Source organism: Parahaliea mediterranea (assembly GCF_003402235.1).
GTDB lineage: Bacteria > Pseudomonadota > Gammaproteobacteria > Pseudomonadales > Halieaceae > Parahaliea > Parahaliea mediterranea.
Genome location: NZ_QEWO01000002.1, coordinates 513405 through 571075 on the forward strand (window position 1 = coordinate 513405; position 57671 = coordinate 571075).

Sequence of the window (57671 nt, forward strand, 5' to 3'; positions counted from 1 at the left end):
ATCTGCACGAGTGGGACACCTACTACACGCGCATCTACAACACACTGGACGACAACGGCAACCTGACCGGCGATGCCGTTGTCGTGAACGACAACGACTACTGGGGCTACGAGGACTACGGCTTCAATGCCATGCTGGAACTCGACTTCGGCGGTAACCTGGAATACGTGCTTGGGGTCGACCAGCAGAACTACTCCGGGGTGGACGAGGTATGGCGTATTGCCGACCAGGAAGAAACCGTGAACGCGATGTTCGCGCAACTGCGCACCTCAAGCAAACTGTTTGAAAACAGCCTTTTTGCCCTGGGCGTTCGCAACAACCGCCCCTCGGATGCCGCGGCGTCCACCGTCTGGAACCTGACCGGCAAGCACGACTTCGCCAGTGGCTGGTACCTGCAGGGCAATGTCGGTACCTCCTTTCGCCTGCCCGATGCCGAAGCGCTGTTCCTTAACGAGTTTTACGACCAGAACGGCGATCGCGTGCCCGACGGCGGCTGGTTTGCCATTGGCAACCCGGAACTGGAAGCGGAGGAAAGCGAGAACCTGAACGTATCGCTGGGCGCAAGGTGGAACCGCTTCCAGTTTGAGCTGACCGGCTTCAAACGGGATGTGACCCACTACATCACCAGCGTGCCAGTGACCATCGGCGGCGTCACCGGCGACACCTTCGAAAACAGCAATGACGAGGTCAACATTGAAGGCGCGGAACTGCAAACGCACTGGCAGCTGAATGACAGTCTACGCGGTCAGCTCAGTTATACCTGGACCCAGGCGCGCTTTAACGGCGAGGGCGAGCAGCTCAACGACATCCCCGAGCACGCGTCCAAGTTAAGCCTGAGCTACCAGCAACCGGGCAGCCGCTGGGGCGCAAACTTCACCGCCGTTTACGTGGGCGACATCAACGACCGACAAACCCGCGACAGCTACACCGTGGCTGACATTTCAGGCTTCTATTACCTCGGCAGCAAGCAGCAACACCAGCTCACCCTGCGCCTTGAGAACATAGCCGATGTGAAATACGCCACCGATATCAGCACCGCCGCCGAAGATGCCACCGGCAACAGCTATCTGTACCGAAGCCTGGGCATGGAGCAGACCCTGCACCTGGGCTACACCTACCGCCTGTAGCTGGCGCTGTTGTAGCGGGATGGGGATGGGGATGGGGCTGATGATTGCGCAGCGTCTTTAACCGCTGCCGGCCTGTGCAGAGCGGGTACAGGCACGGGGGCTTGCGCCCCCGCGAGGGCGTTATTCAGAGCTGTCGACGGCTTCCTTGGTAGCTTCCCAGGCTTTCTTGCTGCCTTCCTTGGTGGCATCCCAGGCTTCGCTGGAAGTTTCCTTGGTGGCGTCCCAGGCCTTTTCGCTGCCTTCCTTGGTCGCATCCCAGGCTTTCTCGCTACCTTCTTTGGTGGCATCCCAGGCTTTTTCACTGCCTTCCTTCGTAGCGTCCCAGGCCTTCTTGCTACCGTCCTTGGTGGCATCCCAGGCTTCGCTGGAGCTTTCTTTGGTAGCGTCCCAGGCATCGCCCGAGGCTTCCTTGGTTTTCTCCCAGGCCTCGCCCGAGGATTCCTTTGCCTTGTCCCAGGCGTCTTCTTCGGCATCCTGGCCATGGGCGAAGGCTGTAACACCACTCAGCAGCAGAGCTGCAAGGTACGTATTTTTCACTGTCAAATCCTCATCGCTACCGTATTAACCGCCGGGCAAGCCTGGCTTGCCGTTGACTATAGACCACAGCGCCAGCCACTGCCGCAAACCTGGGCCTTGCCGGGTATCGGCAAGGCGCCTGTTGGCTGCTCGCGGGACAGTGGCCAGCGCCCCATCCACAAATACGAATACTTCGCATTTATATTTACAACTATTACAGCGGCCCATAGAATGCGCCCCCTGCTCATAGCTTCGTTCAACCGGGGGACCCATGAAAAAACCGTTGCCTGCCGCCATCGCCGGCGCCGTTCTCGCCTATTGCGCGCTGGCTACGCCCACGGCCCTGGCCCAGCCAGAAGCCGCCAGCGCCATGGAAGAAATGATCATTACCGCCATCCGGGAAGATCGCAAAAGCCGCGGCGCAACGGGCCTGGACCTCAGCGTCTACGAAACCCCGCAATCCTTGAGCATCATCAACGCACAGACCATGCAGGACTTTGGCCTGACCAACATCAACACCCTGCTGAAGATGGCGACCGGTGTGAATGTGGATCCCACCGAGACCGACCGCACCACCTATAGCGCGCGCGGTTTCGACATTACCAGCATGCACATCGACGGCGTGGGCATGCCTTTTGGTAACCTGATTGTGGGCGACATTGACACCGTGATTTACGAGAATGTCGAGATTATCCGCGGCTCCAACGGCCTGATTACCGGCCTTGGCAATCCCTCCGGCACCATCAACTATGTGCGCAAACGCCCCACCAACGCATTGGCAAGCAGCATCAAGCTGACCGGGGGCAGCTGGGACAACCAGCGCGCGGAAGTGGACGTATCCGTGCCGCTGACCGAGAGCGGCTCCTGGGCGGCCCGCGCCGTGCTGGCCTACCAGGACGCCGATGGCTGGCTGGACCACTACAGCAACAACCGCCAGGTGGCCTACGTGGTGGTGGACGGGCAGCTGACCGACACCGTGACCCTGGCCGCAGGCTACACCCACCAGGACAATAACAGCGACGGCGTTCTGTGGGGCGCCGTGCCGGCGCTGTATAACGACGGCACGGCCATCGACTACAACGTATCCACCAGCACCGCCATGGACTGGACCTACTGGGACACCCAGAGCGACGAGCTGTTTGCGGAACTGGGCTGGCAGATCAGCGACCACTGGCTCCTGACCACCTCGGCCCGGCAAATCGACTACCAGGACAACTCCGAAATCTTCTACGTGTACGCCAACACCGGCGTTGGGCTGGACGCGGCCACCGGGCTGGGGCTGCTCGGCTACCCCGGCAAATACGCGGACGAGCGCGACAGCCTGGTGCTGGACGCCAGCCTGAGCGGCAGGTTTAACGCCTGGGGCCAGCAACACCAGTTGCAGTTCGGGGTCAGCTCGGCGCGCAGTGAATCCGAAGGGTTGTCCTACGCCGCGCAGAGCGGCTTTGACGTGATGCCGCCCTTCCCCGGCTGGAACGGGCGCGAAGTACCGCGCCCGGCGTTTGCCGCGCCCATCGTCTCCGCCGAGCAGGACATTGATCTGGACCGCATATACGGCTCGCTGCTGCTGGCGCTGACCGACAACCTCAACCTGATCCTGGGCGCCAGCGCCGTCGACTACACCAACGACGGGGTGAGCTACGGCGTGCCCACCAGCGCCAGCGAAGACGGCACCAACCCCTACATTGGCTTCACCTGGGAAGTGCTGGACGGCCTGAACGCCTACGGCAGCTACAGCGACATCTACCAGCCCCAGTACGTGCTGGGAGAAGACCTGAACCCCCTGGGCTCCGCAGAGGGCAAGAGCTACGAGCTGGGGCTGAAGAAGGCCTTTGCCAACAACACCCTGCTGACCCTTGCCCTGTTTCGCACCGAGCAGAGCAACCTGGAGGAGTTCAAGGCCTACGGTGATGGCGATGGCATCGACGACACCGACTACAGTGATGACTTCGACTACTCCCTCTACCGCGGTATCGATGTTGAATCCGAGGGCGTAGAGATAGAACTGGCCGGGCAGATTACCGGCGAGCTGCGCCTGCAGGCCGGCTACACCCACCTCAGCCTGGAGGATGAAAACGGCGACGAAGCGCGCACCTTCATCCCGCGCAATACCCTGAAGCTGCTGATGACCTGGCAGCCCCAGGCCCTGCCGAAGCTGGCCATGGGCCTGTCCACCCGCTGGCAGGACGACATCTACTTTGATTCCGCCTACGGCCGCATCCAGCAGGACAACTACGTGGTGGTGGGCGGCTACGCCAGCTACGCCATCACCGAAGGCCTGTCGGTGAGCCTGAACGTGGACAACGCCTTCGATGAAGAATACTTCAGCTCGGTGAAGTATGAGCAGGTCTACTACGCCGCGCCGCGCAGCGTGAACGTATCGGCGAGTTGGGCGTTCTGAGCAAGGCTTGTAGCGCCCCGGCTGCCGTCAGCCGGGTGCGTCTTCCAGCAGTTTCACCTTGCCCGTGGCGCCGTATTCCATAACCAGCTCCCCCTCGGGGTACAGCAGGACATCGGCGCGAAAGCGCAGCTGACGCTGGATGCGCGCTTCCAGGCGCTGCTTCAGGTCCGCCCGGGCAGCCTCATCCGGCCGCCCCCGGCACTCCACCCGGACCGTCATTGGCGGCTGGATCACCGGCGATGCATCGGATTTCACCACGCGCACATTGCCGGTCACCTCGCCGTCAAAGCCCAGCACCAGATCGCGCACAGCGCTGGGGAAGACGTTCACGCCCTTCACCAGCAGCATGTCGTCCACCCGCCCCAGTATCTCAAAACGCATGCCGGGCAGCCCGCAGGCACAGGGCTGCATTTTTACCCGCATCTTGTCGCCGTCCATAAAGCGGATCAGGGGGCCACATTCGCGGTCGAGGCCGGTGTAGACAAACTCGCCCTCGGCACCATCTTCCCAGGGCAGCACCTGGCCGCTTTCGCGGTCGTACAGCTCAATGTAGGCGCTGTCCGGCGCGATGAAGTGCATGCCATCGTGCTCCCGGCACTGGCTGAAGATCGGGTTGAGGCAGCCGGTGCCACCGCTCATGTCGAAGATTTCCGCACCGCCAAAGCCGGTGGACAGCTCCTGCACGATCTCCGGCACACTGCCACCCGGCTCGCCGTACACCGACAGATTGCGCACGCCCATGGTGGCAAGATCCACCTGCAGTTCTTCCCGGGCCTTTTTCAGCAACTGGCGGGCAAAGGAGGGCGTGCACACAATCACCTCGGGCCGGGTGAGTTCGATCATCTCGATCACCTTGGCCGAGCCCACCAGTCCACCGATGGGAATGACGTTGGCGCCGTAGGCCAACAGGGCATCCACCGTGGGAATGCCGGCCACCCACATGCTCATCACACCGGCCATCATCACCCGGTCTCCGGGGCGCAGGCCGGTGAGCTCCGCCATGCGTGCAAAATTGCGATTCATGATCGCGCGGTCGTTGGCGGTGTGGCCCTGGAAGCTGGGCGTGCCGGTGGTGCCGGAAGAGGCGCTGATGCGGTTAACGGCCCGGTGGTCACAGGTGAGATGCATGCCAAGCGGGTGGCCAAGTTCGGCCCGGGAGCGCGCCTGGCTCTCGCGCTCTTCGTACTTGTCGAACAGCGGATACGCCTGAAACTGCGCCAGCGACGTGAACTGGTTGGGGTCAACACCGGCGCGGTCAAACTTCTCCCGGTAGTACGGCGATTGTTCATAGATGCGCAGCAGCTGCTTTTTAAGCAGCGCGAACTGCATCTGTCGCACCGGATCGCTGGTAATGTCCAGGCGCGATGGGTCTTTCCAGGAAAGGTTACTCATGTGACTCCCCATGTTCGAGCTTCGGTATCAACCAACACGGCCTGCTCAGGCCCCGATAAACCGGGGTGCCCGCTTCTCCAGAAAGGCGCGGCGCCCTTCGGCGGCATCGTGGCTGGCCAGCAGGGCATCCCGGCGGCGGGCGCCCACAGCGGCGGTTTCGGCAAAGCCCTGGGCCTGCCCCTGCACGGCCATGGCCTTGGTGATGCGGTTGGCCAGCGGGCTCAAGGCGGCAATTTTGTGCGCCCAGGCAAGGGTTTCGGCAAGCACCTGGTCATCCGGCACCACGCGATTGACAAGGCCGGTGCGGTAGGCCCAGGCGGCATCGCGCTGCTCGCCCAGCAGCAGCAGTTCCAGCGCGTTGGCGGTGCCCATGATGCGCGCACCGTGCATGGCGGCGTTGATGGTGGGCAGGCCCACGCGGCTTTCCGGCAGCGCGAAGGTGGCCCCTTCGCCGGCAATGCGCAAATCGCACCCCAGCGCCATGCTCAGCCCCTCGCCAATGCAGTAGCCCTGTATGGCCGCAAGGATGGGCTTGTCGCAGTAATACTCCCCCTCCAGCTCAATATCGAAGGACTGCGCCAGCGCGGCGGGGTCATCCGCCGAGGCGGCCAGTGCATCCAGCGCCTTGATATCCACCCCCGCGGAAAACGCGCGCTCGCCAGCGGCGGCGATCACCGCCACCCAGGCGGCATCATCGTCGCGAAAACGTGCCGTGGCGGCATTGAATTCACGGTACATATCCGGGTTGAAGGTGTTCATCGCCTCGGGGCGATTGAGGGTAATCAGCGCAACGTGGTCTTCAAGCGCATAAGTCACCACCGGCATATCCATGTCTCCTTTATTCGATCGGGAAGGTCATCGCGTTGAATCAGGATTATGTCGATGTGCCAACGGGCCCACCATGACCCGGCAGGTCCGGGTTGTACCGCTGGGGGTCAGTAGAAGAGCAGCGGGTGCTCGCCACCGTGTGCGCACAGCGCCGCAAGGTCCAGCTCACCTTCCGGCGGGGTGAAGGTCATCATGGCCATGTTGGGCACCGATGAGAACACCAGCGGGCCCAGCAGGTTTTCGATGTGGCTGTGAATGACAAAACTGTGCACCGTCTCGCCAAGCTGGAGGTTGGCCTGAAACTGCTGGCCGGCGCCACGTGCGGCCGCCTGCGCCGCCCAGTTATCGGGGGCATAGGGCGAGGCTTCCAGTCGCTCAAGCAGCGCCAAAAGGTCCTGGTTGTCATCGCCCTGCAAAAACAGCAGCTGCTGCAGCGACAGCATCAGCACCGCGAGCGTGCCACTCCACTGCTGGGGCAGTTGGTTCAGCGCGGCGTAGTCAAACAGAAAGCCAAAGATGTTATCGGTGTCGGCTACCCGGTGCTGGGGGTCAAGTTGCGCCTGCAGGGCAGCCCAGGCGCGATTGACCATCAGGATGCGGCCGGTCATGTCGATCAACAGGGCGGGATGCGGGTCCAGCGCCTTCAGCTTCAGCAGCAGCTCTTTCCGGCGGTGCTCGAATTCCGGTTGATCAAGGTGCAGGGAGCTCGAATAGTCGGTGTAGCCCGCGGCAAGCAGCAGATTGGTGGTATCTCTCAAGCCCAGGGCAAGCGCACTGGCAATGCGCTCCACCATTTCCTTGCTCGGCCTGGCATCGCCCTTTTCAAGGCGGCTGATATAGCGGCTGGCAGATTCAATGCGGTGGGCGAGCTCTTCCTGACTGACCTCGAACACGCCGCGCCAGAACCTCAGCATACGACCAAACGCTACCGGCCCCGCATCACCTGAGTTTGCCATGCTTCGTTCGCGCCTTGCCTGTTGTTCATTGGCTGCTCATTGCCCGTTCATTGCCTGCGGTACCTGCCCGCGGCCCGGCCCGCCTTGCCAGCGACCGGACCTGCGAGGTCATGGTAACGCGGCCACCAGCTACCGACAATGCGCAGCGTCCCTTACTGGCGACGCACGCTGCGGGGCACTCTAGAACAACAGGAGAATGGCTATGACCCACCCGCGTTTCCACTACCGTCCGGGGGCCCTGTGCTCCGCCCTGGCACTGGCCGTTTGTGCCGCCTCCGCAGGCGCACAGAACACCGCTACAGGCACTGGCACCTGGGCCCTGGAAGAAGTTGTCGTCACCGCGCAGAAACGCGCCCAGAGCAGCCAGGACCTGGGCCTGTCGGTTGCCGCCTTGAGCGGTGATGCCCTGCGCGAACAGGGTATCGCCCAGGTGGAAGACCTGGCCCGCTTCATCCCCAACGTCAGCTCCCTGAACATTTCCGGCGGCGGCGTGCCCATCGTGATCATTCGCGGCGTGGGATTGCAGAACTTTCGCGTCAACGACAGCCCCACCACCGCCCTGTACATTGACGATGTCTACCAGACCTCCGTCATCTCTGCCGACTTCACCATGTTCGACCTGGAACGGGTAGAGCTGCTCAAGGGCCCCCAGGGCGGGCTGTACGGGCGCAACAGCATCTCCGGCGCCATGCAGATCATCTCCAACAAGCCCTATGTGGGCGAGGCGGCCAGTGGCTACCTCAACGCGGAGTATGGCCGTTTCAACCGGCGCCAGCTGGAGGGCGCGGCCAGCCTGCCCCTTGGCGATGTGATGGCCATGCGCCTCAGCGGTCGCTGGGAGCAGAGCGACGACACCCAGTACGAAAGCGTGACCGGGGGTTTTGACCACGGCGAAACCGACCGCTGGGCGGCGCGCAGCCTGCTGCGCCTGGAACCCAATGACAGCGTGGATGTGCTGTTCAAAGTCCACGGCGGCGCCGACCAGTCGGAGCTGCCCCTGCTGCAACCGGTTGGCACCTTTGCCGACCTTGGCACCGCGGCCGATGCCGGCATGGACATCATCAACGCGGACCATATCGGTGTCAGCTCGCTGATTCCCGCCCTCTGCCCCTCCTTGCTGGCCGGGCGCGGCGTGAACGAAGACTGCGTTTACAACACCGGCAGCGGCGCCGCCGACTACGGCCTGGGCGGCGGTCGCTACCTGTCCGCCGCCGACTTCGGCGGCTATCTGGACAACGCCTGGTACGGCGCCAGCATCAACGCCAACCTGATGCTGGGCGACTACACGCTGACCTCCATCAGCGCCTATGACACCATCGACTACCAGCGCGACACCGACCTCGACGGCCTGCCCATCGAACACAGCCACAGCGACTACCAGACCCAGATCGATTCCTGGTCGCAGGAATTTCGCATCGCCTTCGAGGGCAGCGAAACCGTCTCCTGGGTTGCCGGCATCAATTACGGCGAAGACGACCTGACCGAAAACAGCGACCTGCGCGGCAGCGAAGGCCTGCTGCCTGTCGCCTTTGCCGGTGCCCAGCGCACCTATCAGGATTACGAGCAAACCACCCGCGCCCTGGCGGTCTACGCCCACGGTGAGTGGCGCTTCAAACCGCAATGGAACCTGGTGGGCGAGGTGCGCCAGACCAACGCCGAGAAGGAATTCAAGGGCCTGCAGGTGCTGGACTTTGGCGGCTACACGGCCACCTTCATTGATTACGACGACGATACCGACTTCGACAACCTGAGCGGCAAGCTGGCCCTGGAGTGGACCCCGGCAGACAACCTGCTGTTCTACGGCAGTGTGTCGGAAGGGTTCAAGACCGGCGGCTTCTACGGCGGCTTCATCACCGCCCCGGAACAGCTGGCGCCCTATGACGAGGAGACCATCCTCGCCTACGAGGCCGGGCTGAAAAGCGACTGGCTGGACGATCGCCTGCGCCTGAACGGCTCTGTGTTCTACTACGACCGCAAAGACGTGCAACAAAGCGCCACCGACACCCGCGGCGCCGTCGCGGTCACCCGGCTGACCAACGTGGGTGACGTGGAGGTAAGTGGTGCCGAGCTGGACCTGACCTACCAGCCGATTCAGGCGCTCACCCTGCAGCTAGGGCTTGGCTACACTGATTCCAAGCTGGTCGACAGTGACCTGGTCAGCGCCACCATCCCCGGCATGCCCGCGAGCCCGATTGAAGGCACCAACACCCCCAACTACGCCAAGGTAAATGCCAATTTCCTCGGCCGCTACCAGCACGACCTGAGCAGCGAGCTGTATGGCATGCTGCAGCTGGAAGTCAGCTACCGCTCGGAGCGCGACCTGAATCTGGTCACCAACGCCCGCGAAGGCGCGCTGCTGACGGAGCCGGCCTACACCCTGACCAACCTGCGGCTGGGGCTGGGCTCTCACCAGAGCGACTGGGAAGTGATGCTGTTTGTGGAAAACCTCACCAACGAGCGCTATCGTACGCTGCTGCGCGACAACGGACTGCGTGGCATGCACACCCTCTACGGTGACCCGCGCATCTGGGGCGCGTCCTTTACCTACCACTGGGGTAGCTAAGCGCCGGCCTTGATGGCGCGGCCGGCCCGTGGCCGCCCGCGCCAATGCTGCATCCACCCCACCCCGACCGAGTACCGCCATGACCAGCAACCCGGAACAGCCCTGCGGGAGCGGATTCTACGTTACCCGGTGGGCCGCCTGCGTCCCCCTGCTACTGATGGTGGCGCCGGCCATCGCCCTCAGCCTGCGCGGCGTGCTGTCCACCGATGTGGTCATCACTGGCGGCGTGGTTGGTCTAATGGTCGGGTCTCTGCTGGCCAGGGACAAACGCCACTACTGGAATGCCGTCACCCGATCCCTGGGCGACCCCACCGGCATGCTGGTGTTCGCCCTGTTCCTCATCGTGGGTATTTACGGCAAATTACTGGCGGAGTCACAACTGGCCGAAGGGCTGATCTGGCTGTCACAGCAAATGCACGCCGGGCCCGCCCTCTTCGCCCTGTTTACCTACGTTGCCTGCTCGGTGCTCGGCACCGCCATGGGCACCTCGATGGGCATTGTGGTCATCATGACGCCCGTGCTCTACCCCGCGGCGGTGGCCATGGGCGTGCACCCCGCCATCGCCGCCGGCGCCATTCTCAGTGGCGCCGCCACGGGCGATCACTTTGCCCCTGTGTCGGATACCACCATTATCTCCGCCTCCACCCAGCGCTACCGCTACCGGGACGGCTGCGCGGATATCGGCGAGGTGGTGCGGGCGCGCCTGAAATACGCCGCCCCGGCCTTTCTTATCAGTTGCGTGCTGTACCTGGTGATTGGCGGCGCCAGCGCCCAGGCGCCACTGCAGGCATCAACACCCATCATCGGCAACGCCCACCCGGCGGGGCTGATCATGCTGCTACCCATGCTGCTGGTGGTCATAGCCGCCATTGCCGGGCGCGGCGTCTTCGAGGCCCTGACCTACGGCACCGCCATCGGCCTGCTGCTGGCCCTGGGCTGCGGGCTGATCGACTGGCACCAGGTTGCCTATCTGCAGGACCGGCAGGTAAAGGGCATTCTGACGGAAGGGGCCACCCAGAACCTCGGCACCATCATCATGATCGTATTGATGATGGGCGCCTATGGCGTCATGCGCGCCTACGGCTTGCTCGATGCCATCGTAGCCGGCCTCAAAGGCAGCGCTGGCGCCTCGGCCCGGGCAACCGAGCTGACCATGTTCGGCGTCACCTGGCTGTTCAACTTCCTGCTGGTCGGCCTGGTGGCAAGAATCACCGTCATAGCCGGCCCCATCGTCGACGAACTGGGCCGCGCCCGCAGCCTGCACCCAACCCGGCGCGCCAACATCCTCGACGGCGTGGCCAACAGCTTCAGCTTCGTCGTGCCCTGGCACGTCTGGCCACTGCTCATGCTCATGACCATCGCCCCGCTGCAGCAGCAATACCCCGGCCTGGCCATACCCGCCAGCACCGACTTCCTGCTCAGCACCTACTACCCGCTGCTCATCTGGGGTGTAATGCTGCTGGCTGTCATCAGCGGCTATGGCCGCCAGTATGAACACCGCACAGACCCGGCAACAAAATTCGCGGCGAGCGGCGTACCCAAGAATGACAGCTCCCACTGACGCACCACAACCGCAGATACTGCGAACGCACCGTGCCTGTGAATTAAAGGCCGGAAACACCTCCATCAACCAGCAATTCTGTTCCAACAACAAAGCGAGATTCATCAGAAGCAAGAAACACGGCTGCTTTTGCCAACTCCCAAGGCGTTCCCATACGGCCGACGGGCACCAATTTTCGGATGTCATCCTGCATCATGCGCTGCTGCTCGGGGCAGAGCCCTAGCTTGCCCATCGCTGGAGTCTCAGTTGGCCCGGGGCTCAAGCCGTTGACCCGGATACCGCGCGAAACGAGCTCCCCCGAAAGCGTGCGCGCCAGTGAAAGAAGGCCTGCTTTACTTGCAGCGTACGCACTACTTTGCGGTAGACCAATGTGGGCGCTTACTGATCCGCAAAGAATCACAGATGACGGACTGGCAAGTAACGGTAAGAGCGACTGAATCAAAAAGAATGGCCCCTTCAAATTGATCGACATGAGCCGATCCCACGTCGTTTCATCCCAATCCTGTAATGATCGATGATTGACGTCACCGGCGTTGACATAGACCACGTCGATACGCGGCCACTGACTAACAAGTAACTGTGCCAAATCACGCTGGGCATCGATATCTCCAGCATCGCTACAGAGCACCAAAGTAGTACCACCCAATTCCGCCTTTGCAAGCTTCAGAGCTTTCTCATCTCGGCCAGTGATAGCGACTGTAGCGCCCTCGGCACAGAACTGTCGTGCGACCTCAAGGCCGATGCCGCTGGTGCCACCTGTGATCAAAGCAAACTTTTCATGTAAACGTTTCATGCGCACTTCCCATATGCTGGCTGGATACGCATTGTTGTCGCATTAGTATCTTTTGTATAGTAGGCACCAAATTGATACTAAAAAGGCATTTGTATACCTATGGCCCGCCATATACCGCCCACAATCCATTCCACCTCCCCGTCGGTTGACGAAAACGAGCCGTGCCCTATGGTGAGCTTCGTCAATCTGATATCGGGCAAGTGGGCTATCCCCATTCTCTATCGCCTCATTGTTATCGACGCCCCCGTGCGTTTCAGCACGCTGAAACGCGCCGTCGCGCCAATAACGCAGAAGGAGCTAACACGCCAGCTACGCCTTTTCGAGCAACGCAAGCTGGTACGGCGACGGGTTTACGCCGAAGTTCCACCTCGCGTGGAGTACCAGGTCACCGCTTTGGGGAAGTCATTGAAACCCACTCTAGATTCGCTTGCTGATTGGATGCGAAAAAATGGCAAGGCTTTGTCCGTGGGAATCACTGAAGCACCGAAATAGGCAGAAGACGCAAGGCGGAGCTGATCAAGCAGCTCTACTGCGGCCAAACCACGATCCCAGGGGCCGCCTGGGACTACGATCTCAACCAAGCCGAAATTGAATCCTGGATGTACGATGCTGAAGCCGGGATGAAAAACGCTCTGAGGGCCAACCCCAAAGATATAGCTGAGCAGTACGAGAAGCAGCTGCGTGACCTGAAACAGGCTGACGGCGAAACCATGATCGAGCTCGGGTTCAGAAAAATGCCCATAAACAGGGGCAGACTCAGCTAACGCGCCATCTCGACTCCAGCGACGAATCGTTAAGCACCTCATTGACGAGATGGCGGCAGAGGATACACAGGTTCCGGTTCGCAAGGCCTGTGACTAGTCGGGTGTTGCCCGTCAAACTTATTACTATAAGGCAGACACACCCGGGAGCTTGGGGATAGCAAGGCAATCTGAGCGGTACGATTCACTTGCCAAAAAATGCAGCTCGCGAGCACTCTAACTTGCCGCCGCTAAAATCCGCACTGCTACCCAAGCCCCTTGATATCAACACGAGCGGACTCACCGCTGGCCGGCACACGGCGAACACCGCGCAGCGCGAAGTAAGCCACTACCCCAATCGCCAGGTTTATCAGGCCGAGCATCAGCAGTTCCCCGCCCGCAGAGGATCGCTGTATCAGCTCTGCGACGAACAGGGGAGAAAAAAACTGGCCGATAAAGAAGGCCGTACTCCAGGCTCCTCCACTGGTTCCGCGGCGCTCCGAGGGCGCAACCTGCAACAGCGAGGACACGGTTATCGGCACGAACAGCCCACAACCCACCTGATTAATGAATCCACCCAGCACCAAGGCCGGCGCCCCGGGCGACATGGCGGCCACCACTAGGCCCGCCCCCGCCAGCAGGGCACTGGCAAGCATCAACACGGGCAAGCTGATATGACTTAGAAACCGAAAAGCCAGCGCGCCGACCGGGTTTCCCAAGCCGGCGAGAGCAATCATGACGCCAATCGCCGAGAGGGGAAACTCACCCCGACGCTCAAGAAACAAGCCCAACTGCAGCGGTACGATATAGAACAAGATGGCGCACAGCAGTGTAATCACGAGGTAGGGCAAGACAACGCCAGCGCGAGGCGCCGACGGAACTGGGTAGCGCTCTGTTTGCGGAGACTTCGGGGGCTCGAAAACATAGCGAGCCGCAGGTAGGGCTATCAAGATGCCAATACCATAGAATGCAAAGGGGGCCCGCCAGCCCCATTCCCCCAGAAAGCCGCCCACGATATAGAACAGTGTGGCCATCAATGCCGCCACGCTGCTCTTATAGGCTATCCAGCGGCGCCTCTGCTCTCCCTGAAAATAATCGCCGATCAGGGCGAAGTTAGCTGCCAGGATCCCGGCTTCCGCAATGCCCAGGAGAAAGCGGGCCGCAACGATGGCCAGTGGATGGTTCAGCAAAACGGGCGCCATCCCAACGACCCCATAGAGCAACAGCATGCTCAATAAAACCGGCCGGCGCCCGACACGGTCTACGAAATACCCCGCCAGGGGCGAGAACAGGGCGATCGCCAGTGCCGGCGCGGTCAATACAAGGGACGTGACATCAAAGGGCAACGACGCGTCAGACAACTGCTCGCGCAAATTCTGGGCCACGGGCGCCAGTAGCACCACGCCCATAACAGGGAGCGCGGATCCCGCCAGGATGGTCAACCCCTGACGAGCCCCAGCCTTTTGTTCAGCAGACATCGCCACACGCCCGCTCAGAAGGTGTACCGCGCGCGAATCCCATAGGTTCTGGGCGGCGAGAGAAAACCATTGATGTTGTAACCCAACCTACCACTGGATTGGTACGCGGTTTCCAGTGTCTCCTCATCCGTCAAGTTGCGCACAAACGCGACTAGCTCGAACCCACTCTCGTCCTGGTAGGACAGGGACAAGTCCACCTTTGTGTGCTCCGCCTGGGAGATCACCTCGATATTGAACTCGTCAAAATAATTGCGCGAACGCCAGTTTGCCTGAAGAGTGGGTGTGAGAATACCGCGCGGCAAGAACACGCTATACTCGATACCCAATCCCACGGAAAACTCTGGCGCCTGGGGCAGCTGGTTGCCGGACAAGTCCTGCACGCCCAGCGTCGGGCGCCCTGGGTCGGTGCTGTCAAACTCGCTAAAGCGCGCATGCAGCCACCCGCCAGTCAACTGCACGTTAAGACTTTCGGATGCCTGGTACTCGGCTTCGATCTCCAGACCATAAATTTCCGCCTTGGCGGCATTGGTCAACGTGGCCAACAAGCCGACAATCTTAGTCAACTGCAGATCAGAGTAGTCGTAGTAGAACGCCGCCGAGTTCAATCGTAACGACTGGTCCAGCAAATCCGACTTTACCCCCACTTCATAGGCCCACACAGACTCGGGGTCAACTGGCGGGTTACTCAGCGCGACCTCGCCGCCACTCACGGGAATAACCGAAGTCGCGCCAAGATTGAAGACCCCGGCCTTGAACCCCTCCGAAATAGAGCCGTACAACAGCGTATCCTGGGTCAGGTGATAGTTGACCCCCACCTTTGGCGTAAAAGAATCCCAACGCTCGGACTGTTCAAAAGGCCCAGATAATGGCGGATTGGGGCGATCCATGTCAGCTGGCTCAAGGAATTTGGTATCGGTGACAAAATCGGTGTACAAATCCTTGTCTTCTTTTTCTTCACTGCTGAACCGTCCCCCCAAAATCAACGCAAGCTGATCCGTTAGAGAATACTCCAACTGCCCAAAAATGGCGTACGCGCGCGTGTTGATGGTACCGCCAGCCGCATACGCTGCGAGAAAACTCCCCGGATCCTGCGGCGGAGCCCCGGGCGTCCAGAACACGCCGTCAATGTCCTCATCGAAGATAAAGGCACCTGCTGTCCACTGAAGCCTATCGCCACTATAGTGGACGTTGAACTCCTGGGAGTACTGCACGGACTCCTCATCGTAGAAAATCTGGCTCAGTGCCACGTCGGTCCCGTCGAGATCGCTGTTCAAGCTAAACTCCGAGCTACGGTAGGCAGTGAGCGACCGGATGGTTAACGAATCCGAAACGTCCCAACTCGCATCCAGAGTTATCCCTTCCGAGCGCCGGGAATAGCGCGGCTGAATATCACTGGCAATGTCAAATTGTTGCAGCAAAGCCGTACCGCCAAGCTGAACACCAAGAATAGGTTCCCCGGATACTCCCTCCTCACCCGTCAGGCCCCTCTGGGCGACCGTACGCGTTGCCCTGGATGCATCCTTCTGGTGACTGGTGTCGGCAATGAGGTCAATCGAAAGCACCGAGGAAGGGGTCCAAGTGAAAGTGGCCCGAGCGCTGGTGGCATCAATATTATCCACCTCCTTTCCGGTGACGATATTTTTCCCATAACCATCTCTCTGCTGGTCGAAAACGGCAAGCCTCATACCCAGGTTCGCGCCCAGCGGTCCACCAACTGCCCCCTCCAAGATTCTGTGCTCGTAGTTTTCAAGACTCAGCTGCGCAAACCCGGACCAGTACTCGTCCGGTTTGGCAGTGTAGATATTCACAGCGCCACCGGTTGCGTTTCGGCCATACAGCGTGCCCTGTGGACCGCGAAGTACCTCTACCCGGTCCACGTCGAAAAAGCTGCCCAGCTGCGCCGCTGGCCGCGAGACATAGACGCCATTCAAATTATAAGCAACACTGCCCTCGGCGCCCGTGGACAAGTTACTGTAGCTGATGCCGCGAATGGACAGCTTCGCAGCACCGAATGACTCTCCAAAGTCGAAATTGGGGATCTTCACCGCGATCGCAGCGACATCATTGATACCTTGCTGCTGTAGGCTATCGCCAGACAGGGCTGTCACCGCGATGGGGACATCCTGAATACTGGCCTGTCGCTTCTCGGCAGTTACAATCACTTCTTCCAACCGAGCGCTGCCGGCCACGTTGTCGACCGCGCCAACAAGATTTGCGTGGGCCATCGCCAACGGCGACAAACAGTAGACCGCCATAGTGCGGGGCGTTAATTGGGAACGACTTATTCTTTTCATCTCTAATTCCACCTGAACAATTGGTATGAAGTAGCTACCGGCTATCTGCCGTCACCTTTCGGTGTGGTTCGCCCACAGGAATCGACCCGCCTCAGCCAGCCAGGGATGACCGGCACTCACGCAATATTCACTGGTAGCGAAGTGATCAGCATTAGCAATATCCTGGAAGGTCACTGCGACACCAGCCGCCTCAAGCTGATCGCGCATCGCCCTTGCCTGCTGCTTGAGCGGGGGAAAGTCCAACTCCCCTACGCTAATGACGAAGGGCGGTGATGATGCCGAAACATGCGCAATAGGGCTGGCGGATGTCTCGTTGGCCGGACAATCGATCAAGGCATTGCTCCGAGCGGCTTTTTCTGCCGCGTCAAGGTGTGCCGTTTGTAGGTCATAAACGCCGCTGATCGACAAGCACCCCTTAATGACATCCGTGGGAAGATTACGCTCGCGCTGCCAGTCTGCGCGCACCGCGGCCAGACTCATCAAGTGCCCCCCCGCGGAATGACCTCCGACGTAAATGCGTGACTTGTCGCCGCCCAGCGATTCCGCCCGCTCATACACTAGACGGATCGCGTCGCAGCAGTCATTGAAAGGAAGCGGGTAGAGATTTTTCGGCGCCAATCGATAGGACACAGATACGAATATGGCGGGGATTGTCGTCACAGCAGGCGCCATATAGGCCATCCACTCCTTGTACCCTCCCACCCAGGACCCACCGTGGGCAAAGACCAACAATGGCAACCCCGCGGCTGACTGTACCGGAGGGAGGAATATATCCACCTTCTGCCAGTAGTCCGGCCCGTAAGACTGATCAAAATGCCCCTCGTGTGTCTCCAGCACTGATCGCGAGGCGGCCAGTACACGCTCACCGTATGCATTTCCCTCAGGTAGCCTGAGAGGTGGCTGGATTGGCATATCATCTAGCGACACGGGACGCTCCTTTTATTGTCGGACTCTATTTCCCGGGGTAGCCCGAATATGAATCGCGCACCGGACGGATATAGCTCATACCACGACCAATGCGATCCATCGGCTTACCTCGAACAACGCCTGAATCAAACATTATGCCTTTACATCTGTAATTACAAGTGTATTGATAAAATATTTTAGACTTAAATAGTCCTGCGGTATTCCGCGCTACTCCAGTCAACACTGACAACCGGAATCAAGCGCGGATTACCTTCGATCATGCCACGCATCTGGATGATTCAGCCTGGCATAGAAATTCGGTAACATAAGCAAGCCCCTCCTGTAATAGGAGCTAGCCTCAGGCAGCCCGCGCCCTGCGCCAAATGCCGCTGGCGCAGGGTCTATTTCGTTGTTGACAGGCTTGCAGCACCGGCTACGTCACAGTTGCTCGTCTATGCCCCTGGAACTTATCAATGCAGAAAAAAAGCAGGCATCAAAAGCCGGAGGGTGGAAACAGTCCGCCTGGATCAAACCGGACACTGACAAAACGGAAACCGGTGAAGCGGTTCGATAGCGAGGAATATCGCACCATAAAAGGTGGCTATCTCCCTCATGAGTTGAGCTGTGTGACACACGCCCTCAACATGCTGCTGCTGGAACACCTTCGCGAATCGGGCATCAACGTTGTCCAGTTTCGCGCCTTGCAGGTTATCGCCAACGCGCAACCGATCAGCATCGGCGATCTGGCACGCGATATCGTAATTGAGCAATCCGTTGTCAGCCGTATTATCAATCAGTTGGTGTCGCGCGACTTGGTGGAGAAAAGCCGGTCGGAGGTCAATGGCAAGGTTGTCAATGTCTGCCTGACACCAGAAGGTGAAAGCCTGATCACTCACCTGCAGCCGATCGCTTATACGATCCAAGCCGATGCCTTAAGCGTGCTCAGCGAAAAGGAGCGAAAATCATTAACAGCAATGTTGTCGCGGATTTTCAACCACATCACCTCCCCGAGTTATGCGGGGGTGCTCGACGGCTAATCCGGTCTTCCCAGCCCCCTGGTTCTGCCCTCCCCGCTCGGGTTTTTCGCCTGGGCAATCGCTCTACGCACTCCACTGCAAGCTTATACAGCGTCAGCCTACGCGAAAGAAAAGTCAGCGCACGGTAGACTCCACCAAACTTGCCGCCACAACTCCCGCCCTCTCCCAATCGCCTTTGTACTCGACTGCCGGGTATAAACAGACTCCAAAACGCACTTGGGTCCCAACCGCAAAATGCCTGCCACGCACGGCTTGCCTAACACTCATCCGCACTTGTCGCATCTCGGCAACAGACGCACCGCTTACGCCTTCACCTCCTTGCCCTTCGGTCACCTGGCACACCATAAACTTGCACTTTCATATGTAATAACATATAAATAGGCACGTATCCCCCGAGGGCGGCCCAACACAAGGACCCCAACCATTGGGTTCCACCAAAACACCCAGTGCCGCTTCAACCATGGCACACCAACGGAGAAGTGAGCCTATGACGACCGAAGCATCCCAGCAGCTTATAGCTGGCACCGAATCGAAAATCGTTGCCGCCTTTGGCATGACCCATACCCCCGGCCTCGGCAATCTCCTGTCGCTACCTCCCGCGGGCCAGGTAAAAAACATCCTTAGCGGATTCGATGAAGCCCGGCGTCTACTTGCGCGCGCCCAGCCGGATATCATCCTGGCTCTGGTCAACGACCATTTCGACATGTCGTCCATGGACAACATGCCTGCCTTTTCAGTATCCGTGGCGGATCAACACTATGGCCCCCCCGCCCATCTCGAGGATTGGATCCAACTCGAACGGGCTCCAATCGCCGGTCATCGGGAATACGCAAGAACCATCCTGGAAATGGGCATCGCGGCAGGCTTCGATATCACGCGCTGGGGCTCGGCTGAACTCGTACACAACGTACTGCTTCCCATGCGCTTCCTGAGGCCGGAACGTGATATTCCTGTCGTGCCGATTTTTACCAATTGCTTCGTGCCGCCCTGTCCCACCTTGTCAAGATGCTTCGATCTTGGTCAGATGTTAGGGCAGGTAATCGCCGAGCGCCCCGAAAAAGTTGCCATCATCGCCAGTGGCGGCATTTCCCACTGGCCGCCTTTCGTGAACGAAACCGAGGAACCACTCAACGAGTTCGAACAAAGAATGCTGGAAGCCCAACGCGCCGGCCCTGGCGGTATGACGAAAGACCCTAAACTCTCCCGGATGATCGCGGAGCGCGAGATGGAAATGGCGGCCACCCGAGACGATCTAATCAATGTTGACTGGGACCGGCGCGTACTCAATGCTCTGGCGCAGGGCGACAAAGAAACCTTACTAGGCATGAGCTACGAAGATATTTATCACGACGCGGGAAACGGCGGCTATGAAATGGCCCTGTGGGTCATGATGATGGGAGCGCTGAACTGCGTTCCCGGCCGTACCCTGTTCTATGAGCCCGTCAAGGAATGGATGGGTGGGGTGTCGGTACTGTCCTATGACAACACCTTAGCAGCGAACTAAATCTGGCCAGCGGCCACACACTACTGTCACCAATATCCGCCTTGCCCGATGACTTCGTTGCTGCAACAGGCAAGGCGGTTTACAGGAGAAATTCATCATGACACGCAAAGCACTGATCGCCGGCGCAGGTATCGGAGGGCTTGCCACCGCCGCCGCCCTTGGGCAACGGGGTTGGGATGTAACCGTCTATGAGCGCCACCCGGAACTTCGCGTCAATGGCTCCGGCATTTACCTGTGGAACAACGGCCTGACCGTGTTGTCCGAAATTGGCGCCTATGACCGCGCCATGCGCAATGCCTTCCTTGCCAGTGGAGTAGAGCAGCGCGACCACCTCGGCAATGCCATGGTACCCGCGGAGCTGCCCCCGGGTGCGCGTGTGGTTGCGGTTCACCGGAGCGACCTGCACGCCGGGCTGACAGACGCCGCAACCCGGGCCGGAGCCAGGATCGTAACCGGCACCGAAGTGGTGGAGGCTCGCGCCGATGGCAGCCTGCTCTTTGCTTCCGGTGACAGCGCACATGGCGACGTCGTGATTGGGGCCGACGGCGCCTGGTCATCGGTAAGAAACACCCTCGGTTTGTTGCTATCCCAGGAACAGACCAGGGAAGGAGCGCTGAGAACCGTAGTCAAAGCGACACAGGCGGAGATGCCCGCGGATTCCCGCGGGCATTGTATCGAGTGCTGGAACGGCCAGCGGCGCCTGCTGATTACCCCTATCAATGACGAGGAGGTATACCTGGCGCTGACTTGTCCCGCGACCGACAGCGAAGGCCGGGATACCGCCATCCAGCCCTGTTGGAAAGCCAGTTTTCCCGACTGGGCATTCCTGCTTGATCGCATCACTGGCCCGGTAACCTGGAACGTTTACAGCCTAGTCAAGTGTCGGACCTGGTCTGCGGGGAATGCCTGCATCCTCGGCGATGCGGCTCACGCCACCACGCCAAACCTGGGGCAAGGTGGTGGCATGGCAATGCAGAATGGCCTGGCGCTGGCGGCATATCTCGCCGCAGTCGAAGACAGGCGCGATGTCCCGTCGGCACTGCAAACCTGGGAAGTGGCAATGCGCCCGCTCGTGGATCACTGCCAACACTGGGCCTCGTTGTTCGGGGAAATCGCCAATATCCCCAACGAAGTGCGCGCGGAAATCATTCCCCAGCTCCTGGCCAATCCTTGGCTTTCGGCGCAAACCAGCCGCGGCGCGCGCTCCGAGATCATCACGCAGGTCTAGGTTCCTTGCCAGCCGCGGTTGCTACGCCACCTTGGTGGCCGGCGAAATTCACCGAGATCATGGAGGGTCGGTGAACTGCGTGCCGATCCAAAGGTGATCACAGTCTCACCGCACCGCTGCGGCCAGTGGAAGCCTGCCTGTTCCAAGCGCTTGTAATGAGCGAGTTAAAACAGCATGCCTACGCTGCCAGCTGATACACCCCCTGGGCGTTTTCATGCCCAGGGGGTGGATGGGTTCGCTGCTCATTGTCATATCGGAACAGCGCTCCCAATGCCACTTCCAAGGCCGCCTCAGCGGCTTTGGCTTTGGCTTGGGCTTTGGCGTTACCGGTCGGGCCGAGGCGCCAACCAATTAACTCGCAGGTGAAGCAATCCATCACCAAGGTCGGGGCACACCAACGGTGCTGAACACCGCACCCGACCCTCGCCATATCGGTCGCCCAGCGTTCATGGGGCCGGGAAGCCACCGAGGGCAACCACCGGACGCGGTGTCGGCGGCCAGACTTACGTTTCCGCACCTGCCAATCCTTGATCTGGGAGATCGGCTGAACAGTATTCTTGTTCTCACCCAATAACCAGGCCACTGCACGGTAGCCCTCACTTCAATCACTCGTCACTCGAGTCGAGAGGGTGCGCTCCCGAGTCTGCCGCTGTTTATGCGCATTTTTCTGAATTTAAGCTCCAACATGGCCTCGCGGTAAGCTTCTTTCAGACCAAGTAACTGCTTTTCGTACTGCTCTGCGATGTCCTTGGGATTCGACTCCAGGGCATTCTCCATGCCCAACTCATTACAGAAAAAGGACGTAGTGAATTTGCGCTGGGTGAAAGAAGTCTCCTTGGTTGTGCTAGAGAGTGCCTGACATTGCCAAGCATTTTCATGCAATACCACTTACAACAATAGATTAGGATTTATTTTCTGCTTGTTGATGCCAGTCAGTGGCAGATTTCTGGCTACTCCCACTCGATTGTAAATAAGATCTTTTTATCTCTTATTTTCAATAGCTTATTTTATCACCAATCGGCGATACCATGAAAAATACCATGTTTAGAACTTTCTTAAAAATATTCTCTCTGTCCCTCACTAAACACCCTGGAGGCGAGGGATTCGAAACTTCACAGGTTAAATCTGACGCCCCCGAATGCACTCCAATGCCTTTAGAATCAGAGACTTGAAAATTTGGTGTGGGCATTACAGGGCGTGAAGGGGCGCGGGCGTGGTCCCACGATGGTCCCTCGATGGTCCCAAACTTACTTCTTGAACCCTGGGGGTAAGGACTCGCCTGATTTAGATGTTCCAGGCCAGCTCTGATTGCTTCAATGTACGTGACTTCGGCACCACAGATGTTGGAGTCAAGTCAATATGCTGTCGCCAGGCAAGGATGCATTTGGCCACACTACCTACGAACGCCATCAACCGGAACAGACCCTTCTCTATCAACTCGTCGAGGCGCACTACCCTGCCCTTGTGGACCAATTGGCCCAGCAGGGTAAATCCCTGCCCCAGCATGTACACCAGGAATTCGAGGCCTACCTGAAGTGCGGCCGCCTCGAGCACGGCTTTCTCCGGGTACGATGTGACAAATGCCATTTCGAACGACTTGTAGCGTTTTCCTGCAAGAAGCGCGGTTTCTGCCCCAGCTGTGGCGCCCGCCGCATGACCGAGACCGCTGCCCTTCTGGCCACCGGCTGCCAAACCGAATCCGCGCTTAACAGGGTGTCCATCATTGGTGGGCAGGATCATATCACCGGCTGCCAAACCGAATCCGCGCCCATGCGTACCTGTGTTTTATTGCGCTGATTCTGCATCGGGTAATCCGCCAGCGTCTGCGCCAGGCGGAACAGAGCATCTCACCGGAACGCGCACTGGAAACCCTGCGACGCATCCAGCACCACCAGATCCAGCTTGCGGGGAAGAACCGCTCCGGCATTACCTCGCTGAGCCCGGAGCAGGCGGCGCTGTTGCAGAGCTTGCGAGTGGAAAAACCGAGCAATCCGGAGCAGCTGCCGCTGCTGTAGTGGCAATTTTGAAAGCGGCACTCAATGAAATCAAGGAGTTACGTTGTTTGCTGTCGAACTCGGGTGGCCAGGATGGTCATTCGCTATCAGTTTTATGGTGGTTGGTTGACATCTGTGCGGGTCGAATACCGTCGGACCCCGGTCGCGGGATTCTGGAAAGGTAGACAGATACCCGACGCACCGGAGTCGTTCTCGCGTGTTAGCTATTTGACGTGTTGCTCGTTATCTGGGTGCCTCGGAGGTAGCACGAGACTCTGGAGTCCCGTGCTACCTCCGAGGCCAAAGGAGATTTCCGCTATCGGAAGAATTTCTAATCAGCAGCTGATCTACAGTTCCTAACTGTTCAACGCTTGATCATCCTGACCGATAACGTCTCTAGCTTTTGAGTGTAAGGAGGCAACATGCCGAAGATCTTCGGTAGGTTGACAACCCCCTGCGTGTACACTGACTTTGCGTGACTGAAGGTACGGAAGCCCTCGACGCCGTGGTACTGGCCAAATCCGCTAGCGCCCACACCGCCAAAAGGCATATCGTCACAGGCATAGTGAAAAGCCACATCGTTGATGGTCATGGCACCGGCCACAGTGTTATGCAGAATATCGTTCTGCTCGTCGCGGTCCTTGCCGAAATAGTACAGTGCCAGAGGCCTCGGTCGCACACGAACCTGTTCCACACAGTCCTGGAAATCACGATAGCCAAGCACACAAAGCACTGGACCAAACAGCTCTTCCTGCATCACCCGCAAAGACTCCGGCGGATTCACCACCAGATGGAGGGGAATCTGGCGCCCGGAAGCCTCGCGCCAGTTTCCACCCGTGGCGTCGAGCGAGAGCACCCTGGCACCCTGGTCCCCCGCCTCGTCAAGCATTCCCTTGACACGCAGGTAGTTGCGATCATTTATCATCGCCACATAGTCGGGGTTGCCAACCACCGTGGGAAAGTGCTCCGTGAAGCGCTCGCGGCACAGTTCAACGAACTTCTCCAGGTGTTGCTCCGGGACGAAGCAGAGGTCCGGGCTGATGCATACCTGGCCACTGTTCATTGATTTGCCCGCCACCAGTTTGTCTGCCACGTCCCCGAGATCCGCACTGGCCGACACGATGACCGGAGACTTCCCTCCCAGCTCAAGGGTTACCGGGGTCAGGTTCTGCGCTGCCGACTTCATGACCGCCTGCCCAACGCGCGTGGAGCCAGTGAAGATCAGGTGATCCAGCGGCTGTGAACTGAAGGCTGCACCCACCTCGGCACCGCCCGTGACCACAGCGGCCTCTTCGGGCGCGAAGTACTCGGCAAAGAGTGACTGCAGGAGTTCTGCGGTATGCGGCGTAAATTCAGAGGGTTTTATCAGCGCACGGTTGCCGGCACCAAAGACATCGGCGAGGGGGCTGAAAACCATGTTGATCGGCACATTCCAGGGTGTCATGATGCCGACCACGCCCTTTGGCTGGTAATGTACCTTGCACTTGCCACCCACCAGGCCCATGGGAAAGGGAGCCCGGCGCTTTTCCGCACGCATCCAACGCTTTACGTTCTTGCGCACGTACTTGAGTGTGGTCAGTGAGGTCCCGATATCCGTCATCCTTGTCACGATGGGTGAGCGGCACCCAAAATCCTCATTGACGGCGTCACAGAGCGAGACGTGGTGGTCAACCAGCAAGGCGATGCAGCGGTTCAGCCAATCAATACGCATTTTTGCGTCGGGGTAGGGGACGGCCTGAAACGCCCGCCGCTGTCGATGCAACAGAGCGTCGAGACTCGGCGCGCCCTCGTTGACGCCAGTGTCGCCAATTGGAGTATCCACAGCTTTATCTTGCATCTCGTTCACCTGTCGCTCTACATAAATAGCATTTCGAGCAGCCCGACTCCTTCCGAATACGGGTACGTCGAGGCGAGACTTTAATCAATCACGGGGGCATTCGGAAATTTATTTCACTAATGGCTAACCATTCGCAGGTTTTATAGCGAGCGAGGCTTTCCTCAAAGGTCAACGTCGCGCATCCGCGCAACCAGGTAATCAGCAAAGGCACGCACTTTCGGCGCGATTTGTTCGCGGTGTGGATACACCAGTGAAATTGGCGCCTCGTGACTGCGATAGTCGGTCAATAGCGCCACCAGCCTGCCCTCCTCCAGCTCCTGGTGGATGGCATAGTTGGGCAGCATCGCGAGACCGCCATCACACAAGGCCACCATCTTGGTCGCCAGGGCGTCGTTACTGGAAAACTGACTGGTCACGGGCACGGTATAAGTGCGCCCAGCCTTACTGAAAGTGAGGGCCACATAGGGCGGGACTGAAGGTGCCATCCACCGGATGTAGCGGTGCCGCTCAATATCCGCTGGCCGCGTCGGCACCCCAGCGTGGCGAAGATAGCCGGGGGAGGCACACAGTACCGAGCGGACGGTAAACAGACGCGTGGCCACCAGGCTGGAGTCCGCCAGCTTTCCCATGCGCAGTGAAAGGTCATAGCCTTCACCGACCAGGTCGCTAAGCCGTTCCGAATTGAGAAGCTCGACACGGACCTGAGGGTACAGCTGCTGAAATGCCGGAATCAGCGGAGCGATCATCACGTTGCCAAACAGTGGCGATGCCCCTATGCGCAGGATACCACTCGGCTGCTGCACATATCCGCTCAAAGTATCCCTGGCCAGATCCAGCTCGCGACGAATCTGTTGACAGTGTCGCTGGAGGGCCTCGCCGGCTTCCGTTACCCGGAACTGACGGGTTGTCCGCTGGATAAGTCGCACGCCCAGCTCGCGCTCCAGGTCCCGCACCTTTTTACTCACGGAGGATTTCGCCATGCCCAGCGCTTCCGCCGCGCGGGAAAAGCTGGCCGACTCCACGACCTGGGCGAAAACCATCATGTTGATCAGCCGATCCATCGACACCCTCATTGTTCGCATGATGAAACAGTCATTTCATTATCATTGCTTTATGCGCACAAAGGAATCTCTATAATTCCCCGGAATCCCGTCCAGTACTCGATATGGAGACTCCATGACCGCACTTTCCGTGACCGCCGCACTCGGCAGCCGCAACTCGGTACGGGAGTTCAGTAATCAGCCGGTAAGCCGGGAAACTCTGGAGACCCTGCTGACGCTGGCCGGACAAGCGCCCTCGGGCGGCAACCTGCAGCCCTGGCAGGTCCATGTACTGACTGGCCAGGCGATCGCCGACCTGAGTGAGCGGGTCTTCAACAGCATGCAGGACAGGGGCGGGCAAACCGAACCGGAATTCCCCACGTACCCGGCAGGGCTTGGCTCACCCTACCGTGAGCGCCGGGCCGAGTGTGGTGAACGCATGTACAGCGCGCTCGGAATCTCGCGGGAAGACCGCGACCGCCGTATTGCCCAGGTCATGCAGAACTACCGATTCTTTGGCGCACCGGTGGGCATTCTGCTGACCATGGATCGCGACATGGACATGCCCCAGTGCCTGGACCTGGGCATCTACCTGCAGAGCCTGATGCTCGCCGCTCGCGAGCAGGGCCTGGACACCTGTCCCCAGGTGAGCTGGACTGTCTGGCCACAGGCGGTTCGCGAAGCACTAACACTGCCGGACTCCGTGCGCGTCATGGCCGGGGTTTGCCTGGGCTATCGCGCCCTGGACGCGGCAGTGAACCGGGTTCGTCAGCCTCGAGCGCCACTGACAGACTACGTCACCTGGCGAGGCTTCGACTGACTTGCACGAGCAGGGCAAATATGCGGCTGGATCAAATCGACCTGAACCTTTTTCTGGTTTTCGAAGTCATTTATCGCGAGGAAAACCTGACTCGCGCGGCGGAGGTGCTGAAGATTACCCAGCCCTCGGTCAGCAATGCCCTCGCGCGCCTGCGGCGCGCCCTGAATGACCCGCTATTCGAGCGAAACCATGCCGGCATGACACCCACACCCTTTGCTCGCAGTATCATAGGGCCCGTGCGCGAAGCCCTGTGGCGCCTGAATAATAGTGTAATACAGCAGGAGACCTTCGATCCATCCACTTCGAGCCAGACGCTGAGGCTGAGCATGGATCGCTATGCAACCGCAATATTGCTACCCAACCTGGCCCAGGCCCTCCAGCTGAGCGCTCCCGGTATTGTCACGGAATGCCTGGAGTTTCCACATCATCGCATTCCCGACGAGCTGACCAGAGGCAGCGTGGACGTCGTCATTACCACGCCCGCCTTCAACGAGCCCCTGCTGTGCCACCGTCCTCTGCTTTGTGATGAATTCGTTTGCGTGGTCCGGGAAGGTCACCCCGAGCTAAGTGGCGGGTTGTCACTGAACAGCTACCTGTCGCTGGAACATGTGGCTGTAGCGCACACCGCACCCGGGCTGGGACATGTGGATTACGCCCTGAGCGCCATGGGGTACAAACGTCGCGAACGATTGACGGTCACCGACTACCTGGCAATTCCGCGACTTCTGCGGACCACAAATCTGGCTGCCACCTTGCCTCGCAAGCTCGCGGCCATACTGGGGCTTCCCACCATCGAGCTGCCGTTTCAGACGCCGGCCCTGGAGCTCCACCTGTACTGGCACATAAGCCGCGACACCGACCCATGCAACCGCTGGCTGCGCCAGCTGATCCAGCAACTTGAACCGGGGAACTGAACAGACCATGTCCGGAAAGCACTTGTCAATCACAGCCAGCGCCCTGCTCGGCATACTGATCTGCCTGATTGTTGCGCCAACTTTACAGGCTGCGGTGCCCGAAACCACCGGCGTGACGGGGGCACGCATCATCCAGGCGGACAAGGAACCCGGTAATTGGTTGAGCCACGGGCGGACCTATGACGAACAACGCTACAGTCCTCTGCAGCAGATCCACGCTGACAACGCGAGCGAACTTGGTCTGGCCTGGTTTTTTGACACAGCGCATCACCGTGGCCTCGAGGCTACCCCAATCGTGGTCGATGGCGTCATGTATCTCAGCGGCCTGTGGAGCCGCGTCTACGCCCTGGATGCCCGAAACGGCAAACAGCTCTGGCTGTACGACCCCCAGGTCCCCCGTGAAACCACCGCGCGCAAAGCCTGTTGCGATGCGGTCAATCGCGGTGTTGCCATCTGGGAGGACAAGGTATTCATCGGCACCCTGGATGGACGCCTGGTAGCACTGGACAGCCAGTCCGGGCAGGTCGAATGGTCTGTGCAGACTGTTGATCCGGAACAGGCCTACACCATTACCGGTGCACCGCGGGTAGTCAAGGGCAAGGTGCTGATCGGAAACGGTGGAGCCGAATACGGCGTTCGCGGCTATCTGTCCGCTTACGATGCCCACACTGGCGAGCTGGCCTGGCGCTTCTACACAGTGCCGGGAAATCCCGAGGATGGCTTCGAAAACGAGGCGATGCGCATGGCCGCGGAAACCTGGACGGGTGAGTGGTGGACGCTTGGTGGGGGTGGGACGGTCTGGGACTCCATGGCCTACGACCCGGAACTGGATCTCCTGTATGTCGGCGTCGGCAACGGCTCCCCGTGGAACCGCCACCTACGCTCGCCTGACGGGGGGGACAACCTTTTTCTCGCCTCGATCGTCGCCTTGCGCCCCGACACCGGCGAATACGTCTGGCACTACCAGGTGGTTCCAGCCGAGACCTGGGACTATACCGCGACTCAGCACATGATACTGGCCGACCTGGAAATCGAGGGTGAGGTCCGGAAGGTGCTGATGCAGGCGCCCAAGAGCGGCTTCTTTATGGTTATCGACCGCACGGATGGAGAGCTCATCTCCGCCGAACCATTCGTCGAGGTGAACTGGGCCAGCCACTATGACCTGGCCACCGGGCGCCCAGTGGAAAACCCGGGCATGGACTACCGGGACGGCAAGGCGCTGGTCAAACCGACCAGCGGTGGCGCCCACAACTGGCAACCCATGGCCTTTAATCCGGAAACCGGTCTTGTCTACATCCCCGCGATGGATGCACCGATGAATTTCGAAGGCGCGCCCGAAATGCGGATTGAGCCGGGTTTGCGCAACCGGGGAATCATTGACGAGGGCGCACCGCCCGGCGATGCCATGTTCCACAATATTCTGCGCGACAAGATCGCCTTCGGGTATCTTCTGGCCTGGGACCCGGTACGCCAGCAGGAGGCCTGGCGCATCCCTCAGTCGGTCTTGTGGAACGGCGGCGTATTGACCACGGCAGGCAACCTGGTCATGCAGGGCACAGGCGATCGCGAGTTCGGCGTTTACCGTGCCGATACAGGCGAGCAACTCTGGTCCTTTACCGCGCAGAACGGAATCATCGCGCCTCCCGTTACCTACACCGTCGACGGGGAGCAGTACATCACTGTGCTTGCCGGCTGGGGCGGTGCCTACGGGCTGATGAGCGGTTTCAAACCACCGCCCGGCGCTGCGCAAAGCCGCATGCTCACGTTCAAACTGAATGGGCAGGCGCAGCTACCGCCGCTTCCCCCGACACCGGAACCTGAAGCACCTCCGCCGCGACTGACAAGCGACGCCGAACGTCTGGACCGGGGCGCCGACCTCTATCACAAATACTGTGCATTCTGCCACGGGGTACTTGCCGTTTCCGGCAGCGGGATCATCGACCTGCGCCATCTACCCAGCCAGTTTCACGACAATTTCGACCTGATTGTCCGCCAGGGCGCCATGGCCAGGTTGGGCATGCCGGCATTCGGGGATGTGCTGAACGAGCAGGATGTGAAGGATATCCACGCCTACGTGATCGACCGGGCCCACACAGACCGCGCCATTGAGGCCGAATCCGCCTGGGTGGCGGCCCTGCGACGACAGTACTACCGTGTCCTGTCATGGTTGATCGCCACGTTTCTGGGCGCGAGCAGCTCGTCGGCGTGACGTGACTATGCGGCACAGGGACAGCTTGCCGATTCGCCTGCGCTGGCTTGAAGCCCGGCCTGAGTGGACAAGCGTGATTAGCGCGCCGAAAGATGGCCGAGAATGATCTGCGCGACACGCTCTGGCTTCTCGGGCAGAACCGCATGCCCGGCTCCTGCCAGCGGTATCACGGTAACACGGTCGGGGTGTCTGGCCTTCAGGGCACTTGCACCGTGGCTGGCCGCTGCATCATGCTCGGGCTGGACCACCAGCATGGGGGCATTGCCCGCCGCGGTCCAGCTCTCCAATGGCGTATTGGCCGTGGCGTATGCCTGAACCATCCCGGCCATGGGATACCAGCCGCTCAACCAGTACTCCGGGGGCATATTTTCGGGAGCGAAGAAGGCCCTTCGCAGCGCCTCGTAACGAGTCGAATCAGGCCGCAACTGGAACACCACTTTGGAAATATCATCGCGTGTCTCGTCGGGAGGCGGACTATCACCCGCAGCAAGCAAGATCAATGACTTCACCCTTTCCGGGTATCGACTTGAAAAAGACCTGGCAACACGATTGCCGTAGGCGTGACCCACGATAACCACAGGTTCCTGCCAGCCCTCGGCATCCAGAACAGCGGCCAGATCCTCTGCATAATCGAAAAGGCTCGAGGCGATTGGCTGAAGCGTACTCTCACCTACGCCGCGCATCTGCATTGCCAGCGTTTGATAGCCCTGCCGGTTCAGGACCTCCACCAGCTCATTGAAATCCGATACCGAGCGGGCGTAGCTGGCCAGCAGCACCACACGTTCGCCATGTCTTGCCGGCGTGTTAGCACTTAGAAAGTACTGAACAACACCCTCCTCCGTATCAACGGTCTTCTCCGCACCCAACGCAACCCTGGCGGGGTTATCGCGTAGCGCCAGAAAAATCAAGGCGGCAACCAGCAAGAACAGTATCGCCAGTGCGATACTCACTTTCCTTGCAATACTCACGGCATGGACCTCTCGACATTACTAAAAGTGAAAAAATCGATAAATTCGCGCATTGTATGTCCGTAAGGGGCAAGCAGCTCGGCAGAGGTCACCTCTGGCGTATCGGCCGGGGTATGAAAATAACGATGAGCGCCCACGAATCCGGCTGCTGGAAAACCCTTCGTGTGAATATCGAACAACTCGGACTGACCCGCACCAAGACCCTCGATATTTTTAATTTTAACTGCCGACAGCTGCCGAAAAAGACTGCCCACATTCTCCGGAATTTCGGGGCTTAGATAGAGAGCACCCTGGCGATTCTCCCGATCCAGGGGAACAAGCTCGCCATCACCTTCCTCCCATTCTCGCGTAGCGATGGAAGCGCCAAGATGCAGCCACATGACCACCTCATTTGCCGCCGGCAATTCCCTCTTGCTGTGAGGCAACCCCATGAAACCCAGCTCATGCCCGCTGGTGGCAATAAACAGCCAGTTAACCCGGGTACCTCGTGTTGCCACATACTTGGCAATCCCAAGCCATAAAGCAACTCCAGGACCGCGCTCGCCTGCAACGCCAAACCAGCCACTGGTGGGAGTGGAAACGACCACCCACGGCAAGCCATCTTCCGTCACCGCCGGATAGCGGGCAACAACATTTGCTGCTGTCGTCTTCCGCGTCTCGCCCTGACTGACAAGTACTGCCAACTGTCGAGACTCGATTGCCCGAAGAACAGCACCCTCATCGTCTTCGCCCATGACCAGGGTGGGGATTGGAAGTGGACGCTGCAGATAGGGCTCTCGAGCATTGGTTGCATAGATCCTGCCTGAGGGATGAGGCAGAGCAAAGACGGCAGCAACAGCCCCGCTTTCCGCCGCTTGCGCGGAGAGTTTCGCTGGGTCGATGGCATACCAGGGGTGGTTCATTTCTGCAGGAAAATAGGCAATTTTTCCCTTCAGGTCCTGTCCCTCATAGCGCGCTATCTGCGCCCTCAATTCACCGTCGGTTTTCCTGGGAAACCAGTGTGGAAAGATATCCAGACGGCGCCCTTCAACATGAAACTCCTGATCCCCGGGGAAAAACTGCAACAGCTCGAACTCGTTGGTCTCCACTTCAAGACCGGCAGCAGTCAACTCGTCATAGAGCCACGACGTGGTATTCTGATCTGCCCGTGTGCCGGTTCTGTGCTCACCAAACTCGAAGTACTGTACAACCGATCTATACAGGCTATCGCCCGACAGGACATTCTCTTCTGCATGAGGCTCATACATAAAGAAGGAGAGTACCAGGGCTAAAAAGATGCGGCTCACAGTCGTTTCAAGCCCTAGTATTCGAACGTCACGTCGACACCATAGGTCCTGGGTTCTGCGTATTGCTGAGCAATCAACCCCAGACTTCCAAAGTTGATTCCATAAGTGGGATAGTCGTCATCTGTCAGGTTTTTTCCCCACAGGCCAACACTCAGTACACCGTTCCCCCACTGGACCTGCTCAAGGTTCAATCGAGCATTCACCACTGTGCGCTCATCCATACGCTGGTGGGGAAGAACAGAGGTTATTCCCGTGCTATCGGTAAACGTCGAGAGCGTGACCTCGTACCACTCATCCTGCCAATTGACCTGTACGAACCCGGTAATGTCACCCAGGGGCAGACGAGCAAAGGTATAATCTGCTGTCAGGCTTACCTGGTTGCTGGGTGAAGCGCTGCGTTTCGCCTTGTCGAGAACGGGAACCTCGAGAAATCCTCCCTGCCCGTCCGGATTAAGCAGGGGTGGATACCTGTCAAAATCACCGCTTATGTAGGCATAATTCAAGCCGAGCAAAAGATCCTCGACTGGAGCGAGAAGGACTTCCAGTTCGCCGCCCCATCGCTTGGCCTTGCCCGCATTTCTGATTGAACTTGACGTACTTCCCTGCGCATTGACGGATATCGTGCTGACCTGCATATCGTCCACGTTATAACCATACAGGGAGGCATTGACTCGCAACCGGCGGTCCCACCATTCACTTTTCAGGCCGAATTCCAGCTGTTCAATTTCTTCCTCATTAAAGGCATTGTCGTAGAGCTCGCCGTTGAATCCGCCGCTGCGATACCCCGTGGCGTAGCGCAGGAAAGCATTCAGATCATCGGTAAATGCGTATGCCAGTGTGAGAGTGCCGCTCAGATTATAGAAATCCTCGCTCCTGTTAAGCTTTGGCTGAACCTGCCGAATATCGTCCGGGTCAAAATCTGGAGAGAATGGCGAGCTGGTACCGAGATAATTATAGAATACTGACTTCTTCTCCTCGGTGTATCGCAATCCCGTAGTAAGCGAAAGCCGGTGGTCGAGGACAGGAAGACGCCAGGTACTCTGTCCATACATCGACCAGGCGTCTGTTTCCAGGTCGTAATTCTGGCGCTGTAGGCCGGACAGCGGGGCCGCGAATACAGCGTTCCTCCGGAAACGGCTTTCGTCCTCAAAATAATAGAAACCAAGCGTGTAATCCAGGTTTTCTGTTGTTCCGATCATCTGCAGCTCCTGGGAGAGCTGATCATAACGCGTCGTCGTGTCCTGATTGCTGTGAAAAGCGCCAATCTGGTCGATGCCTTCCCAAAGCCGATCGACGACAGGGCTGGAGGCGCCGCCGGAACCGAAATAGAGGCTGCCAAGCGTAAGCAGAGTGAGATCGTTCCAGACATTGGCGCGCTCTGTGTCGAAATCCTCGAGGTCGCCAAAGACATAGCTTTTCATCTTGCGATGGGCGGAAATGGATTTAAATGTTACATCTCCGAGGGCTCCCAGTTCTCCAGCATCCCACTCCAGGGTGAGCGCATGGCCACCGTTTTTACTGTCCGTCAGTGGTGTATTATCGGCCTGTCCGTGACGTCGGCGTCCTTCACCAAGACGATCTGCCGCCTGATATGCGGAGATCGTGTTATCGAATGCGGGCAAAAGCTCACTCGCAATACGCGGGTCAGCTCCAGCCACTCTGGATAACGCTTCCAGACCCCCCTGAATGGCCTGCAAGGCAGGGATCCGGGGAGTGCCAGACGCGTCCAGCGGATTGAATCCCACCACTTGCTGAAGTGCGCCGTGCTCATCCAGCCTGCTGGCATCGTAGATATAACTGGCAGAGAAGTTATCCCCAAGGCGCCAATCGAGCGACGCTCGCCAGGCTTCGCGATCGATTTCATCGAAGTCGGGCTCACCCACGCTATCGTTGCGATAAAGCCCGTCCCTCGAGCGATTCTGGTAGGCAAAGCTGGATCTCAGCTGCCCGAGCCCCTGGTTTTCGATACCGATCGAGGGCAGGTCCAGAGCACCTCTATAGGAGCGTTCGCCAAAGCGTCCTATGCCGGCTTTTGCACGTACCCCGAACTCCCCTGTCGGGCGGCGTGTGACCAGGTTTATTGCCCCCGCGGTGGAGTTTCTCCCGTAAAGCGTACCCTGTGGCCCCCGCAGGATCTCTATTCGCTCAATGTCGGCCACATCCAGCGAGGAGCCCGCGGTTTTACCAATGAAAACACCGTCCATGTACATGGCGACAGCGGGGTCAAGAGACACATTCGCAGGCGATCCACCGGGTACACCACGCATGTTTATACCCACTGTTCCTCTCGACCCGGGAGCTTCAAAGCCACCAACCGCCGGGACGTCGCCGATCAAATCGCCAAAGCTCTTTATTGAACGCTTTTCAATAGAGTCAGCGCCAAGGGACGTGATAGAGACGGGCGTGTCCTGGCTCGATTCGAGCCGCCGCTGGGCTGTAACGATAACTTCTTCAAGCGCTGAGGTTTGCGCATCGGCATTCGCCGATGGCCATGCCGCCAGCCCTGCTATTGAAGCTGTTGAGACCGCACCTGATATATAACGTAAATATTGCATTTTGATTTTCATTTTATACCCCATATCCAATGCCTGTGATTGCTTACCGACAAAGCCGGAGGATGATGATGCAAGGCACCCTCAACAAGACCCCTGGATCTTATTTAATAACCCTGAACTGGATTAAACGACGGTTTTTCGGTATCGAGACTATCCAATCACGGAGAATGCCGGAAGTTTATTTCATGAATAACAACCTATAGTTTCGCCCTATTGCCACTTCCAGACGTTTCGGTTTCGAAACGAGAATTCGCGCAATCTAGAAGAAGGCCACCCCGGAGAAATCGCACAGCATGCGCCATCTATCACTGGCCCAAGGGTACGGCTATAGTAGTATTCCGTCGTGTGGTGTAACTCTGGTCATCGTCTTGTCCACCACCGCTGCCACCGGCTTTGTAAGCACCATGGCAAGGCCACTGAGAGCACGCATGCAGATTGCCGACAGAGCGACAACACCATGCGAAACATGCGCGGGGGCCTGCACCGCTCAGTTCACCTCAACAATGGCTCGACCGAGCACCTGACGTCCGCTGGCGTCTATGTGCATCGCGACAACAGGCCGCCCCGATTTCAACGCATCAAGGCACCGGACAAAGCCGAGTTGGAGGAGTTGATTCAACTGATCAGCCAGCGCGTCGGCCGCTGCCTCGAGCGCCATGGACTGCTGGAACAGGACACCGAGAGCGCCTGGCTGGACCTCGACCCCGCCGAGGATAGCGATGCCATGCCACAGATTCTGGGTAGCTCCATCTCCTACCGCATAGCCGTCGGCCCACTGCAGGGACGTAAGGCGTTCATGATCCGCACTATTCGTCCCCTGGATCGGCCTGACCCCGGACTGGAACGGGTGGCCAAGGCCAATGGCTTTTCCCTGCATGCGGGTGTGAGCTGCGAGGGTCATCAAAAGGAGAAGCGCGAGCGATTATGCCGGTACATTGCTCGCCCCGCCGTAGCCGTTCCCCGCCTCTCGCTCAGTTCCACTGGCAAGGTGGTTTATACTCTGAAGACGCCCTACAGCGATGGAACGACGCAAGTGGCATTTGATCCCGTGGATTTTATAGCGAGATTGGCGGCACTAGTGCCGAAGCCGAGGGTCAACCTCACCCGCTACCACGGCGTACTCGCGCCGAACCACCGCTGGCGCGGGCTCGTCACACCAGCCAGGCGTGGGAAAGGCATCAAGTCTATCGCCAACGCAGAAGTCCGCACACCCGCCGAGCGTCACGCAGCAATGACCTGGGCCCAGCGCCTAAAACGAGTCTTCAGTATCGACATCAAGGTCTGTGGCCGCTGCGGCGGTACTGTCAGGGTCATCGCTTGCATCGAGGATCAGGAGATCATCGACACAATACTGGCTCACCTGCGCGATAATGAGCTGGCCACCTCTTCACTACCTCTACTGACACCACCATCCCGGGCACCCCCTGAGACATTACCTCTTGTCGCTGGGAAGGATTCCAGCTCAACAACTCTCAATCAGCAAGGAAGCCACTGAGGAATTCGTCGGTATAGAGTTGTTCGTGCCGGGTTTCGAAGGTGAGCGAGAATGATCAACAAGACCAGCAATGCAAGCACTGACCGCAGGCACTGTGCGAGCCTGTACCCACGACCTCAGGTTCCGCGACCATTTTCTGGACGATCAGTTACTCTCGACACCCCGTTTATACTTCTTATACTTAATCACTGATGATATTTTTCGGACTGAGTCCGACCCGTCCGGCGCAGAGTCCGAAACAGCCGTGGGACTTAGTGTGCGAGTCTGTCGGCGGTAATCGGACTAATTGATGTCGTTGATATGGGGGCCGGGTTGAAGGGTTCCGTTAGGATTCGAGACGAGCACACCGTGGTCGACAAGCCACCGCCTCACCCCCGAGGCCGTTTGTTTTACGATGCCGTGCCCCTCCGCCATCAGCGCCCCAAATTCTGCGACAGGAAAGGAGTCGTCGCCGTAACGATCTGACAAGAGCTTCGCCACCTCGATCCCCGCTCGCCTGCCCGCGGTGATTTTTTCGCCCGCCATTATATTTCTTGTCTGCGCGGCGCTATCCGGTAGGCGAGGTATCGCGACCAGCGATTCCCTTTTGTGCTCTACCTGACTCTCCTGGCAAGTGTCCATATCCATCAACAAAAAGGTCTTGGATGTGTCCACCGGAAGTAGATCAAAATTCATGTCTGCGCCTCGATCTCCGTCGCGCTGTTTGACACAAGAAACCGTAAAACCTTGCTTCGCCGGCTTGATCGAGAATATCGCGTCCATTGCAGCCGGGAGCGCCGAATGTCCTCGCGGCGTTTTGGCGTCGGCTTTGCCCGTATGGTGAACCAGCTCAATCGAACAAGGGGCGACAAGTTTTGACTGTAGATATCGGAGGTTTAGTAGAAGGTCGCCAACATCCTTCGCGCTGTTTTCGTCGAAACCGGCGCCCGCATTCACCGCCAGAGTATCGATCACAATATGGGCGGGAGAGATTCGCGCATCTGACATTGCGCCGAGTATTCCATCTACGTCCGCGCGCTGCCGTAGGTTTACCGGCCCCTGGTATCCGGCAAATAGTATTTCATCCTCAGCAACGCCGTGGTGACGGCACCACGCCTCGACCCTGGCCGCAACACCGTCGGCACCCTCACCATAGATATATATCGAGTGACGCCCCTCCGTCCTTACTTGTCGATCAAGATAATTCTCAAAGCAAGCCAGGTGCAGGGCTTTGTCGAGGACGTAGAAGGATTTTCCCGAACCGTAGGCGCCGTAGGTCAACACGAGCGATCCCTCCGGTTGAAGGCTCTCGATTAGCCATGGCCGCCCCGCTGCCGCATTCCTTAATACATGAAGCGGCATTAGCTGCGGGTGCACCTTGCGGACGAGGTCGAGGTGCACTTTTTCCTCCTCGTACCCTTCCGGGTCGAGCGGATGGCAATTCTCATTGCTCACGGCCCCGCCCCCTTATTGCCCGGCTGCTTGTGTGTCGAACCTGTCGCGCCACTCCAAAAGGTCTTTGACTCGATACCGGACAGTCCTCCCCATTTTGTAGTGACGGGGTGCCTCTACCCCTCCCAGCTTTCCGGTATGGCGCGAATTTTTTATCGTGCTTCGCTTGCGGCCTAGAAACGCTTCCGCCTGACGGTCGTTTATTAACTGCTCGGGATTGATTTCCAATATGGAAACGAGCGAACTGACATTGGTGGCGGTGATTTTGATTTGCTCTGACATTTTCTAGCCCTCGGGTCTGTATGGTTCCTTGGCAGGTACTTTTTGGCACCTTCCCGATAGACTTTACTTCTCAGATCGCCCCCCCGGTATGGAAAATCGAGCGACGACTAAACCGGCGGTTTAGAGTGTGCAAATTTAACAAAAGGGGGTGACGCGACAGCCGCCCCCTAGAAAGAGCGCCAAACGCTTCCGCTAACCCATCCAGGCAACCGCGTCACCCCGAAATCCACCCCCGGCCAGGCTATCTGCCAGGGCGCCGATATTGCCCGCAAGGGCTCGCATCGCGACGAGTTGGGCATCGGTAATGCTTTCCCGATCCGCGAGCCCGTCGTCGAGCATGTCGGCCACACTGGCGGCAAACGAGCAGATTTGCTCTAGCTTGTCTTGGGCCTGCGTGGGGGTGGTGGTTAGGCTAGAATTGCATACAGTCATTCGCGTACTCCTGATAGTCGCGTTTTGATTAGGGGGCGCCCGTGATTAGCCGCACTGGCGCCCCCGGCTTTTCACCCAAAGGCAAATTCTTTTCCTGTCGCACTACTGATAGTTTCTCCCTCCTCGTGCAACTCGCGGAGGTGATCGAGGTAGTCGGCCCACGCCTGCATCAATTCCCGCCGACGGTCGAGGTGCTTTGTGCGGTTGTAGGCGCGGCCGTTTGCGTCGCGTACCGAATGCCCTAGCTGGTGCTCGATCCAGTCGACCGGATAGCCGAGAACCTCGTCCGCTATCGTGCGAAACATGGCGCGGAACCCGTGCGCGGTCATATCCTCCCGGCCATAGTCCAGAGCTCGCAAGGCCAGCCGCACAGTGTTCTCACTCAGCGGCCGGGCGTCGCCCCGGGCACTTGGGAATACGTATCGCCCGCTACCTGTGTATTTTTTAAGCTCCTCGAGCACCTCGAGCACCTGGCGCGAAAGCGGCACTACGACCGCCTGGCCGGTTTTGGTTTTATTTTCGGGCAACTCCCACACCCCCGCCTCGAGATCGACCTCGCTCCATTCCATAGTGCGGATTTCTCCCGGTCGGGAGGGGATATATGCCGACACCTTGAGCGCGGTGGTCGATATCGCCGACCCTTCGTATCGGAAAATTTTCGACATTAGCGGGCCGACGGCCGCCGGGTCGGTTATGGCTGAAAAATGGCGCTTTTCGATTTCTTGTAGAGCGCCCCGGAGGTCGGCGACAGGATCACGCTCGGCCCGGCCGGTGGCGATTGCATAGCGGAAAACCTGCGAGGCAACTTGGCGGGCTTTGTGGGCGCTGTTGATGTAGCCGCGGGCCTCAATCCTGCGCAGCGCCTCGAGGACTTCCGGCGCAGATAGCTCTTTGATCGGGCGCGAGCCAATCGACTTGAATAGATAGCGATCGAGCAAGTTCCGGCAGCGGGCGCGGTGTGTCTGTGACCGGTTAGTGAGTTTCTTTTCGCACCACTCCTCGGCCACTGCCTCGAAGGTGGTCGCCTGGCCGTACTGCCGCTCGAGAGCCTCGCGTCGCTTTTTCTCCGACGGGTCTTTGCCGTCCAGGAGCTCGCGCCGAGCTTCGGTTGTTCTGTCCCTGGCGTCGGCGAGCGATATCTCGGGGTATGGGCCGAAGGTAAGCAGCTTCTCTCTGCCACCTATGCGGTATTTGAGGCGCCAGCTTTTCGAGCCGGCTGGCGTGACCTGTAAGAACAGCCCTCGGCCGTCGAATAGCTTGTAAGCCTTCTCTGCCGGCTTCGCCGCTTTGACCTTGGTCGCGGTGAGCTTCATTACCTACCCTCGATCGGGATTTGGGGGTATCGGGGGCGGGGGTGGGTATCCGTGTCCCCGCCCATGTCCCCAAAATTTCCCGTTACGGTAATGAACCTCGGGAGGTCACGCAAGAGCACAAAAAGTGCTCATATAGCAAAAAGCCCCGATTTACGGGGCTTTTCGTGTGACCAGAAGTGACCTTGAGTGACCACTGAGATCGAAAATGGCGGAGAGCGAGGGATTCGAATCTACAAAGGGCGAAAATGACGCCACTGAATGCCCTCCCACGCCTTTAAAATCAAAGACTTAGAAAATGGGCTGGGCGTGGAGTGGCATGAAAAGGCGCGTGCGTGGTCCCATGGTGGCCCCAAATTTAAGACCCCTTTGGTAATCAACCATTTCGTCGCTCTGCTCTGCCAGCAGCAAGTGGATGCGCTCCCTCTATTCCTAGATGCTTCACTCGGCTCATATTGAACTAAACTACTGTTGAACTTACAGAATTCTTCTATCTATTTCAGGCAGCCGAAAACTATTGAGGCAATATATGAACATCTCGGCCTTTGTTGTACTACTTTTTTTTGGAGCGAATGCCATTAGTGCAGAACTGGACCATTCATGCGCGAAATCGTTCGAAATAGATCGTGACAGAATAATCGCCGTTGAAGAACTCAAACAGTCAATGAGTTGCCACACACTAGATCAATCTAGATTGAATCTTTACAAGGCAATTGAAGGACTCTCACCTGACTGGGAAAGCCTCAATGCGGAGGTAGCCAGTGCGGATAAATGGCTTACAGACCGCGTAAACGGGGCTGATACATCTAATCTAGGCAATGCCACATTGGGCATAATAGGAGTAATAGGCATAGCGAGTTGCCCGACCACCGCTGGATTAGGCTGCATAATTCTCGCAGCAACTAGCTCTTATGGTGGATTATGGCTAGCAGGGCAATCATCCAAGGAGGCCGAGGCAGTGATTGCTAAAGCAAAGCGTGACCTCGAGTCCTCCCAGGCCCAATTCGAGACTGTCAATCGAATGCGCCAAAACCTATCTCTCCAATTCAACCAGTATTGCGGATTTGTGCGTGAAAAGTGTATGACACAGTAGTCCAAAAAAGTCACCGAGCTAGGCGGAACACTAGGTACTGGAGAATGCACGGATACAACTGGAAATTGCACGGCTTAAGCTGAAGATTGAATGTCACAACCGGCGATAGAAGGCGAAGTTTGTCCTGGAGGGTATTCGCCTGGCGGACGCCATCGCGGGCTCTTCCATTGCCTGGCTCGTACAGCAGCTAGCGAGCTCTGGAAGTTGATCGAATGAAATCGGACAAGGTAAAACTGCTGGCTCTGCAATTGTTCACTATTTATGCAGGTCTCAACAATTGAGTGCTAATGCTAGCCTGACATGCTCCAATCAGCAATCGAGGCGAAGTACAGCTAAACATTTGGCCTCATATAAACTCAACAAATCACGCTATGACATTTCCCTTTGAATATTTAGCAATGATTCAATCGCCGATGAAAGATGCTGGATAGCCTCAGACCGTTTTCCGGGAGGTAGCTCCTTCACCTTCTGAATTTCCTCATCAATTAGCGCTGCGACTTCAACTCGCATCCCGAGCTCCATTTCTGTTTCCAGTTCTCTCAGTGCCAACTCACGCTGTGCAGAGTGGTCTGCATTCTCTTCCTGTATCCTACGTTTCAAAAATTCGGAGTGTGATTCTGCCCCCTCAAAAGTCCCATCTCTTCGTGCGACTGACCTCTCATACGGTCCAGGACGTGACAATATTTTGGCTGCCATTGGAGCTGATTCCACAAAAATTAAAAGTATAGTGAGCCCGATAGCCAGAAAGTAGTTTTTGCCACCATGTCGATCAAGGTATTCTTGAAGTTCTCTCCGTTTTGCCACATAACCCTTCGCAGTTTCTTGTTCGACTTTTTCTTCAACCATACGTGCATCGTCGTTTGCACCTGAGATTCGATCGCGTAGAAGTTCGAGATCTTCCTTATAAGTCGCAATTTCATACTCAATCGATGAAGCCTCCATTGGATAGTTTTTTCGCTCGCGTTCCAATTCAGATATTTTTCTACTCCATTCTCCGATTGCACTCTTTAACTTCTGAGATTCAGGTCCAAATTCGCCAACTTTACCTGACAACTCATGGTATTTTGAAACACCATCGCCTGTCGCATACCACCTCTTGTTACTTTCATTTTCAAAGGTACGTGCGCCAGCAATTTCCAGGCTGAATATTTCTTGGAGATTTTTCCCTTGCTCTCTTGCTTCTATCAGCTCACGCTGAAGTTGATTTAACGACGTAAGTCTCTCACTCGATACGGCCAAAAGCTTCTGCTTTTGTTCCCTCGCCTCTTCAAGTGTCCGAATTTCAGAATATTTATCTCGCTCTCGTTCGGATGACGTTTTTCCGAAATTAGAAGCAATCTGGGCTTCTAATTCCTCATCAAAGACTGCAATCTTCAAAGGATCGCTTATGATAATCCCAATAACCACTGCTAGCGCGATTCTAACAAAACCAGCGACCAGTTTTTCTTTTCCAGTTTCGCCGAACATGGTGCTAAGAAACACCCTATTCAATGCATAAATCAATACGGCCCACAACAACGATAGCAAAATGATTGAGATCTCACTCGCAAGCCCATCGTAGTGCGACAACAATTCATTAAAGAAAAACAACGCACTGAAAAAAGCCAGTGACGATGTCAGTAGAACTACGAACCCAAATGCTTTGAACTTATTTATTTCATCCGGAGCTCCCTCTTGTTCTAAAGCACGCGGAGCCACGCCACCAGACAAGAGCAAAAACCGGCCAATCCTGCCATTAATCTCAGACAATGAATTCTCTCCTACCGAGTAGCGTTTATCATAAGATCTATGGATTCCCGGCGATTAAAATTGGCCAAAGAAATTCGTAAAGAAGCATTCCCAATACAATTATTCCCGCCATCCAGACCCAAACTTCCCCCCCCAATTTAGGAAGTCCTTCCTTATGTCTACGCATATTATGTCGTTCATCCAACTCAAGCTTGAAACCGGCCATCTTCAGTCTCTTCGCCCCAATCGACAGAAGCCCTGCTAATCGGTTACTTGATAGTTCGTCGGAAGTGGAGTCCTCGCCATACAACAATCTTGTTCGTTCATTTTCGAATGCGACATCGATCGCTTTCAACGCACCCACCCTGAAGAATTCAATCTTTGGATCGTAAAACACCTTCGTGATACCAGCGAACATTGTTGTCCCGAAGGCCAACCCTAATGCACCAAACATCTGTGCCTGAGATGTTTCAGCTATCAGAGGATCAGCGCTACTGCTTGCCGCTATTGCAGCAAACAGCTTAATTAGCCCGTACAACGTACCAATGAGGCCGACAAACACAATAGTGTCACCAACCGTCTGGAACTTCACAAATTCGTCATCGATTTCTCGCTGTCTTGTTTCCCTGGAATTATCGAAATCCTTTTCTCGAGCCGCTTCACTATGAAATCGACTAGCTCTATCAGCCGCTTTCCTAGCGTCAGATTCCGCGCTGCAGAAATCGCTATAACTTGATTGACCAGTAGTCTCTACATCTTCGTCATTCCCTCGAAGTGTCTCGGAGCGATCCGTATCAGAAAAACCCAAAACCAAGCTATTGAGAGCTCTAGCTCGTCGATAGTAGAACCAAGCGATAAATAAACATATAACTTGAGGTACGCCATGTACAATGCTGGAAATTGTAATGAGAATCCAAGCGAGTACTCCTCCTCCATCAGATGATTCGCCTCGCTCCCAAAGCGTCATTGCCTCTGCAAATCTAGTGGAAACAACGCAAACTTTACTTTCGGAGGACTTTCGGGTCCCTTTACAAAGCTTTTTAGTAGATGAATTTGGATCATCCGTCGTCAGAGCTTGCCCACAGGCTTCTACCCGTCTTGCAATAGAGTCCCAAGTGCCACCGGGAGAAATGCCAACCCAATTCCAAACGCTCATTATCTGAGGAGACTCACACACTTCAGGGAGATACTCTGAATCCACGAAATCGACAAATACCTGCTTAATGTTGACAATTACCTTCGCGCCGGAAGCCGTGAACTCGATAGCAACAAAATCGCCTTTGGGCGCTGGAACTGTTCTCTTATCATCAATTTTTAGCGTCGAATTCTCTGCAGTTGTCGTGGCAGGCGTCTTATCTTGTCCCGTCGTAGATATACCTTTATCTACCCTCTCCCCCCGGTAGAGCTCAAACGCTTTTACCCAATCAATCGAAGCTCGTCCAAGCTCATTTTCGAGCTGCTGATTCTGCAGATCCCACCCGAACTTATAAGGGACTGTTGCCAAAAATACGTAACCAACAATCATCAGGAATGCCAACACATCGGGAGAAATTCCCCGTCTAACATCTTGATGAGGGCTCCCAAATTTGGCTCTCTCAGACATAGTGCTCATCCACAGTCTTTAGATCTCTCCGCTGCTGGGAAAGCTCTATGAAATTCAAGTAAGAGTTTCTGTAACTTCGGCCGAATATTATCGTCGAAGCTAGATCTGGATGCATTGCATAATGCATCTACCGCCTTAGGATCAGCGACATTCCATGAAACTGATAACTCATGTACAACACTATCCGTGTCAAGTACTATTAACTTCTGCTCAGTAGCCCATGCACTGGCATCTTCGCTAAGCACGGCTGCGCGAAGGACATCACCAGAAGTTAACTTCGGAAGCACTAGGCCCAAAACCCGAGACCATACCTCCAATTGATTCTCTACGTCCGCAGCAACAATTACTTTTCGAGTATTGCCCAGCTGATTGACTTCCCATTCAAAGAAACGGTGACCATTGGGGGTATTTTTGATTGCTGCGACAAGTTCTAACGAATCGACGGACCAAGAAATTCCAATGGCTTCCGTCTGTAGAGCTGTCATTCTTGCATCGATCTGCGTCTCGTTCACTATCCCGTAACTATTATCAGTAGGAGTTCTTCCATACGCTATTGGCTCACTGGTCCTATCAAGAGGACACCCGACGTTCGGATCAAACCACAAATCGTAACGTGGATTAGCATCCGCATCACATAGTCTCAATTCACACTTTCCGTCTTCATCCCGAACCTGGGCCATCAACTGTTCCCCCGAAAGCCTATAGAATGATTCGTAAAATGCACTGTTCGCTATGATGTGATCAGTCTCTAGAAATTCACAAAATGCGTCCATATGAGCTTCCTTTAAAAGGGTATTTCAGCAGTGAAGTAGACCGGCATATATACCAAACCTGAACTGGTACAGGCGTCCAATTTCTTTTCCGCCTTGCCTCTTATGGCCATACTTACCTGAGCCTTTCCACCTCCTGGTAAACAGGATTCAATTATGGGGATTACAGCATGTACTTTGACACCGGAACCTGCGGGCACAATATTTTCAGCGGGATAGTTGAACAAACAATTTCCGCTTGTAGCGGTGAAAGTACCCACAGCGATCCCATGAGTAGACATAGACTGAGGCCCTGCTCCATCTTCATACCATGCGTCAAGAAAGCAGTCCTTACTACTTTTAGCAGGCCAACTGATTTCGAATTGCGCTTTCATCAATTCCCCGGTTTCATAGTGGGGGGAGATAGCCCTCAAGACGACGAATATGCCAAATAAGGCAAAGAAGATATCCGTCATGAGTATCGAAACGCTTCGCATCGCCTAATCCAACGGAAATCTCACTTCACAATAATTATCCAGATACATTTCATTGGTAGGACTAGAGCAGGGAGGAAGAATCTCGCCTAGAAACCCTTTGCCTATTGAAGCATCGTTTAGAGCCCATATAACAGGCTTATCTCGTCGACTGCTCTCAAAACGAACAATCAATCCCGTAAGTGCACGAGGCAGAACAGTAGTGCCAGCAACGTTTTTTAGATACAACGATAGATAGGATTCAGATTCCACGACTGAGCCATAAGCGGTACATTCAAGCAAAAAATAGTTTCGAAAAGGAAGAAAACTACTCAACAAGCTGAGATCCTTTTCTGAGGCCCGATTTCTTAAATAGTCAGTGGCCATATCAGTCAACCACAAGGTGCCGATGGCTGGGTTTACTGCACTTGAATCCACGCCATGATAGTCTACAGGGCCATGAATTCCTTTAAGCACTTGCAGATAATAAGATGATGCAGGATCTACCTCGGCTTCCTTAAATTTCTCAGTCTCAGGTATGTTAGAGGCAAGCAAAACACCTCGAAGGCCGGATCCATTCCAAGTCACCCCAAGTTCCTCGTAACCTTGATTGATCAGTTTCCAAGCCTGGGCTGACGTAAGGGGTGTCATTCCCTCCATCTTGATTAGAGGCTCGATGACGTTCTCTGCGCTTTCTATTGCCTCGGGAAAACCATACTTAGTACGAAGGTCAGATAATCCCCTGTATAACGCAAGCCGTGTACCCGATATTTTCAAGCCTGAGGACGCATCGATTTTCCCCCAATAGTCTGTCTCGACCTTCGCACTTCCTAAGCCGCACTCTAATCCGGCGCGCTCTTTTTCAATAGACCATCCCTCCGACCACTCAAACACTATTTTATCCCCGGAAGGTGAAATGACTGGCCTTGCATTGAAGCAGGGGTTCCCACCACACCCCTTCTCCATCGTTTCCTGTCTAATTGGGTCTTCTCTAAAGAGAACTGTCAAACGAGCACTTGGCTCGGGCTCCGCTGGCGGGTAGTGTGCCTGCTTAAACACTAACGCGAACAGCACGATCATAATTCCGACAAGAGCGGCAGCCATGTCTGCACGCACACTCTCTATTACATGTGAACGCTTTCTAAGTTTTCGCCTCATCTTTCGTAATGGCGAATCAACTGTCAGTCACTAATGCATGAATTTCTTCTAATTTTTAGTTTATAGCTTCCCTGTGCCTGTGAATCTTGTGCAAGGACAAGTTTGTACGAATTCAATGATTCACCACTAATTGTTTTAACACTCGTTTGTGTCCCGGGGATTTTTTCAAGACACCAAGCTACCTCACCCCGAGTGACTGATACAGTCACTTTGTTGTCGAGAGTATCGCTTTTGCTGACAACCTGCTCAGCGTCTAATAGTTCGCCATCCGCTCGTTGCTGGATATATTCTTTTAAAGCTTCGACAACCTCAGAGTTAGAATCTCTGACTTCGAGGCTCCTCTTCCAACTCAACTGTCGAATGTTTTTAAAAGTGATTGATTGACCACCATCTTTGCAGGTTGTGTCATTCTGGCCAGACGGTGCACATGATATATCGCCGTCATTTCCCGCAAGAGCACTTGCCTGCTTGGCTTGACTTACTCCTCCCACTTTTTCGCAATTTTGAGCGAGGCAACATTCTGGCCCTTGCCCCCTACACGTCCCATCCGATATGCCTGGGCATTGCGGCCCTTCACAACAGTCAGGGCCAGTGCAATCACCAGTGGATTTTCCGGAAACGTCCCCCTCGCCGTCCCCATCACCGTCGCCATCACCCCCACTGGAGAAAAGATTCATCAAAATCTGAATTGCCGAAAATATTCCACAAGCCGTGGGCTCTGGTACTGCGGTGCAGAAGGCCGCAATACTCGACAACGTGGAGGCTACCTCATCCAGCGCATTGTCTACCTTTGCGTGTTCTTCTTTAACCCTGTCTATACATTTCCTTGTGCTGCCTTCAAGTTCGCGATAATCCTCTGAAGCGACAAAGTCACCTAATGCCTGAGATATACCCGTGGTGTTGAGGTTAACCCATAATTTACCAAGATCTTTCCCGGTACTATTACAGGCTGCAAGCGATTTTCTAACGCCTTGATCAACTTTATGAAGGACTTCCTTAATTTCTTCCTCTGTGCATCCCTGTACTTGTGTAGAGTTCGGATCATCGCCAAACTTTTTAATTTCCCTTGTACATTTACTAAGAGCCTCCTTGGCTTCTTTTGTAAATGTTGCTTTGTGCCCATTAAAATCGATTTCATTTCCAGTGATATTGCCAATGACCTCGTTGGCGCGGGCAAGGTCTTCGTCTACCTGCGACAAAGTTTTATCAGTACACTCTTTCTTGTTATCTTTACTCAATAAACAGATGATAAGCTTATTCTGGGAGAGTACCTGCTCCAATGTTCCTGCTTGAGGACCCGTCGATGCCGAGCTGTTCAGAGATGAAACACTAAATACAAACAAGCTCAACACGAATATAGACTTTCCAAGCACAGGCATTTTCATGCAAGAAGCCCTCAAACTTTGTCTTCTATAAGTTAGGTAACGACCAAGAAATGATGATCATAGTTTAGATTAGCATCAATACGTATGAGTGCAATAGTTTGCTCTATGGAATCGAACTATGATCTAAATTCGCAATAAACCCCTCAAAAGTCTAAGCTAAGAACCCACATAATCAAACCAGATTACCCGTGATGTTCAGTAACAGCCATGCTGTTCACCCATACAGTGCTCGTGCGCGTAGCACCAGCGGAGGCGGCATCATGACTAAGAACAAGGTTCAGTTTTAGAAGTGTTATCGCCTGTTCGAGTTAATGCAGGACTATGGCACCGAGGGGCCATTGTGAGCAGACACTGTCGGCCTGACGTTACCCCGGGGGCTTCGTCTGGAGCGACTGCGGTAACAAGATTCATTGCCGGCTTAAAAGTCGAGCGAGAGTGCTGCAATGTAGCCACTGCCGGCGTCAAACAACCTGCCATTCGATCGGCTCAAAGCACCTGCCTCGCCATCTGGCTGAGTATTGCTAACGCTTCAACAACCGATTCACTCTGCGTGGCCTGTTACCCAAGCGTGGCCGTCACGCCGTGCGAACACCACCAATCCCCTATGAATTGCTCAAGATGAGCTGAACTATATTGTTAATCAGGTAATCAAATGTCCAAGCAAATCCGTTTAATTCTTACAATACTTCTCCTTCCCGTAGTGATTATATGGGCTGTAAGTTCCATATATTCTGTATCAGGAAGGTCGTCCGTCTTGCCTAGTGATCTTTGCCACCACGCCATCCTATCCATCTACGCTAATGGATTCTGTGCTTGGCGGGACAGTTCGCTCAAAGGTCAGTCGGCGAGCGAGAAATGTATCCATAGATCTAATATCCAAAAGTTCTTGGATATTAGTAAGTCGGAGTGGCTCTGGGAATCAACAAATGCCGCACTTCAATCAAACAATACATGCATTGCGATTCAGGATATCGAATCTCTGCTCATTGAATTGGGCGAAGAAATCTAATTATGCTGAATCAATTCAATTCCAGTTCAGGCAACACATATTCTCACTCAATCGCCCGGATATGGCTCCTGCGGTTTCAGCGGATTCAGTGAAGACATAAACGCTACAACTCCGATATTGGCGTTACCCTGCGATCTCGGCCACAACAGTGGCCAATCCAGTCACTCTCGGTGCCGGCGATCAGAAATACGGTGGGCTGGCTGGCCCTTACCGCCAGGGTCTTGGCCCAATCACGCTGGTCAATTCCCGATGGAGAGGGTACGGCTTCCGGGTGTGTATGCCACTCGCCCAGCAAGTTGAGCAGCCGGCCTGAGCCGGCGTGACGGTCTTTTACCAGTCGCAAGTGCGAAGGGTCTTCCCTGGCAAATCGATATCGGCTGCAACGGTCGCCGGCTCCCGGCACCGTGAGATCGGTGATATGCAGGTGTGGATCACGGAAATAACCAATCAGAAGCCCCCCTGCTTCACGCTGGTTGCCGACTTGCCGGTAGGCGTGAATGCGTTCAAGCACGGATTTTTCGATAAGCAGCAGACCGGCATCGGGCAGGCGAAATAATCGCTCACGTGCTGGCGGGGTTAGTGCTTTTTTGAACAAATGCTGCACGTCGCATCCGGCTTCGGCGTACTGTCTGGCCGACTTTCGACCAACTCGGGCCTCAAGATATTGTACCGCAGTGTCGACTTGAGCCGAGTGTTGAGCCATTCGGCAATCATCGTCATTGTCTGCACTGCAGCAGCATTGGAGGCTGTCACCAGATAGGGGAAAAAGCTCTGATGGCATCCCTGGAATACGGGCTCAATATCCGCCTCATTCTTGGCAATTGTGCACCGAAAGCGGTAGCCCTCGGGGCGGTATTGAACCAGGCATCGAAAGCAGGCGTCGCCCGATTTCCCGCTGCTGAAGAAGGCAGTACTGGCCAAGCCGTGCCCTTCTATCCAGGAGTGCAGGATCGGCACGCTCCCCGATTGATGAGAGCGCATTTCTTCCAGGCCCAATCCGACAGAAATCACCCCGGTCGCATTGATCACCAGGGTCTTCCCCTTGAACGCTTCCTGATACTCCCAGGCCGAGCAATCGTGCGACTCGATATTCAGATGGGGATACTGCGCCCTCAAGTGGTCAGCGAGCGCGATGGCCTTGTTCTTGCCGATGTCGGGCATGCCAAGTAGATGCCTGGCGATGTTCTCAGGCTTGAGTCGATCAGGGTCGATGATGTGCAGTGCGCCGCGGGGTCCGTAGCCGGCCCCCATGGAACACAATTGGGCGGCGAGAAATCCTCCGATGGTGCCCGCTCCCACAAGCACAACCCGGTGATCTCTGAGAGTGCGATAACCCTCGGGTAGATTGCGGTGATGGATATAGGCCGGCGTCGTGTTGAGGACACTAAACCTCTGAATCTCGTCCGCTAACCCCGACAGCATCTTGGCAGCCGATTTAAAGTAGCCCTGCCGGATTTCCTTTACTACCAACGGGTTCAGTGGGAACAGAACGCCTACGCGGGGCTCACTGTGCCCCGCTCCGTCTGGCCAACTTAACAGGAGGCGGGCTATTCCCGGTATCTCACGAGACCGCCCCTTGCGGCGTTTGGACCCTTTGCCGCCATTTTGCACCAGACGCTCTAAAACTTTGGTCAGGGCACCCAGCCCTACCCACTGGACAAATTCCCTCGTCGTTTTCGGCGGCCAGCAGTGGACGGGCGGTGGCGGTAGTGACTTCAACTGTAGTGGTACCCACAGACCAGTGGGTTTACCGCCTGAAAGCCAATGCGGAATATCGCCTTCGGGAAAAAGCCAGTATCTCTCGCTGTGCTGAACGCCGAGGTAGGCGCCGCGACCCTGGGCCTCCGCCACACGATACAGTTCGCCCCCTCCCTGCCAGTAGCCATCAAAGTCGCGCAGAAATTCCGTGGACTGCCACTCGCCTCTCTGGTTGCGATCAATGACTGCGGCAATGTCGCTAAGAGCGGCTACTGTCATGCCGACAGCCTGATGGGGATCCCACCAGGTCTGGGACTCATCGACATAACACACCTTTCCGTCACTATTGATGTTGCGCAGGTGCAATGATTCACGCAGTTCAGGATCCCTTCCCCACTCTGTCAAATACGCCTCAGGAAAGTTATAGACGCCTTCCGAGAACCGCAACTCCAGGCAGTAACCGGTATCGCGGACCGTCAGCAGACCCGTATAGGAATGCCGTTTAGTGATCGGGTTAACGCTGTGCCGGAAACCCTTGGCCGAGAGAAACTGGGCCACTTCCTCCAAGGTTAGTTATCCACTGAAGCCTTGCGGGCGAGCCCTCACTTCACGACGCTGCGCCGGTGCACGCTTGACACCAGCGACCAGGGCCGCGCGCTCGTCGCACACGTCGATACGTTCTGGGGCATACGGCAGTCGCTCCCCGAAAATCCGTTGGAGCTGTGCGTTTGCGGTTTCGGGGGTCGCGGCTAGCAACGCGCTCTGGTAGCCGTGTTTCAAGACCCGGAACTTCTCCTCGAAATCCGCTCGTTTCTCCGGCGGTATGCGATCTGCAGAGCGTAGGTCCTCCTGAGCATAGTTGTCCTCTGGCGTGGGGCGGGGCACGTACAAGGGAAGGTCGAATACGAATTCCAGGCGGTCAATGACATGCGTTAGCTGGGCACAGTAGTCGCTGATCTCGACATTGTATTCGGCAATCACAAATGCGAGCAGGAAGATGGAGCTGGGACCGCCGCCATCCTGCCAGGCTTCATCGCGCCAGGCCTTCAGAAACCGGCAGATATGCCTGATTTTGCTGTCCTTTTGCTGGCACATGTCATTGACCCAGGTCTTGATGACCAGGGGATCGGAAGGCTCCCAGCCCTTCGTGCGATGTGCCAGGTGGATCACGGTCGGGGAAACATCCTGAACCCATTGGTCCTCGTCGAGGAACAGACGCCCCATGGCGTGTTCTCGTCCCAAGGCAACCTGCTGCAAGTTACTGGCCCGCTGGTTTTTAACCCGGTCGATCTCTGCCTGGGGCACGGCGTAGAGCGGAAGGTCAATATGCGTCGTGGGGCTGAGGATAACCCTGATGCAGGTCTGTTTGCCGGTGTGAAGCCGCCACTCCGGGCGACGCTGTTCGATATATTCATGCAGGATACTTTCCACCACCTCGAAATATGCCGAGACGTGCTCAGCGGGCTGCTGGCCATCGCCCAGCACGTCAAATGGCAGATACAAACCGAGGTCGATATCAACCTGCTGTTCAGGTGGATAGGCAGGGGCGTTAATGGTCCGGTAGACATATGAGCCCTGCAGGGCAAAGCGCGGTTGCGGCAGCGGCAGGCGTTCTTTATCCCGCTTACGCTGTTCCAGTTCGCGTCGGGCTTTAAAGCCTTCGCGCAGCACCTGTTCAATCTCTTCCCGCGCCGCGCGCAGATCGTTGAGGAGTCGGTCGGGCAGATTCAGTGCAGTCAGAAAGGCCTGCTCGCCGGGTGAATAAAATAACCGATGGCATCGATTTCTAACTGGCATGGCGAACACACTCCTGGTGGTCAATGTTGAAAAACTGTCGGTAAAACGGGGTTGCCAAAAACTCGCTGGCGGAGCTGTCCGCCGCTGACAACAAGGCGCGTTGCGCCGTGGGACTCGGATCGTCCAGCTCAATATCGCTGTGTGCCGACCCAGTGACCGTGCCGTCGATTAGGTGATATTGGTCCTGGAGGATCAACTGCAGCATGTAATCAGAGAGGTGCTCCTGCTGCGTCATCATCTGCTGAAGCAGGCGGCGCGTGTTTACGCCGAGCCAATACAGCGCCCCCGGATGATGCGTATCACCTGCATCGATAATTGGCTTGCCGGACAAGGTCCCGATGGATAACACGTGGATGCCCGTCGATGGCCTTTCAAGGAAACAGCGCGCTTCCAGCCAACCGAACAAGCCCGGTGCGTTGCCGACAAGCGCCCCGTCCACGTGTTTATTGCCATCGATGGGATGAATCGGGAAATACGCCGGTGCGGCACTGGTGGCTAACGCCACATCCCGCACTTTGACCTTGTCGTCGCGATCGAGTTTGTCGCTATGCATGCTCTTGAAGAACTGGGGCTTGCCGGTACTGATGTTGGCGGTCGGGATGGTGACAGGGGATTTCAGTTGGCCCATCCGCAGGTCACCGAACAGCTCATCCAATACTGCGGCTAGGGCGTCATTGCTGTACATCGGGCGAAACAGTAGCGTCCGGCCCACCCGCCTGAGTGTTCGCCGCCAAGGCTGGGTGGGCCCCTGGAAGATGTCGGCGCCGCGTTCAACGAACATGCGCTCGAGCTCCATGGGGCGATGTCCGGCCGCCAGCGCCAGTGCAATGATCCCACCAATCGAGGTGCCCGTGAGCAGGTCAATGCCCTCGGTGATTGGCCGTCCAGTGCTCTCTTCGAGGTGTTTCAGCACACGAAGGGTGTAGAGGCCCCGAAAACCGCCACCGGACAGCGCCAGAACATTAGTTCGTGATTGAGTCATTGGTTTAACCATCCCCCGGTCGTTGAGCCAATAGAGTGACTCCAGGCTGACCTATTCTAGCCAATCGTGGCGTCTATACTCGCAATAGTGGTAAATAGTATGTCGAACCATCGAGGTCACGCAATATACCAACCTCAAACTTTATGGCTTTTGGCGTCTATACTCGCATTTATATTTATTGACATAATCCTCGTAGCGGCCTAAGGTAGCATCATCGAACAACAAGGATCGCCCCCTGCACCATCAACTCACCCCCGCGAGGCAGCTTGCCTCTGCCGACGACTGGCGACCGGTATACCACCTTTCGCCAGCGGCAGTGCTACGCCGCGTGGGTGATACATGGCCGAGCGTGAATGACTTGGGAGCGCGTTTGCTGGACGGCTGGCGTTTCAGCGACAGGCCAGAATCTGACTGGTTCTTGCGGGAAGTTGAACTGCGCAACCCGGCTCAACGCGACCCGATCACTGGCGAGTACCGACGACTTTCGGCCTCACCGGCAGCACAGCAACGAGCCCAGCAGTACCGGGAGACCATCAGGGGGGAGCGCTACTACCGTATGCGCCATGTGGGCAAAATGGAGCTCAATACGGACGCGACACTGATGGGGCAACCCTCACTGAGCGGTTTAAACGCCTGCGTCGCTCCCGGAGATGTTATTGTGCGTCGGGTCGGCCATATCAGCGCTGCACCGGTCTCCTCGTTTCATCGCCGCCATCCGGTAGATGCCAATATTGCAGTAGTACGCGGACTAAGCCGCCGCAAGGCAATCTGGGTCGCGTATTGCCTGAATCAGCCCATCTATCGCTCCTACTTCGAGCAGCCAGGCGCCATCAATTCACTGGTCCGCCTGGGACTGAAACAACTGGCATCGATGCCGATAGCGCCCCCCCCGGCCGCCTTTGACACGCTTGCCGACCAGTATTGGCAGCATTATGAGCGTCTGAGCCAGGCCGACGATCGACTGCAACAGCTGCGTGACGCCACAAAGCGCTGGATCGCCACCAGAGTGCCCAATCAACCGTTCGCTACGCCAACGGACGGGCTGGTCGCCCAGCGTTTTGAAGCCAAAGATATAGACAGTGTCCTTAGCCATGCCGCAACCGAACAGAACCGCATTTGCCGGGAACTGATCGAGGAATATCAGTGTGTTCCTCTATCTCGACTGGCGGAGGTTAACCCCAAGGGGTCTGCCAGTGCGGATCAAGCAAGTACCATTATAAAAATCGGCGATATTACCGGGCATTTCGATATCCAGCTCGACGCCGAAGCCTCCAAAGACCGACGCTGGCGTTATCATCGGCGGTCACTCAGCCCCTTCGCGGTGTTGGTATCCACCTTTGTGCAAGAACCCAAGGTAGGGTTGCTTTCAAGCGCCCTTCCCTCGGCCACCTTTGCCAGCGAACAGCTGGCAGTGTTGAATTTTCATCGCACACCGGGTGCATACGCACTGCTATTGGAAACCACCCTGGTTCGACAGCAAGTCGCCCGTTTGGCAACCGGCACTGTCCAGCGCTTCGTACAGCCTGAGCAGTTCAAGCGAATTGTAGTACCGCCAATCGAGGGAGCCATCGCCCAAGACTGGCATCAGCGGCTGACCGAGATTCAGCAACAAAAGTCGGAAGCCCGGCGCGAACTCGTAAACCTCGATCGTGAAATGCAGCAGGTGTTTCGTAGAGTTCACCCAGAGCTGTCCGCCCGGCATCAGGACGACTCTCCCCAAGAGGACAATCGATGAACGATGCAGCCAACCAGAAGGCGCTAGCCCGGCTACTTATAAGCGTCCGCGAAGAACCACAGACCCTGGAGGAGCTTTGGCAAGCTCAGCCCATGCTCTGGCAGGACCTGGGCTGGGAGCAGTCGCAGCTGCTGCTGTGGCTGTACTGCCAACCAGGGCTGGTGCGGGATACCAACAGTAATGGTGTCGAGCGCTATGCTTTGGCCGATATCAACGCCCAGGACGAACCTGACCTGTCTCAGGAGATCGCCAAAATTGTCCAGAGCAACGGTAGACCACTACCCTTGGCACAACTGAAAAGCCGTCTACCGTCCGGGTTACTCGCCACCGAGCCGATGTTGAGGGCTGCCATTGCTGAGCACCCCAATCTGCAGATGGTCGGGCCGATGGTGAAGCTTATTTAACAAAAAGGAAATGCAATGACCTACTTTACCGATTCCAACTTTTCTTCCAGTGATCTGGCCGGTTATGTCGCCACGCTGGTGCTGCAGGATCAGAAAAGTAATCAACTCGGCTTCGGCGGCTTCCCGCAGATCACCGTAGAACAACACCCGGACGGCTTTCACTGCTACTTCGACTACCAAGGGCGCCGGGCAGGCCCTCTGGTAATCCCGGCTCAGGACGCCAAGCAACGAGTAAAAGCTTACGAACAAGGCGCCGCGGTGAATACTGCCGAGGTAAAGACCGTCCAACCTTTTATGGCAATGCTGGAGTCAGCGTCGCCAACCGAATTGCCCTTTGAAGCAGAGGGAGTCAATACAAATGGCCGATAACACGCAAGATCTCAACGCACGTTTCACAGCGCTGCGAAGCAAATACAGCAGCGCTGGCTTCACCCACTTCGAACCACTGCAGAGCGAGCACGACTTCCTTCAGGCCGGTTTGGTCTGGGGCACAGTGGAAGGCAATGACACACCGCGAATACTGCTTATTGCGCTGGACGAAGGGCATTGGGAGTACTCCAACGAGGCACGCCTGGATGACCTGGCCTACGAGCTGCTGGCAGCGGTAGCCGGCGACGACTGGCCCGTGTTTACCGAGCTGTGCGATCCCGCGAATACCCGCTGTTTTGCCCTGTTTGGCCTCGATGGCACCGATGGCACACACTCCGTCGACGAAATACCCAGCATCAATATCATTCGCGACTATGAGAGGCTGAACAAGAACACCACCCTGCGCTGGTCAATGCAGATCTACACCCGCCTGATGCACAAACTGGATGCTTTCCATGAGCAGGTGTACCAGACGGTCAAAGACCGGGTCTCTGACAAGAACGACATCATTGTTGAAGTCGCGAAGATCCTGTTTCTGGAGAGCTTCCGTGTACACCACAAGGCCGATACCACCTTTCCCTACCACGACCAGCAACTGAACTTCCGTGAAGTGTTCGATTACCGCTATGTGGCCGACAAAGGGGCAGAAGCCGTAGCCCAGATCCAGGCTGCTTTCGATCACTTCAAAAGCCATCCCGACTACGTCGTGGTAACCGATGATGGGTCTGAAAACGCCATTTTTGACGCCAAGACTCACTTGCAACTGGAGCGCCCGGAAAACTATGCCTTTCTGCTTGAGGCGATCCAAGACCTGGGACCGGTCAAGACCAACGAAGGCAAAGTGGTACCCGGCAAGGTATTTGATGATCGCGGGACCCTGGCGGATGTCGCCGGTGATGTGCTGGGCCGTGTGTTCGACGTATTCCTGCGTGCCAACTTTGAATCCAAGGGCGGATTGGGCGTTTACCTCACCCCCAATCCGGTCAAACAGGCCATGCTGGAGATCGCTTTCCACGATATCCAGCAGGATCAGAAAACCGTAGAGGAACTGGTCGCCGGTGAGTTCCGCTTTGCCGACCCGACCTGTGGCTCCTTCGGCTTCGGCTCGGTGGCGCTGAGCCGCCTGGATACCGTGATCGAAACCATGGGCGGTCTGTCCGACCCGGAACGTGAGTCGCTAAAGCAGAAGATGCGTAACGAAGCCTTTATCGGTGCTGACTCCGCCCCGCGCATGGTCATGCTAGCGCGGGTCAATATGGCGCTGCAGGGCGCACCCAAGGCAAAGATCTTCTATACCGACAATTCCTTGACCAGTCGTGCTCTCAAGCCCAACAGCATGAACCTGATCTGCACCAACCCGCCCTTCGGCACGCCCAAATTCAAATCCGATAAGCGCGGCAAAGAATCCAAGGCCCACTATGAGGCGATGATGGAGCAGACCCTGGGCGGCTTCCGTGACGCCAAGTTGCAGGTGGACTCCTACAACGCCTACTACGACCACGTGAAGGAGGTCTGGGAGGACATCGGTGATCTCTACACCGACGAAAACGGCGAGCCGATCTGGGCGGGCTATCGCACCGATCTGCGCAAT

46 protein-coding genes and 1 pseudogene (2 of these 47 cut by a window edge) are annotated in these 57671 nt (G+C 56.7%); 19 read left to right on the forward strand and 28 right to left on the reverse strand.

Annotated features, from left to right (window positions below):
• Positions 1 to 1127: the 3' portion of a TonB-dependent receptor plug domain-containing protein gene (locus tag DDZ17_RS07800; RefSeq protein WP_170150178.1), read on the forward strand. Its footprint begins 913 nt before the window's first position; 1127 of the gene's 2040 nt are visible here — the last part of the coding sequence; its start codon lies beyond the left edge, outside the window; the stop codon is at positions 1125 to 1127.
• Between the two features lie 120 nt (positions 1128 to 1247).
• Here the strand turns inward: DDZ17_RS07800 and DDZ17_RS22695 are convergent, their stop codons facing one another.
• The gene (locus tag DDZ17_RS22695) at positions 1248 to 1664 is read right to left on the reverse strand and encodes a hypothetical protein (RefSeq protein ID WP_206613476.1); all 417 of its coding nucleotides are present in this window, start codon (positions 1662 to 1664) and stop codon (positions 1248 to 1250) included.
• A gap of 250 nt (positions 1665 to 1914) precedes the next feature.
• On the opposite strand from DDZ17_RS22695, the gene DDZ17_RS07810 reads away from it, so the two are divergent.
• Positions 1915 to 4044, forward strand: coding sequence for a TonB-dependent siderophore receptor (locus DDZ17_RS07810; protein WP_116365530.1), 2130 nt, complete (start codon positions 1915 to 1917; stop codon positions 4042 to 4044).
• Positions 4045 to 4071: 27 nt separating this feature from the next.
• Here the strand turns inward: DDZ17_RS07810 and DDZ17_RS07815 are convergent, their stop codons facing one another.
• From DDZ17_RS07815 to DDZ17_RS07825, 3 genes are all read right to left on the reverse strand, one after another.
• On the reverse strand, positions 4072 to 5436 hold the full coding sequence (locus tag DDZ17_RS07815; RefSeq protein ID WP_157976527.1) for a phenylacetate--CoA ligase family protein: 1365 nt from the start codon (positions 5434 to 5436) through the stop codon (positions 4072 to 4074).
• A 45-nt stretch (positions 5437 to 5481) separates the two neighbouring features.
• Complete coding sequence (locus tag DDZ17_RS07820) at positions 5482 to 6261, reverse strand: enoyl-CoA hydratase/isomerase family protein (RefSeq protein ID WP_157976528.1); 780 nt, start codon at positions 6259 to 6261, stop codon at positions 5482 to 5484.
• A 110-nt stretch (positions 6262 to 6371) separates the two neighbouring features.
• The gene (locus tag DDZ17_RS07825; protein ID WP_116365536.1) at positions 6372 to 7220 is read right to left on the reverse strand and encodes a helix-turn-helix domain-containing protein; all 849 of its coding nucleotides are present in this window, start codon (positions 7218 to 7220) and stop codon (positions 6372 to 6374) included.
• 202 nt (positions 7221 to 7422) lie between these two features.
• On the opposite strand from DDZ17_RS07825, the gene DDZ17_RS07830 reads away from it, so the two are divergent.
• Together DDZ17_RS07830 and DDZ17_RS07835 are read left to right on the forward strand one after the other, a co-directional pair.
• On the forward strand, positions 7423 to 9783 hold the full coding sequence (locus DDZ17_RS07830; RefSeq protein ID WP_170150179.1) for a TonB-dependent receptor: 2361 nt from the start codon (positions 7423 to 7425) through the stop codon (positions 9781 to 9783).
• A gap of 79 nt (positions 9784 to 9862) precedes the next feature.
• A complete protein-coding gene (locus DDZ17_RS07835) occupies positions 9863 to 11344 on the forward strand; it encodes a Na+/H+ antiporter NhaC family protein (RefSeq protein ID WP_116365540.1) in 1482 nt (493 codons plus the stop codon).
• Between the two features lie 43 nt (positions 11345 to 11387).
• On the opposite strand, the gene DDZ17_RS07840 is transcribed toward DDZ17_RS07835, so the two are convergent.
• On the reverse strand, positions 11388 to 12137 hold the full coding sequence (locus DDZ17_RS07840) for an SDR family oxidoreductase (protein WP_116365542.1): 750 nt from the start codon (positions 12135 to 12137) through the stop codon (positions 11388 to 11390).
• Between the two features lie 168 nt (positions 12138 to 12305).
• Here DDZ17_RS07840 and DDZ17_RS07845 point away from each other — a divergent pair, with 168 nt between their 5' ends.
• Both DDZ17_RS07845 and DDZ17_RS22700 read left to right on the forward strand, forming a co-directional pair.
• Complete coding sequence (locus DDZ17_RS07845) at positions 12306 to 12629, forward strand: winged helix-turn-helix transcriptional regulator (protein WP_241505819.1); 324 nt, start codon at positions 12306 to 12308, stop codon at positions 12627 to 12629.
• 107 nt (positions 12630 to 12736) lie between these two features.
• The gene (locus DDZ17_RS22700; protein WP_206613477.1) at positions 12737 to 12901 is read left to right on the forward strand and encodes a hypothetical protein; all 165 of its coding nucleotides are present in this window, start codon (positions 12737 to 12739) and stop codon (positions 12899 to 12901) included.
• A 242-nt stretch (positions 12902 to 13143) separates the two neighbouring features.
• Here DDZ17_RS22700 and DDZ17_RS07855 read toward each other — a convergent pair whose 3' ends face one another.
• From DDZ17_RS07855 to DDZ17_RS07865, 3 genes are read right to left on the reverse strand one after another with little or no spacing between them, the layout of a single operon-like run.
• A complete protein-coding gene (locus tag DDZ17_RS07855; protein WP_116365548.1) occupies positions 13144 to 14355 on the reverse strand; it encodes an MFS transporter in 1212 nt (403 codons plus the stop codon).
• Positions 14356 to 14369: 14 nt separating this feature from the next.
• Positions 14370 to 16649 (reverse strand): TonB-dependent receptor, encoded by a 2280-nt coding sequence (locus tag DDZ17_RS07860; RefSeq protein ID WP_116365550.1) that lies wholly within the window; start codon positions 16647 to 16649, stop codon positions 14370 to 14372.
• A 51-nt stretch (positions 16650 to 16700) separates the two neighbouring features.
• On the reverse strand, positions 16701 to 17576 hold the full coding sequence (locus DDZ17_RS07865; protein WP_116365552.1) for an alpha/beta hydrolase: 876 nt from the start codon (positions 17574 to 17576) through the stop codon (positions 16701 to 16703).
• A gap of 452 nt (positions 17577 to 18028) precedes the next feature.
• Between DDZ17_RS07865 and DDZ17_RS07870 the strand changes: the two genes are divergently transcribed.
• The 3 genes from DDZ17_RS07870 to DDZ17_RS07880 all read left to right on the forward strand — a co-directional run bounded on the left by DDZ17_RS07870 (position 18029) and on the right by DDZ17_RS07880 (position 21324).
• Positions 18029 to 18592: a MarR family winged helix-turn-helix transcriptional regulator gene (locus DDZ17_RS07870; RefSeq protein WP_116365554.1), complete on the forward strand. Its 564-nt coding sequence runs from the start codon at positions 18029 to 18031 to the stop codon at positions 18590 to 18592.
• Between the two features lie 487 nt (positions 18593 to 19079).
• The gene (locus DDZ17_RS07875; RefSeq protein ID WP_206613478.1) at positions 19080 to 20096 is read left to right on the forward strand and encodes a DODA-type extradiol aromatic ring-opening family dioxygenase; all 1017 of its coding nucleotides are present in this window, start codon (positions 19080 to 19082) and stop codon (positions 20094 to 20096) included.
• A 97-nt stretch (positions 20097 to 20193) separates the two neighbouring features.
• Positions 20194 to 21324 carry an FAD-dependent oxidoreductase gene (locus DDZ17_RS07880; protein ID WP_116365558.1) on the forward strand — a complete coding sequence of 377 codons (1131 nt, stop codon included), beginning with the start codon at positions 20194 to 20196 and terminating at the stop codon, positions 21322 to 21324.
• 612 nt (positions 21325 to 21936) lie between these two features.
• Here DDZ17_RS07880 and DDZ17_RS22625 read toward each other — a convergent pair.
• The gene (locus DDZ17_RS22625) at positions 21937 to 22101 is read right to left on the reverse strand and encodes a hypothetical protein (protein WP_170150164.1); all 165 of its coding nucleotides are present in this window, start codon (positions 22099 to 22101) and stop codon (positions 21937 to 21939) included.
• A 582-nt stretch (positions 22102 to 22683) separates the two neighbouring features.
• On the opposite strand from DDZ17_RS22625, the pseudogene DDZ17_RS07890 reads away from it, so the two are divergent.
• Positions 22684 to 22992 (forward strand): annotated as a pseudogene (locus DDZ17_RS07890) (transposase zinc-binding domain-containing protein); the annotation flags it as partial.
• A gap of 690 nt (positions 22993 to 23682) precedes the next feature.
• Here the strand turns inward: DDZ17_RS07890 and DDZ17_RS07895 are convergent.
• Together DDZ17_RS07895 and DDZ17_RS07900 are read right to left on the reverse strand one after the other, a co-directional pair.
• Positions 23683 to 25155 carry a coniferyl aldehyde dehydrogenase gene (locus DDZ17_RS07895; RefSeq protein WP_116365563.1) on the reverse strand — a complete coding sequence of 491 codons (1473 nt, stop codon included), beginning with the start codon at positions 25153 to 25155 and terminating at the stop codon, positions 23683 to 23685.
• A 161-nt stretch (positions 25156 to 25316) separates the two neighbouring features.
• The gene (locus tag DDZ17_RS07900; RefSeq protein WP_170150180.1) at positions 25317 to 26216 is read right to left on the reverse strand and encodes a LysR family transcriptional regulator; all 900 of its coding nucleotides are present in this window, start codon (positions 26214 to 26216) and stop codon (positions 25317 to 25319) included.
• A gap of 115 nt (positions 26217 to 26331) precedes the next feature.
• On the opposite strand from DDZ17_RS07900, the gene DDZ17_RS07905 reads away from it, so the two are divergent.
• The 3 genes from DDZ17_RS07905 to DDZ17_RS07915 are packed head-to-tail and all read left to right on the forward strand — an operon-like array spanning position 26332 to position 30138.
• Positions 26332 to 27015 carry a nitroreductase gene (locus DDZ17_RS07905; RefSeq protein WP_116365567.1) on the forward strand — a complete coding sequence of 228 codons (684 nt, stop codon included), beginning with the start codon at positions 26332 to 26334 and terminating at the stop codon, positions 27013 to 27015.
• 20 nt (positions 27016 to 27035) lie between these two features.
• Complete coding sequence (locus DDZ17_RS07910) at positions 27036 to 27929, forward strand: LysR family transcriptional regulator (protein WP_116365569.1); 894 nt, start codon at positions 27036 to 27038, stop codon at positions 27927 to 27929.
• Positions 27930 to 27951: 22 nt separating this feature from the next.
• Positions 27952 to 30138 carry a PQQ-dependent dehydrogenase, methanol/ethanol family gene (locus DDZ17_RS07915; RefSeq protein ID WP_241505820.1) on the forward strand — a complete coding sequence of 729 codons (2187 nt, stop codon included), beginning with the start codon at positions 27952 to 27954 and terminating at the stop codon, positions 30136 to 30138.
• Positions 30139 to 30215: 77 nt separating this feature from the next.
• Here the strand turns inward: DDZ17_RS07915 and DDZ17_RS07920 are convergent, their stop codons facing one another.
• The 3 genes from DDZ17_RS07920 to DDZ17_RS07930 are packed head-to-tail and all read right to left on the reverse strand — an operon-like array spanning position 30216 to position 34959.
• Positions 30216 to 31088, reverse strand: a complete 873-nt coding sequence (locus tag DDZ17_RS07920) for an alpha/beta fold hydrolase (protein ID WP_157976530.1) — start codon at positions 31086 to 31088, stop codon at positions 30216 to 30218.
• Positions 31089 to 31102: 14 nt separating this feature from the next.
• Positions 31103 to 32392, reverse strand: coding sequence for a hypothetical protein (locus DDZ17_RS07925; RefSeq protein ID WP_116365574.1), 1290 nt, complete (start codon positions 32390 to 32392; stop codon positions 31103 to 31105).
• Between the two features lie 14 nt (positions 32393 to 32406).
• Positions 32407 to 34959, reverse strand: coding sequence for a TonB-dependent receptor (locus tag DDZ17_RS07930; RefSeq protein WP_170150181.1), 2553 nt, complete (start codon positions 34957 to 34959; stop codon positions 32407 to 32409).
• 445 nt (positions 34960 to 35404) lie between these two features.
• On the opposite strand from DDZ17_RS07930, the gene DDZ17_RS07935 reads away from it, so the two are divergent.
• On the forward strand, positions 35405 to 36442 hold the full coding sequence (locus DDZ17_RS07935; RefSeq protein WP_206613479.1) for a transposase: 1038 nt from the start codon (positions 35405 to 35407) through the stop codon (positions 36440 to 36442).
• A 282-nt stretch (positions 36443 to 36724) separates the two neighbouring features.
• Here the strand turns inward: DDZ17_RS07935 and DDZ17_RS07940 are convergent, their stop codons facing one another.
• The 4 genes from DDZ17_RS07940 to DDZ17_RS07955 all read right to left on the reverse strand — a co-directional run bounded on the left by DDZ17_RS07940 (position 36725) and on the right by DDZ17_RS07955 (position 39900).
• On the reverse strand, positions 36725 to 37876 hold the full coding sequence (locus DDZ17_RS07940; protein ID WP_116365578.1) for an AAA family ATPase: 1152 nt from the start codon (positions 37874 to 37876) through the stop codon (positions 36725 to 36727).
• A 12-nt stretch (positions 37877 to 37888) separates the two neighbouring features.
• A complete protein-coding gene (locus DDZ17_RS07945) occupies positions 37889 to 38155 on the reverse strand; it encodes a helix-turn-helix transcriptional regulator (protein ID WP_206613480.1) in 267 nt (88 codons plus the stop codon).
• A 192-nt stretch (positions 38156 to 38347) separates the two neighbouring features.
• Positions 38348 to 38587: a hypothetical protein gene (locus DDZ17_RS07950; protein ID WP_116365580.1), complete on the reverse strand. Its 240-nt coding sequence runs from the start codon at positions 38585 to 38587 to the stop codon at positions 38348 to 38350.
• Between the two features lie 71 nt (positions 38588 to 38658).
• The gene (locus tag DDZ17_RS07955; RefSeq protein ID WP_116365581.1) at positions 38659 to 39900 is read right to left on the reverse strand and encodes a tyrosine-type recombinase/integrase; all 1242 of its coding nucleotides are present in this window, start codon (positions 39898 to 39900) and stop codon (positions 38659 to 38661) included.
• A 526-nt stretch (positions 39901 to 40426) separates the two neighbouring features.
• On the opposite strand from DDZ17_RS07955, the gene DDZ17_RS22345 reads away from it, so the two are divergent.
• Complete coding sequence (locus tag DDZ17_RS22345; protein ID WP_157976531.1) at positions 40427 to 40990, forward strand: hypothetical protein; 564 nt, start codon at positions 40427 to 40429, stop codon at positions 40988 to 40990.
• Positions 40991 to 41359: 369 nt separating this feature from the next.
• Here the strand turns inward: DDZ17_RS22345 and DDZ17_RS07960 are convergent, their stop codons facing one another.
• The 10 genes from DDZ17_RS07960 to DDZ17_RS07995 all read right to left on the reverse strand — a co-directional run bounded on the left by DDZ17_RS07960 (position 41360) and on the right by DDZ17_RS07995 (position 53572).
• Entirely contained in the window at positions 41360 to 42739 is a 1380-nt protein-coding gene (locus DDZ17_RS07960; protein ID WP_157976532.1) for a DUF4407 domain-containing protein, read from the reverse strand.
• Positions 42740 to 42776: 37 nt separating this feature from the next.
• Positions 42777 to 44321 carry a MotA/TolQ/ExbB proton channel family protein gene (locus DDZ17_RS07965; RefSeq protein ID WP_157976533.1) on the reverse strand — a complete coding sequence of 515 codons (1545 nt, stop codon included), beginning with the start codon at positions 44319 to 44321 and terminating at the stop codon, positions 42777 to 42779.
• Positions 44322 to 44326: 5 nt separating this feature from the next.
• Positions 44327 to 45001, reverse strand: coding sequence for a hypothetical protein (locus DDZ17_RS22350; protein WP_157976534.1), 675 nt, complete (start codon positions 44999 to 45001; stop codon positions 44327 to 44329).
• 104 nt (positions 45002 to 45105) lie between these two features.
• On the reverse strand, positions 45106 to 45546 hold the full coding sequence (locus DDZ17_RS22355; RefSeq protein ID WP_157976535.1) for a hypothetical protein: 441 nt from the start codon (positions 45544 to 45546) through the stop codon (positions 45106 to 45108).
• A gap of 24 nt (positions 45547 to 45570) precedes the next feature.
• Positions 45571 to 46659: a hypothetical protein gene (locus DDZ17_RS22360; RefSeq protein WP_157976536.1), complete on the reverse strand. Its 1089-nt coding sequence runs from the start codon at positions 46657 to 46659 to the stop codon at positions 45571 to 45573.
• A gap of 65 nt (positions 46660 to 46724) precedes the next feature.
• On the reverse strand, positions 46725 to 48086 hold the full coding sequence (locus tag DDZ17_RS22365; RefSeq protein WP_157976537.1) for a hypothetical protein: 1362 nt from the start codon (positions 48084 to 48086) through the stop codon (positions 46725 to 46727).
• A 1112-nt stretch (positions 48087 to 49198) separates the two neighbouring features.
• The gene (locus tag DDZ17_RS07980) at positions 49199 to 49699 is read right to left on the reverse strand and encodes a Mov34/MPN/PAD-1 family protein (protein WP_157976538.1); all 501 of its coding nucleotides are present in this window, start codon (positions 49697 to 49699) and stop codon (positions 49199 to 49201) included.
• Positions 49672 to 51351 (reverse strand): HesA/MoeB/ThiF family protein, encoded by a 1680-nt coding sequence (locus tag DDZ17_RS07985; RefSeq protein WP_241505846.1) that lies wholly within the window; start codon positions 51349 to 51351, stop codon positions 49672 to 49674. The genes DDZ17_RS07980 and DDZ17_RS07985 overlap by 28 nt, the downstream gene beginning before the upstream one ends.
• A 15-nt stretch (positions 51352 to 51366) precedes the next feature.
• Positions 51367 to 52590, reverse strand: coding sequence for a CBASS cGAMP synthase (locus tag DDZ17_RS07990; RefSeq protein ID WP_157976539.1), 1224 nt, complete (start codon positions 52588 to 52590; stop codon positions 51367 to 51369).
• Positions 52580 to 53572, reverse strand: a complete 993-nt coding sequence (locus DDZ17_RS07995; protein WP_157976540.1) for a CBASS cGAMP-activated phospholipase — start codon at positions 53570 to 53572, stop codon at positions 52580 to 52582. The genes DDZ17_RS07990 and DDZ17_RS07995 overlap by 11 nt, the downstream gene beginning before the upstream one ends.
• A gap of 370 nt (positions 53573 to 53942) precedes the next feature.
• Here DDZ17_RS07995 and DDZ17_RS08000 point away from each other — a divergent pair, with 370 nt between their 5' ends.
• The 4 genes in view from DDZ17_RS08000 to DDZ17_RS08015 are tightly spaced (at most 15 nt apart) and all read left to right on the forward strand, a layout consistent with a single transcriptional unit that may run on beyond the window.
• On the forward strand, positions 53943 to 55307 hold the full coding sequence (locus DDZ17_RS08000; RefSeq protein ID WP_157976541.1) for a restriction endonuclease subunit S: 1365 nt from the start codon (positions 53943 to 53945) through the stop codon (positions 55305 to 55307).
• Complete coding sequence (locus DDZ17_RS08005) at positions 55304 to 55711, forward strand: hypothetical protein (protein WP_116365598.1); 408 nt, start codon at positions 55304 to 55306, stop codon at positions 55709 to 55711. Before DDZ17_RS08000 ends, DDZ17_RS08005 begins: the two co-directional genes overlap by 4 nt.
• Before the next feature lie 15 nt (positions 55712 to 55726).
• Positions 55727 to 56080 carry a hypothetical protein gene (locus tag DDZ17_RS08010; protein WP_116365600.1) on the forward strand — a complete coding sequence of 118 codons (354 nt, stop codon included), beginning with the start codon at positions 55727 to 55729 and terminating at the stop codon, positions 56078 to 56080.
• Positions 56070 to 57671, forward strand: partial view of an HsdM family class I SAM-dependent methyltransferase gene (locus DDZ17_RS08015; protein WP_116365602.1) — the 5' portion only. The gene runs 546 nt beyond the window's last position; the window shows 1602 of its 2148 coding nt (coding positions 1–1602); the start codon lies at positions 56070 to 56072; the stop codon falls past the right edge of the window. Before DDZ17_RS08010 ends, DDZ17_RS08015 begins: the two co-directional genes overlap by 11 nt.

Bases quoted from the DNA above. Each gene is read 5' to 3' on its own strand.
- DDZ17_RS07950 (WP_116365580.1), bottom strand. From the start codon at position 38,587: ATGACTGTATGCAATTCTAGCCTAACCACCACCCCCACGCAGGCCCAA.
- DDZ17_RS07905 (WP_116365567.1), top strand. From the start codon at position 26,332: ATGACCGCACTTTCCGTGACCGCCGCACTCGGCAGCCGCAACTCGGTA.
- DDZ17_RS08005 (WP_116365598.1), top strand. From the start codon at position 55,304: ATGAACGATGCAGCCAACCAGAAGGCGCTAGCCCGGCTACTTATAAGC.
- DDZ17_RS07840 (WP_116365542.1), bottom strand. From the start codon at position 12,137: ATGAAACGTTTACATGAAAAGTTTGCTTTGATCACAGGTGGCACCAGC.
- DDZ17_RS07875 (WP_206613478.1), top strand. From the start codon at position 19,080: ATGACGACCGAAGCATCCCAGCAGCTTATAGCTGGCACCGAATCGAAA.
- DDZ17_RS07935 (WP_206613479.1), top strand. From the start codon at position 35,405: ATGCGAAACATGCGCGGGGGCCTGCACCGCTCAGTTCACCTCAACAAT.
- DDZ17_RS22625 (WP_170150164.1), bottom strand. From the start codon at position 22,101: ATGGAGAATGCCCTGGAGTCGAATCCCAAGGACATCGCAGAGCAGTAC.
- DDZ17_RS07965 (WP_157976533.1), bottom strand. From the start codon at position 44,321: ATGTCTGAGAGAGCCAAATTTGGGAGCCCTCATCAAGATGTTAGACGG.
- DDZ17_RS07845 (WP_241505819.1), top strand. From the start codon at position 12,306: ATGGTGAGCTTCGTCAATCTGATATCGGGCAAGTGGGCTATCCCCATT.
- DDZ17_RS07945 (WP_206613480.1), bottom strand. From the start codon at position 38,155: ATGTCAGAGCAAATCAAAATCACCGCCACCAATGTCAGTTCGCTCGTT.
- DDZ17_RS07860 (WP_116365550.1), bottom strand. From the start codon at position 16,649: ATGAAAAGAATAAGTCGTTCCCAATTAACGCCCCGCACTATGGCGGTC.
- DDZ17_RS07870 (WP_116365554.1), top strand. From the start codon at position 18,029: ATGCAGAAAAAAAGCAGGCATCAAAAGCCGGAGGGTGGAAACAGTCCG.
- DDZ17_RS07815 (WP_157976527.1), bottom strand. From the start codon at position 5,436: ATGAGTAACCTTTCCTGGAAAGACCCATCGCGCCTGGACATTACCAGC.
- DDZ17_RS22350 (WP_157976534.1), bottom strand. From the start codon at position 45,001: ATGGCCCAGGTTCGGGATGAAGACGGAAAGTGTGAATTGAGACTATGT.
- DDZ17_RS07995 (WP_157976540.1), bottom strand. From the start codon at position 53,572: ATGACTCAATCACGAACTAATGTTCTGGCGCTGTCCGGTGGCGGTTTT.
- DDZ17_RS07855 (WP_116365548.1), bottom strand. From the start codon at position 14,355: ATGTCTGCTGAACAAAAGGCTGGGGCTCGTCAGGGGTTGACCATCCTG.
- DDZ17_RS07830 (WP_170150179.1), top strand. From the start codon at position 7,423: ATGACCCACCCGCGTTTCCACTACCGTCCGGGGGCCCTGTGCTCCGCC.
- DDZ17_RS22700 (WP_206613477.1), top strand. From the start codon at position 12,737: ATGTACGATGCTGAAGCCGGGATGAAAAACGCTCTGAGGGCCAACCCC.
- DDZ17_RS07990 (WP_157976539.1), bottom strand. From the start codon at position 52,590: ATGCCAGTTAGAAATCGATGCCATCGGTTATTTTATTCACCCGGCGAG.
- DDZ17_RS07910 (WP_116365569.1), top strand. From the start codon at position 27,036: ATGCGGCTGGATCAAATCGACCTGAACCTTTTTCTGGTTTTCGAAGTC.
- DDZ17_RS22355 (WP_157976535.1), bottom strand. From the start codon at position 45,546: ATGACGGATATCTTCTTTGCCTTATTTGGCATATTCGTCGTCTTGAGG.
- DDZ17_RS22365 (WP_157976537.1), bottom strand. From the start codon at position 48,086: ATGAAAATGCCTGTGCTTGGAAAGTCTATATTCGTGTTGAGCTTGTTT.
- DDZ17_RS07835 (WP_116365540.1), top strand. From the start codon at position 9,863: ATGACCAGCAACCCGGAACAGCCCTGCGGGAGCGGATTCTACGTTACC.
- DDZ17_RS07930 (WP_170150181.1), bottom strand. From the start codon at position 34,959: ATGAAAATCAAAATGCAATATTTACGTTATATATCAGGTGCGGTCTCA.
- DDZ17_RS22345 (WP_157976531.1), top strand. From the start codon at position 40,427: ATGAACATCTCGGCCTTTGTTGTACTACTTTTTTTTGGAGCGAATGCC.
- DDZ17_RS07810 (WP_116365530.1), top strand. From the start codon at position 1,915: ATGAAAAAACCGTTGCCTGCCGCCATCGCCGGCGCCGTTCTCGCCTAT.
- DDZ17_RS07895 (WP_116365563.1), bottom strand. From the start codon at position 25,155: ATGCAAGATAAAGCTGTGGATACTCCAATTGGCGACACTGGCGTCAAC.
- DDZ17_RS07955 (WP_116365581.1), bottom strand. From the start codon at position 39,900: ATGAAGCTCACCGCGACCAAGGTCAAAGCGGCGAAGCCGGCAGAGAAG.
- DDZ17_RS07900 (WP_170150180.1), bottom strand. From the start codon at position 26,216: ATGGATCGGCTGATCAACATGATGGTTTTCGCCCAGGTCGTGGAGTCG.
- DDZ17_RS07820 (WP_157976528.1), bottom strand. From the start codon at position 6,261: ATGCCGGTGGTGACTTATGCGCTTGAAGACCACGTTGCGCTGATTACC.
- DDZ17_RS07825 (WP_116365536.1), bottom strand. From the start codon at position 7,220: ATGGCAAACTCAGGTGATGCGGGGCCGGTAGCGTTTGGTCGTATGCTG.
- DDZ17_RS07880 (WP_116365558.1), top strand. From the start codon at position 20,194: ATGACACGCAAAGCACTGATCGCCGGCGCAGGTATCGGAGGGCTTGCC.
- DDZ17_RS08010 (WP_116365600.1), top strand. From the start codon at position 55,727: ATGACCTACTTTACCGATTCCAACTTTTCTTCCAGTGATCTGGCCGGT.